The organism is Azospirillum sp. TSO5, assembly GCF_003116065.1.
Lineage (GTDB): Bacteria > Pseudomonadota > Alphaproteobacteria > Azospirillales > Azospirillaceae > Azospirillum.
This window is the reverse complement of record NZ_LGQY01000072.1, coordinates 57672-102039: the sequence shown is the minus strand read 5'-3', so window position 1 is coordinate 102039 and position 44368 is coordinate 57672. Positions and strand designations below refer to the sequence as shown.

Genomic DNA, 44368 nt, shown 5'->3' with positions numbered 1-44368 from the left:
TGTCATTCGTCATGCTTCGCAACATCGATCGAATCACAAGGGACTGAAATCACTCAATTCTTTTCGGGTCAGGCTCTTAGGTATAAATGATGACGACTCAAAAAATCCAAGACTGCGGAATTTACGAAAGTCATAGTACTTCAGGTGAGAAATTTCTTCCGGACACACATCGTTGAACTCTCCGTCTAAAAGAATTGGAATGATAAAAACGCTTTCCGGACGATGTATACGAGTTCCATCTGGATAAGTTTGCGAAAAATTAGAGCGCTGTTTCAAAATTGACTTGTAGCGCTTGATGATGAGGTCAAACTCAATATGCGATCTGCCTATTCTATTTTCTAAATTCTTTTTATATAAATGGCTTAGAAATAGCAATACAAAGCTGGATTCATTAATCTGATTTATGAAAGACGTTATGTCTCCGCCGACTGGAAGTTTTTCATCTAATAAGAAGTCAATTTCTGCTTTGCTTGAATTTTCAATTGACTGCACAAGATTATAGACAAACGGAATGTCTATTTCGCTCTTTCCGTAGGATACGTAAATTTTGATTTTACGAGGAGCCATTTTCTCTGCCATTGATAGTTGTCTTCATTATAAAATATGCTATATTAGAAAAGAAAGCGAGTCAAACTCAACTGATTGAATATGTCCGTATTGCGCTGCTGTCGCAAATGGCATTTCCAGAACTCGCTTTGAGGCTTCCATCTGCGGAAACCCGCGATGGCATTCTGTACCTTACTTGTTGCCTCTCTGGCGGCGATCGCCGACCGAATCGAGGGACGGCCGAATAGTCCCGAACATCCGCCCGATGCCCACTGCGAAGGGCGTTGAAGCCTTCACTGCTTCCGGCGTAAGGGTGTCCATTAGCACGCGTTTCGGGCGGCGGACGTGCGCGCCTCGAGCTTGCCCTTGTGCCGCCGTATGGGACATCGTGGTCGATGGTTGCTCATCGCGCGCTGAATGAGGCAGCGCATTGAATAGGGTGAAGCCTCTTTCCCAACCTCCCTTGACGCCGCCGGGGGGAGGCTTTCTTATTGGATCCCTTGTTTCTTTTCGGGGAACCGGTGAAGCGTGCGCTGGCTGATGGTCGATAGGAACTCCGTTCCCTTCATTTATGACGCGATGTGGACCCGGCGGATAAACCGCAAGGTGCTGTGCCGCCGGGGGAGTCCGTACGCGGCCACGGCGGGGCAAAGGGGGCGTGGAACAATGGAACACCTCCCGAAAACTGTTTCATCCTGTTCCAAACGTTCCATCCGCCGGCCTGCAAACCGGCGCCCCGCCGGATCAGCGGCCCTGACGATCACGTCAAAGAATTCCACCACACAGGCCGTCCGCTGATGCCCTCCACCCCTGTCCGCACCCCGGTCTGGCCCGGCAAGCCCCATCCGCTCGGCGCCACCTGGGACGGGTTCGGCGTCAATTTCGCGCTCTTCTCCGCCCATGCCGAGCGGGTGGAGCTTTGCCTGTTCGACAAGACCGGCCAGCGCGAGGTGGAACGCATCACCCTGCCGGAACACACCGACGAGGTCTGGCACGGCTACCTGCCCGACGCCCGCCCCGGCCTGCTCTACGGCTACCGCGTCCATGGGCCGTACGAGCCGGAGGAGGGGCACCGCTTTAACCCGAACAAGCTGCTGATCGACCCCTATGCCCGGGCGCTGTTCGGCGGCTTCAAATGGTCGGACGCCCATTACGGCTACCGGGTCGGCTCGACGCGCGAGGACTTATCCTTCGACCGGCGCGACAACGCCCGCGGCATGCCGAAATGCCGGGTGGTGGACGGCGCCTTCACCTGGGGCCATGACCGCCACCGCCGCGTTCCCTGGATCGACACGGTCCTCTACGAGACCCATGTCCGCGGCTTCACCATGCGCCATCCGGAGGTGCCGGCCCATCTGCGCGGCACCTTCTCCGGCATGTCGACCCAGACGGTCATAGAGTATCTGCGCGCCCTCGGCATCACCTCGGTGGAGTTCCTGCCGGTCCAGGCCATCGCCGACGAGCAGCATCTCGTCACCCGCGGCATGACCAACTACTGGGGCTACAACACCATCGGCTTCTTCGCGCCGGAGCCGCGCTACATGAACACCGGCGTCCTGTCGGAGTTCAAGACGATGGTCGCCCGCCTGCACGAGGCGGGGATCGAGGTCATCCTCGACGTCGTCTACAACCACACGGCCGAGGGCAACCATCTGGGGCCGACCCTGTCCTTCAAGGGCATCGACAATCTCAGCTATTACCGGCTGATGCCGGACAGCCCGCGCTACTACATCAACGACACCGGCACCGGGAACACGCTGGATTTCAGCCACCCGCGCGTCGTCCAGATGGTGATGGACAGCCTCCGCTACTGGGTGACGGAGATGCATGTCGACGGCTTCCGCTTCGACCTCGCCACCGTGTTGGCGCGCGAACCCTACGGCTACGACCCCGGCTCGGGCTTCCTCGACGCCGTGCGGCAGGACCCGGTGCTGGCCGACGTCAAGCTGATCGCCGAGCCGTGGGATGTCGGACCCGGCGGCTATCAGGTCGGAAATTTCCCGCCGGGCTGGGCGGAGTGGAACGACCGCTACCGCGACACCGTGCGCCGCTACTGGCGCGGCGACGACGGCATGCTGCCGGAGCTGGCCGGCCGCATCGCCGGCTCCGCCGACCTGTTCGAGAAGCGCGGACGCCGTCCCTGGGCCAGCGTGAACTTCATCACCGCCCATGACGGCTTCACCCTGCACGACCTCGTTTCCTACAACGACAAGCACAATTGGGCGAACGGCGAGGAGAACCGCGACGGCCATTCCTCCAACTGCTCCTGGAACCATGGGGTGGAGGGGCCGAGCGACGATCCGGCGGTGACCGAACTGCGGGCGCGGCAGAAGCGCAACATGCTGGCGACGCTGATGCTGTCGCAGGGCACGCCGATGATGCTGGCCGGCGACGAGCTGGACCACAGCCAGGACGGCAACAACAACGCCTACTGCCAGGACAACGACCTCACCTGGCTCGACTGGTCCAGGCGTGACGGGTCGCTGGTGTCCTTCGTCCGCCGGCTGATCGCGTTGCGCCGCGCCCATCCGGTTCTGCGCCGCCCCCTCTTCCTGCATGGGCGGGAGGTGGCGGCCAACGGGCTGAAGGACATCGTCTGGTACAACGCCCAAGGGGTGGAGAAGACGGCGGAGCATTGGCGCAACACCCAGGCGCGCTGCATCGTCCTGCTGCTGAACGGCCGCGCCGGCACCCATGTCGGCCCGGACGGGCAGCCGCTGTCCGACGGCGTCCTGCTGATCGTGCTGAACGCCCATGCCGACATCCTGACCGTGACCCTGCCCGACGTGCCGGGCGGCCGGGGCTGGCGCTGCGTGCTCGACACCCGCGTCGCCGACGGGGCGGGGGACGAGCGCATCCATCTGGCCGGGCGCTCGGCCCTGGTCGATGGGCGGACCGTCCTGGTCTTCACCCTGGTGGAGCAGCCGGGCATGTGAGGGGCGGGCATGAAACTGATGGCGCATCGCCCTGCGATCCTTTGCCCACTGTCCATCCCCCCGGCGGAGATGCTACCGCGACGGTCGGAGACAAAGCGTGTTACGCTGCGCCGCGCGTTCCCGTCACAGCGGCAGCGGAGCTTCGGGTAGGACGATGCCGGATTACGATTTCTCGCAGGTCGACGCCGCGATCATCGACAGCCAGCTCAACACCGCGCGCGTGTTCCGCGACGTGCTGATCCGGCTGGGCTTCCGCCGGGTGGAGCTGTTCGATTCGGTGAGGGCCGCCGCCGGGCTGCTGGCCGCGGCCATGCCCGATCTGGTGCTGGTCGATGCCGACGGCGAGGATTCGGAGGCCTTCCGCTTCATCCGCTCCCTGCGCAACGAACCGGCGGTGCCCAACCCCTTCGCCTGCGTCATCGTCACCACCTGGGCGCCGACCCCGGCGCTGCTGACCCGTGTCACCAATGCCGGCGGCGACGACCTGCTGATGAAGCCGGTGTCGCCCAAGCAGGTGCGCGAGCGCATCGTCAGCCTGATCGAGGCGCGCAAGGGCTTCGTCGTCACCGCCGACTACACCGGTCCCGACCGCCGCAAATCCCCGCGCGAGGGGGCGCAGGTGCCTGTGCTGGACGCGCCCAACACGCTGCGGCTGAAGGCGACCGGCCAATGGACCCAGTCCGGCGCCCGCATGCGGCTGAACGAAGCGATCGCCACCGTCACCACCCAGAAGCGGCTGCGCGCCAGCATCCAGGTCGCCTTCCTGATCGAATTCGCCCTGGTCGGTCTGGCGCGGCCGGTTCCGGACCGCATGTCCATCGACCATGTCGGCCGCATCGGCGGCTTCCTCGACGATCTGCTGCACCGGCTGGGCGACGACGGCGACCATGCCCCGGTGGAGGCGGTCGCCCGCGCCATCAAATCCCTCGCCGACAAGGTGCGGGCCGCCGCCGAAGCCGGTCCCGTCTCCGCCGACGACCGCGACCAGCTGCAGGCCCTGTCCCGCGCCCTGATGCAAGCCGTCGATCCCGACCGCCCGCTTGAGGCGATGACGCGCGAGGTCTCCGCCGCCGTCGACGGCTATCGCAGCCGGCTGGAGCAGATCGCCCAGGCCAAGGCCGCCGCTGCCGCGTCGGCGCCGGCGGCGTCATCCGCCGATGCGGCGGGCGAGGCCGCGAACGACTCCATCGCTTCCTCCGCTCCGCCGCCGGCCGCGGCCGGGCCGGCGAGCACCGCCCTGTCGGCCGGCTAATTGGGGCGTGCCGATGGCATAGGCCGCCGGGCGGCATTGACGCCACGAGCCGCGCCCCCAATCCCTAAGCCCCACCCTCTTTCCGTACAACCCGCGGGGACCCTGCATGAGTGATCTCGACCGGCTGGCCGATCTGCTTGGACTAGAACCCCACTATCACGACATCTGGGGCAACCGGCGGGAGACCTCCGCCGCCACCAAGCGGGCGCTGATCGCCGCCATGGGGTTGCAGGCCGCCACCGACGATCAGGTCGCCGACAGCCTGCGCACGGTCGAGCGCCGGTCCTGGAGTCGCCCGCTGCCGCCGGTGCTGGTGGTCGGGGAAGGGCAGGGGATCGATCTGGACGTCGCCCTGCCGGCCGGCCTGGACGATGCCACCCTGGCGTGGGATCTGACGCCGGAGGGCGGCACCGCCCAGGGTGGCCGCATCCCGGTCCGCGACCTGCCCGTCACCGACTGCGCCACCCTCGACGGCACGGCCTACGAGCGCCGCGCGCTGGGCGCCCTGCTGCCCGTATCGCTGCCCATCGGCTATCACCGGCTGGACCTGCATGTGGAGGCCGCCGGCGGGGCGGCGGGGCCGTCCGGCTCCACCACCCTGATCGTGGCGCCGGACCGCTGCGTGACGGTGGAGGAGATGGTGCCGGCCGGCCGCAGCTGGGGCATCGGCCTGCAGGTCTATTCGCTGCGCTCGGAGCATGACTGGGGCATGGGCGATTTCGGCGACCTCGCCGGCTTTGCCGAGATCGCCGGTCGACTGGGCGCCGGGCTGGTCGGCCTGAACCCGCTGCACGCTCTGTTTCCGGCCGATCCCAACCACATCGGTCCCTATTCCCCGTCCAGCCGCCAGTTCCTCAACATCCTCTACATCGACCCGGCCGCCATTCCCGAATTCGCCGGGGCCGACGATCTGCGCGCCCGGATCGAGGAACCCGCCTTTCAGACGGCGCTGGCCGCAGCCCGTCAGGCTGAACTGGTCGACTACCCCGCCGTCGCCGCGCTGAAGCTGCCGCTCCTGGAAGCTCTGCACGCCCGATTCCGCGCCCTTCCCGACGACCACCTGCGCAAGGCCGCCTATGCCGCCTTCCGGCAGGACATGGGCGCGGCACTGGACCGCCATGCCCTGTTCGATGCCCTGCACGAGCATTTCTTCCGTCAGGATTCTGCGCAGTGGATGTGGCGGAGCTGGCCGGCCGCCTTCCAGGATCCGCGGAGCGCCGAGGTTGCCGCCTTCGCCACCGAGCATGCCGACCGCGTCGATTTCTTCGCCTGGGCCCAGTTCGAGGCCGACCGCCAGTTGGGGGAGGCCGCTGCGCGCGGGCGGTCCGCCGGGCTTGCCATGGGCTTCTACCGCGACCTTGCCGTCGCCGCCCATCCCGGCGGTGGCTCCGCCTGGGCCGATCCGTCGATGCTGGTGCAGGGCGCCAATGTCGGGGCGCCGCCCGACCAGTTCAACATGAACGGCCAGAACTGGGGCCTCGCCCCGCTGTCGCCGCTGGGTCTGCGCGAATCCGCCTACCGCCCTTTCATCGAGCTTCTGCGCGCCAACATGCGCCATGCCGCCGCGCTCCGCATCGACCATGTGATGGCGCTGCAGCACCTGTTCTGGATTCCGGAGGACGGCAGCCCTGGCGCCTATGTCGCCTATCCCTTCCACGACCTGCTGCGCATCGTGGCGCTTGAGAGCCGCCGCAACCGCTGCGTCGTGATCGGCGAGGATCTGGGCACGGTGCCGGAGGGCTTCCGTCCGGCGCTGGAGCAGGCCGGCATCCTCAGCTACCGTGTGCTCTATTTCGAGCGCACCGCCGACGGCGGCTTCAAGCCCCCCGGCGACTATCCCGCCGGGTCGATGGCGACGGTCAGCACCCATGATCTGGCGCCTTTCAAGGGCTTCTGGACCGGCCGCGACCTGGACTGGCGCCGGCGCCTCGGCCTATATCCGGACGATGCCAGCCGCGACAAGGATATCTGGGACCGTGGAGTCGACCGCTGGCGCCTGCTGCAAGCGCTGTCGCGCGAGGGGCTGCGCCCGGACGGCTATCCCAGCGATGATGGCGACCAGCCTTTCCGCGTGGAACTGTCGGCCGCTGTTCACGCCTATCTGGCGCGCACTCCGTCCCGCATCGTGATGGTGCAGATCGAGGACGCGCTGGCCGACGACGAGCAGCCCAACCTGCCCGGCACGGTGGACCAGCACCCCAACTGGCGCCGCCGCCTTCCACGCAAGCTGGAGGAGCTGGAGTCCGACGACGACCTCCGCCACATCATCGCCCCGATCGCCGCCATCGCCCGACGCTGACCGCCGTCCGCCGCCGCCGGCCAGAGGGAAACCCGGGCCGGTGGCGGCTGTTGGAAAAAAATGCATGCGAAGCGAAAAAAGCTCTTCACAGCCCGGCACATGGTCGCTATAAACCCGCCCACACCACGGGGCACGGCAAACGAGCCGCCCCGGTGACGGTCTGGGGGATCGTCTAGCGGTAGGACAGCGGACTCTGACTCCGCCAGCCTAGGTTCGAATCCTAGTCCCCCAACCAACTCCCAGTTGTTTCCCTTGTAAATCAAGCACTTAGGGACGACTGCTCCGGGACCTTCCCGGTGAGTCCCCCAACTGTGCCAGCGGCCTGTGCCCTCACGCGCGCGCGGCGCTCCTCAAGACGGAGCCGCCAATGCCGCTTGCCCCTCACCTCTACCGCCGCGGTTCCGTCTATTGGTGGCGCCGGATCCTACCGGCATGCGGGGGCACCGCCGGTGAGGACGGCACTCTCAAAAATTTTTCGGAAAAATGCGCCGATCGAGAGATACGTCTCTCCTTGCGGACAAATATGGCCGACCTCGCACGGCAGCGAGGGCGGCGTCTCAGCGTCGTCGTCGATGCCGTGCTCAGGCTCCTGGGCGAGGTCATGCAGGCCGGCACCATCGACACCAGCGCGCTCCGCGCCCTCCTCCAACCGATCCTGCTTGGCGAGCTGGAACGGGCGGAGGTGGCGCGTGCCCTAGGCGGAGAGCGGGGGCCGGAGGAGATCGCCCAGCGGGTCCAGGCCGAGCTGGACGCGGTCGCCGCCATCGAGGACGCCGTCCGGCACAACCGGCTCGATGCCGCCCGCGCGGTGCTCGAGCGCGCCGTCACCGTCGGCCTGCCGGTGCCGGCGGCCGAGACGGCCGAGCACAGCTACCTCGCGCGGCTGGTGCTGCGCGGGCTTCCCCGCATCCATCGCATCAACGCCGTTCGCGAGCAGATCCCCTACGACGACGACCTCGAGGAACTCCTGCCGCCCTTGCCGGCCGGCCTTGCAACGACCGGCATGCCGTCGGGCAATCCAGCTTCCGCAGCGGAGGTTCGCCCCGCCATGGTTGTCACGCCGACGCCTCCGTTGCCAGCCACCATGCCTGCGCAGACGGCGATGCAATCCGTTTCGGTCGCCGTCCCCGCGGCATCGGTGGGCATCGTTGAACCCGGCACCGGACCGGTGCCTGATCGGCAGGAGGCGACACCCTCCCTGCATCTCCAGCAGCCCTATCCCGCCGCCGTCGCGTCGGCGCACGTCCTCGTCACGGCTCGTCCTGCCACGGAGCCGGCGAATTTGCTCGGACCCTCGGCCTCGATCGTCGAGCCGGCCGCCGATGCGGCGGAGACGGTCTCACACCGGCAGACACCCAAGGCCAGCCCGGCGGCGGACTGGACGATCGAGCAGGCTATGGCCGAATGGGTCCGCCACCGTCAGCGTGGTTCGAATGCGGTCAAGTCCGCCTCCTTGTGCAAGGAGGAAGAGCGGAATTACCGCGTCGCCGCAGAACTCTTCGCCAGTCTTGTCGGGGACCGCCGTGTCGTCGACCTCACGGAGGAGGACCTGTTGCGGTTCAGGGATGAGCTGCACCGGGTCCCCAAACTGCTCGGCCGCGGCGTTTTTCGCAACCTGTCCGGTGCCGACGCCGCCGCCAAGGCGGACGCGATCACTGCTTCCCAGCAGGCGGCGGTCATGGCGCGTGTGGAGAGCGGACAGATCGACCGACACAATATGGCCCATGAGAAGCGTGATGCCGAGGTGCCGCGCCTGGCCATGAAGACCGTCAACAAGCATCTCGACAAAATCAAGGGCCTGCTCCGCTGGCTCAAGGAGACGATGAAGATGAAGATCAACCGCGACCTGCTCGATCTCAAGATCCGCTACAACAAGAAGGACATCGGACGCGCCGCGAATGCCGATCGGGAGGCCCTCTCGAACGCCGAGGTCCGCAAGCTGTTCGCCAGCGCATGCTGGACCGGCTGCGCCAGGGTGGACTACCGTCATCGGTCCGGCCCCCTCATGGTGAAGGACGGCAAGTTCTGGATTCCGCTGCTTGCGGCGCTCGAGGGATTGCGGCTCGGCGAGGCGGCGCAGCTGCTGACTGGCGATATCCATTTGCGCTGCTTCGATGAGGAGGACTTCATCGACTGGGGCGTGGATCTCGACGATCCGTCGGGACCATGGGCCCGCCTGCGGGCGTTCTCGCCCAAGGATGAGGACGGTGTTCCCATCGTCGGCATCTGGTGCATCGACGTGGCTCCCGAGGACGGCAAGAGCGTGAAGACCACCACCTCGAAGCGCATCGTACCGATTCATCCGTTGCTGCTCGAACTCGGTTTTCTCGACTACGTCGATGCACAGAAGCGCGCCGGCAAGCGGGATCTCTTTCCCGGCCTCAAGCCGGAAAAGGCGAACCGCGCCGGTGAGAACCTCGGGGAATGGTTCAGCCGCTACCTCGAGTACATCGGGATGAAGCGGGATCGTGTGTCGTTCCATTCGCTGCGCCACAGCTTCGACACGCACCTGCTCAACCGCGAGATTCCGGATGTCCGGGTGAGCGAGCTGATGGGGCATGCGCAGCAGGGGCAGACCAGGAACCGCTACTACAAGGGCGCAAGGCTGGCGAAGCTGACCGAGGCGATCGCCTCGATCGACTACCGCCTCCCCACGGCTATGGTCAACGGACAGTTGTGCCTGACCAGCTAGCATCCAAGCGCATGGTGCAGCGCTCGGGAACGGTCAGAGAGGCTCCGCAGGGCACCGCACAGCAGAGCAAAGCATCCCTGACCGTTCAAACAAGCTGCTGTGCTACGGTGGCTCAACTGAGAGAAAGCGCTATCCGCCAGTCCGTTGGCGCTCCGACCCCGTTCTAAATCTCAGACCATCGTTGTGTCTGACCGAGAAGGGGCCTTCCGATGTACGGTCTATGACGCGGACGGCGGCTGCGGCCGGCTGATAGACGCGGTCGAGCCAACCCTCATGGGCTTCGCGCGCGTCCGGGTGGTTGCGGCCGATCTCACGGGTCAGGAATGACTGCACCGTTTCCGAACTCCTGCCGGCGCCTCTTTCAGACAACCACTTCCGGGTGGCGGCGAGAAGAGCCCGCCATGTCTGGTCCAGCCGACGCCGAAGGGCATCAGTGTCATGACCCGGGAGCCGGCGAGAGTTCCACCAGTCCATCAGGGAGCCGGCGTAGGACCTGAGGACGGTCACGATGCTGTCGTCGGGAGCGGGAGACGGGATGTGCGCGGACGTCGTCGTCGCCGTCGACGTGGTATGGCTCGGGGTCTGCGCCGTCAGGTCGTTGATCAATCGGGTGGTCAGCTTGGTGTTGTGCGCAGCGCGCCGGCGAGCCTCCTCCATCTGCGAGACGGACGGCCGTTCCGAAGGCTGTCGGGAGCCGTAGTCCTCGCGCTCCAGCCGGTCTGGCACCGGCGGTAGGGATGACCGGCGCTGATCACGGCTCAAGGGCCGGAGCCGGTCCACTTGGCTGGCGGCCGGCCCGTCGATCGGCATCGGCGGCTTGGTGTGCGTCCGGTTCCCGCTCCGGTCGACAGCCACGGCGGGAACGCTCCGTTCGGGTTCCTTCCGCCGATCGGCAATCGGAGATCGTTGAGTGGGCGTCTGCGATGGGCTCTCTGCGCTGGCTGCTTCCTCTTGGGCCTTTGCCTTCCTGCGTCGCAGGGGCGCCGCCCTGACATGATCGATGCCCGATGGAACGTCGGCGCTCGAAGCGGTTCCGGACCGCACATCCGGCGTGGCAGGTGGAACGACGACCGTTCCCGCCGCTGTCGGCAACGGGGAGGAAGCCGTGATGGGCCGGACGGGTTCCGCCGACGGGCCTTCCGCCTCCCCCTTCTCGACGTCTTCGGTGCCGTGGACATCGGCGGCGGAGCTTGCTGCCGGAATCACCGCGTCGGCTCCCAGCCGGCAGATGACGGGGATCGGCAAGGCCGGTGCCGATATCACGGGGATCTCGTCGTCGAATTCGCTTGCCCAGTACGCCTCGGCCTCATCCTCCAGCGTCGGCGCCGGCGCGGCCGAGACCTTGGGTTCGGCCGGCGGGACTGCCGGCGCGCCAACGAACAGGTCGGCTTTGTCCGAGCGTAGCCCCTTATCCTGCTGATCGGCTCCTCCATGCCGGCTGCTGCGAAGCTCCTCGACACTCGGAAGCGTATCGATGACGCCCTCAAGGTCCCGACGCACCCGCGCCGCTGTCCAGGCACCCCGTTCGCCGGTCGTCAGCAGGCGATTGAGCGCCCATGCCTTGCCGCTGGCGTCGACGGCGATCACCGTGTCGCGCCGGTCGCCCCGGGCGAGGGTGAAGCCGGCCTCGGCCAGGGCGGCACGGCGCGCGTGCGGACCATCGGCGGAGTGCCATGCCGCGGCGACGATCTTAGCGGCGGCGGCCTTGCTGCAGCCGGAACGGCTTTCCTGCTGTGCTTCGCTCTCCGATCGCGCGGCCCTCGGACGCCGCCCCGCGGTCAAGCTCCTCAGCTGTTCGGCCTCTTCGCTGTAGCCGTTCTGCTCGAGATAGTTCACAACCGCCCGATTATGGGCGCCCCGTGTCAGGGGATGCGCGAAGCTCAATTCGCAGAGCCGGGCGATGACCTCGTTCACGCGGTGTGTGAAGGCGAGATGAACGGCCCGACCGTCTGTCCGGACGCGCAGGTAAACGCGATGCCGGTGGCTGGGCCGGCCGGTTTCACCGGGCTTGCCGTGCTCTACCTCAATGTAGGGCTGTCCATGGAGGCAGTGCTGCCACTCATAGATCCTCCAGGCCTCGGCCCACTGCTCCCTCGACAAGGGCTGGGAGGGTGAGATGGCGGCATGAACGAGAAAGTCGCGCGCTCTTGAACCGGAGAGTCTCCATTGCGCCTCGAACTGGCGGAGAGCGAGGCGGACATCCAACGCGACAATGTCGCGCCCGCCGACGATCTCCACAGATTCGTTGGTGTCGGCGCGGGTCAGGTGAGCGGCGAGCCAAGCGGCACCATCGCGCTGAGATGTCTTGACGATCATGGCGTCCGCTTCCCCAGCGTGGCGGCGATGATCCGTTCGGCCAGTTCCAGAATGGTCTTCTCGGCCTTGGCGTAGCCGGCCATGGCCGGCTTGACGGCGCCGGCGTTGCCGCGGGCGGCCAATTGATTGAGGAGCGTGCGGATGTGCCGCAAGTCGCTCTGAAGCGCGCCGAGGAGCGGAAGCGCGGCCTGAAGTTCCGGTGGCGCCACGATTGTCCGTGGGCGACGGACCTTCGGGATGGCATGCCCGGCGGCGGAGAGGACGGCGGCACGCGCATACTGCGCCGCCGACATCCCACGTTCCTCACCGGCGCGCCGAAGCGTGTCGAACTCGCTCGGCTTCACGCGGTAGGTGACGATGCAGGAAAGGGCGCGCTTTTCGCCACCGCTGCCGATGCTTCCGGGGCGTCGGGTCGTTCTCGGCATCGTGACCTCCTGGGCAGGGTCCGGAGAGGCAAGCCTCTCCGGCGGGCGGGTCCATGGGAGGGCGTCCCTCCCTGGCGGGGTCCACGGGGCGGAGCCCCTGGCCGGCCCTGCGCGTGTTGGAGCCCCTTGGGGGCGTAAACCGCGCACGGCTGGCCGTCGGCCCCAAGGGGGCCAGGACGACTGCGGAGATGGCAGCGGACGACGGCGGCGCAACGGGGTGAGCTGCGGTGAGAGGAGAGAAAGAACGGCGACGGCGGTCGCCGCCGTTCAGCGCGTCAGGTGGTGGGGGCCGGCGACATCGGCGGGATGGGCGATTCCCCGTCAATCGAGGGCGGTGCAGCCAGCATCAGGTCAGCGAAGGGCAACGGCTGATCCGCGGATGTCGTCTCTTCAATCGCCGGCGGGGTATCGACGTCTTTCACCGTGTGGCCGGCGCCCGTCACCTTACCGGCGGTGTGTTTCGGCGAACGAGCGCCATTCCGAGATGGCGCCGACGCCTTCGGCACGGCGGTGTGGGCCGGTCCGGTCAGACGGTCGACGACCTGCTCCAGTGCCTTGGCCCGCCCGATGGCCTCGGCGCCGGCAGCGGCGGCGGCCGACAGCTCAGCGATGCGGGTCTCGGAGGCTTGCACGGCGGCCTCCAATGGGGGAACGCGGGCGGCGACCCTGGTCAATTCCTCGCATTTGCGCTCGGCCCGGCCGGCAGCTTCCCGCAATTCCTCGATACGGGCGTCAGACGTTCTGAGATCGGCTTTCGACCGCTCGAGGTCGGCCTCCAGCGAGGGAACGCGTGCGGCGACCTTGCTCAGCTCCTCGTGTTGACGTTCGGCTCGGCCGGCGGCCTCCCGCAGTTCCTCGATGCGGCCCTCAGCCGTCCGAACCTCGGCCATCCGCTGCTCGAGGTCGGTCTCCAACGCGGGAACGCGCGCCGCCGCTACCGTCAATTCGCGAATGCGATCGAGGGCGCGGTCGGCAATGGCGCGCAGGTCATCGAGGTCGTCGGAGATTTCGAGATCGACGGTTGCCAGCAGGGTGGCGATGATCTCCTGCAGTGCCTCGACCTCGTCGGCCGCAATGCTGAAGTCTGCTTCGGCCTGTTGCCGGCTCTCCTCGCAGGCCTGCCACAGCGCCTCGGCTTCGGCTCGCGCAGCGGCGACGGCGGCGCCTCGAGCCGCAGCTCCGGCTTCGAAAAGCTGCTGAGCCCGCTCCCTCTCGGCGGCGATCGTCGTGGTCAGGATGCTGGCGAAGGTCCGGGTCAGCCCGTCCACGGCCTCCCGCCACTCGACCGGCAGTTCGACCGGCGCCTCTTCCGAGGGCGGCGCCGACGACGGCGTGGGCGGTGTTGCCGGCGGCGGCGAGGCGGCGGCGATCTCGCGCAGGTGGCGGCAGACCGTCGTCTTTGAGCCGCGGATCAGCTCCACAATCTTATCGGCTGAGGGCTCGATCCCTTGATTGCGGAGCGTGTTATAGGCGGCCTGCACCGTCGCACGCGTGGCTTTTGTGGCAGACATGTGATCACCTCCTGGGTTGGTGGCATCGGAGATAGGGGCACCAGAAGGACGATCCACACGACGGAGGAACCGGTACGGTACGGCCTGGAACGGTACAGGCCGGTATGGTCCGGTATGGTCCGGTATGATCTCGACTCGGTATGGTACGGCGCCCTCTCCCAGGCCATATCGAATCGTCCTGCCCTAGCGTCCTCCGCGACGGGAGGCGCCAGGGCAGATTGTCACGCTGTTTCTGGTCTCGGCCGAGGTCGTCAGGGGGCGTAGGGGGTCTCGACGCGCGAGAACGGCAGAGAGCGGCAGATGCCCCGCAGCGCCTGTAGGGTTGGACGCTCGAGCTCGAGGCGCAGGCGGTCGAGCTGCGCGTCGGGTACGGCGACGACGAGTCCTCCATTCGGCGCCCCGGCAGCCGCCAGAACGTCGTTGAGGCGGACCAGAGCCTTGGTGGCCTTGCCGGCGTCGGTCTCGATCTCGTAGAGCCGGTGGAGCCGGCCGCCGCGCAGCACGACGACGTCGACCTGGGCGAGGCTCCGTTCGGCGGCGGCCTGGCCGAGCGCCGGCAGGGTCAGCGTCAGCCGGCTTCGCAGTTCGGGGTGCCGGCCACGGTCACCGGGCGGCAGATAGACGGCGTCGCCGAGCAGGAGGTGAACGTTGGCCAGCAGCCCCTGGAGGCGCTCGTGCCGCGAGAGCGGGCGGGGGAGCCCGGCGACCGTTGCCGGAACTCCGGCCCGCGGCAGCGCGACTGCACGAATGAGGGATCCGGGCTGCACCTCGATGTCGGGATAGGGCCGCTTCCGGGCCTGGGTCAGCAGCTTGGCGCGCAGCTCGTTGGCGATCTGCGCCGTCGCCTTGCCGGCCCGGTGCGAGCCGGAGGAGGCGGCCAGCAGTTCGGCGAGGCGGTCGGCGTGGAGCCAGCTGCCGAGGAGGTGCCGATGGCGCAACACCGTCAGGGCGTCATTGGCGAGGGAGCCCGGTCGATGGCGGACAGGGGCGGGCCTGGTGGGATCGGCGATGGCGGAATCCAGCAGGTCGGGATGAAGCATGGCAATCTCCTGCCCCATGATCTGCCGGCCGGCAGGATGCCGGCGGCGGGGCAAGACGGGCGGAATGACCGGCCGGTGCCGCTGTTCTGCCGGATCGCCCCCATGGATCGCCACCCCGCCGAGCGGCGGCGGTGCGTCCCAAGGCGGTGCAAGCGGATCGGGAAGTGAATGTGCATTTTTCGGAAACCGTTCCGCCGGCACGATCCCATATGAGTGTCAGACCCTGCTCTTGACCGCGCCGATCCACGGATCGGACGCCGTCGTCATGACAGGAGGTCCTCCATGCGCGTTGTCTACATCCACTCCACGTCCGTTTCCCCTGCGGCCGATCTGCTCGACGGGCACGCCGCTGCGATCGCCGGCGCCCGCGTTTTGCGGGATACCAGCGCCGCACAGGCTGGCCGCGACACCCTGCTGACGCTCCTCGCCGACGGTGACGAACTTCTCGTTCCGGACCTCGAGCATCTCGGCGCCACCAGCAGCATGATCCTGGCCTCGTTGCGCCGCGCCGTTGAGGCCGGCGCCCGTGTCACCCTGTTGCAGGTCGGCATCGACGGCGCCAGCATCCTGCGGGCCGCCGCTCTCCTCGAGGCCCTGCCGGACGCCGATGGGCCGTCGCCACGCCGGGACAGCCGCCCTTACCGCCGCGCGACGCCCGAACGCATCGCCGAGATCCTCGCCCTGTCGGCGAGCGGCATGCCGATCCGGGTGATCGCAGAGAATGTCGGGCTATCGTCCGGCACGGTCATGCGTGTCCGCCGCATCCATCGGGTTCTTCCCCACTCGTCCTGGCCTTCCGACTGCCTGGGCAGCGCCGACTGAGTCCCACCGTCAAGAGCGAGACCCGATCCATGCAGCCCAACCGTCACATCCTCATTCACCTCGACGGCCGCCGCCCGACACGAACGGTCGCCGTGTCCTCTGCGCGTTGCGTCGTGATGATCCACCGCTACACGCCCGACGGATTCTACGATTCCAGCGAGGTGATCGACCGGCTGCCGACTCCGGCAGAAGCGCGTGAGGCGCTGTGCCTGGCGCACCTGAGTGACCGCTTCGCCGGATTGTCACAAGGCGATCGGGCGGACATCATCCGGAGGCTCGCCCTCATCGCGGTGGGAGATGCACCGCCGGGTGAGCATCGCACCCGGTAAGGCTGCCGGCCTGGCGGGATCGCTGATGCCGTGCAGCCGGTCGGTTGGGGACGGATTTCGAGATCGACGCCCGTCCCCATGGTCTTTCTCAGTCCCGGGCGGTTCCGCGTTGTTTCTGCCCTCATGCCCAAGGTCTGTATCGACGGCGGCTTCGGCTTTCGAACAGAACCTGGTCTCAACCCTTCGCCATAGCGTCGCCGGTCATGGTCAGGGCGCCACCCCGGCGGTCGCCCCTTCAGGGTGACGAGCCGGCACTCACCGGGCGCGTCGGCACCGCACGCCCCGGCCCGTCGCCGGAGGAACGTCGGCCTTGCCGATGGCGGGAAATTCCCCGTGTCGGTTGGCGTCGGTAATGCCGGCGAGCAGATCGTCCAGCCTGTACGATGGGGGCATGCTCGAGGGTACAGCGACCGCACCATAGGCCCGCAGGCCCGGACCGCGCCGGTTCGGCGCGGTGCCGGTGAAGGCGATGCCCGGCAGCTACGCCAGCATCGCCGTCACGCGCCTGACCTCCTCAGGATTGTCCCCCATCAACCGGATCTGCACAGCTTTGCCCATCGTTCATTCCTTTCCCGTAGAAGTTCCACCTGCTGGTGTGCGGTCAGCATGTCCATCAGCGCGTTTTCAGCGGACTGCTGCGCCTCCCGTTGGTTCTCCGCCCGCCCGATCCCAGACCGGATGGGTGCATACAGGTTCGTCCGCCACCCCCATCCGATTCCCGGCTGGAGCGAGGGCCAGACCATCAGGAGCCAGCCGTCACCGCCGGAGCCTCGCGGCCTCCAGGACGTGAGGACGTCCCGCCTGCCGGAGCTTTTGAGAGGGGACCAGTCCAGGAACAGATGGCTCATTCTTTGTCCCTGTGCCGCGGCAGCCGCTGCCGGATGAGTTCCGCCGCCGCATGCGCGGACAGCGCGCCCTGTTCCACCATGACCGCTTCGGCCGCCTGCTGCGCCTCCGCACGCTTCTGGAAACCCCGCTGGCTCTGGATCGACGCCCCGATGAACCCGCCAGCGCGTTCGCTGCAGTGGACGAGGTAGTGCCATCCATCGCTCTTGCGTGCCACGAGAGCCGTCCAGGATTCGATGCTGAGGCATGCCACGCCGGTGACGATGTCGGTTTCCCAGCGGGCGCTGTCTTCGTTCGTCATGGTTCCCCCCTTTGCCTCTTTCACCACGATGAGCTGCGATTTGTCCGGTACGAAGGCGGCCACCTCCGTCGCCGGTCTTGAGTCCTCGAGGGATGCGGCGGCCCGGCGCGCCGCTTCAGGTACGATCGACCGCATGCTCCCAAGGCCGAGCCCCACCTTCGAGAGCCGCAGCCACCTCATGCGTTGCACCCGTCAGGTTCCTCCAAGTGGCGTTGCGGCGCATGAAAGGCCCCGTTCGGACCGGACAGGACGGCGCGCAGGAGTTCCAACACCTGAAGCGCCAGACCGGCCTGATCACCTCGATCTTCCCGGCCCATAGCGCTGCACAACGTCTCGAACCGCGGCGGTCCGCTCGTGGAACGTCAGAGTGGCAAAGCGCGTGGATTCGATCAGCAGTTCCACCGCGACAACCGGCGACGTCTGATGCCGTCCGGCGCGGAGGCGGGCGAGAAGCCGCTCGCTCGTAGGCAGCGCCTGCCGGCTGCACGCAATGCCCCAGCCGCGGGTCCATCTCGGCCCCTTCAGCAGCATGCCCGGAGGCGCCTGACTGAACCGCGCCCCATAATGGCTCCATCTGCGGTTCCGCCACGGGGAGAGGGTCGGGTACCACCGGCGAGAGATGTTGTACCAGCCCTGTGGTCCCACGGCGCGGGAAGGCAGGAAGATGCGTTTCCTCATCCTGCTCCTCCTCGTCGCCCGCCGCTCTACCCGATCGCCCATCTCGATCTCCCCACCAAGCTCGCGTAGAGTCTAGCCCATGACTCCGCCCGACCGAATCCCCCGCCGATGGCTGCTGCGCGCGCAGTTCGCGTGCGCGCTGGCCCTCGCCTCGCTCGGTCTCGCCTGGCTGGCGCTTCGGTCGGAGGGGATCCTGCTGCCAGCGCTCGCTGTGGCCCTGATGGGGCTGGCGTTGGCGGTCTATTTCAGGTCGTGGCGCTGACGCGACCCGTCAGAGCGGAAGGTCGACGTCGTCGCCGAGCGGCACGCCCAGCTTCGCGACGCCGTCGGCGAGGCCGCACACACTGGACGGATTGGCCGCGTCCACAGCATCGCCGCCGTCCGTCCACTGAAGCGTGAGGTATCCGCTTGGAGCGGAGCGGTCGTTGCGCTGGGACGTCCATAGCGGAGTGCACACGGCGGTCGATGAGGTGTCCCGGCGCGTGGAGCGCCGCCGGTGCGTGGCGCCGGGCGTTCTCGTTATCCACCCGGGCAACCTCGGAGCGGCGGTGAGGCGTCAGGGAAGGGCGGCGGATGAGGTGGTTGTGGGGACGGGGTTTGCCTTGGGTTCCGTTGGCCTTTGGGCCCTCTCCGTCCCCGTTGCGTAGATGTAGGGAGGACCTGTCTCACCCGGTGCCCGCGACCGCTTGCTGCCTCCGGTACCAGGTCGCCCGGGAAATGCCTTCGGCTTTCCAGGGCTTATCGCGGCTCACACTGTTGGCGGCCAGATAGGCGGTCCGGTCCTGGCCGGTGTGGTCGGCGCGCCACGCCTCGCGGTCGCGGCGGCGCTTCTCGTCGCCGTCGATCAAGCGCGTCATCTGCCTCATCTCCGCGGGAGTGATCTCGAGGAGGTCGATCAGCGTGTCCTTGTTGTAGGTCCAGTTCGGGCTGACGCTCTTGCCGCCGTGCTGTGCCCGCTCGCCGGCGGCTGCCTGGCGCGCGCGATCCAGCAGCGTCGAGCAGTGCCGGCTGAACTCGCCGTCGATATACCAATCAGGCAGAATTTGGCGTCCCCACGCTTCGATCTCCGCCGGCAGCTGAGGGGCGGGGATGACCATGGCGAGTTGGCAGGCACCGAGGTGTCCGAAGAGATCCAGCCCGGCTTGACGACCGGCTCCGGCAACCTGGACGATGCCGGAGTCGTGGCGAAGCTCAGCGAGGCGGCGCAGGTCCGCAAGAACACCCAAATGCCAATCCGCGCGGTGGAAGAGCTTACGGCCGAGCCGCTGCTGCTGCTCAACGGTCTCCCAGGGCGCATCTTTCCGCCCGGCCCTGACCGGGCGCGTCGGCGCGACCACTCCCGCGCGGGCGAGCGGAGGGCGAAGAAATTCATCGGCAAAGGTGTTGAAGTCGTAGCGCAGGACGTCGCCGTCCACATTATTGGTCCACAGGACTTCCACCCTGTTGCCGGACCGGCTGTTGACGGAGCCGACCACCCGCAGGATGCGGCTCATGTCGACTGCCGCGCGGTCGGCGCCGAAGTCCCGGAAGAACTGGACCAGCGCCCGGTTGATGGCAATCGCTCGGCCGGCTTCGGAGCTGGGAACCGGCTGCCGCCAGAACCATTTCAGATACAAACCCCGGCCGGAGTGGATGATGCATGACGGCTTGGGGATACCGAAATCGTCGCAATCAAGCAGGACCATACGAGCGACGGTGTCGATGCTCTTCCCGTCGCTCATGATCTGGGTTTTATAGACGTCGAGATCGACGTAGGCATGTGTGATGTGGGTCAAATCGACCGTGCGCCGCGACTTCTTCCCGAAGATGCCCTGCGACATGTAGACGTCGATTCCCTTCCCCTTGGCGGCGAGGACGGTGGCGAGTTGATTGAGCTGATAATGAACTTGGCGCATGGACTTTCTGCCCTGCCCCTGGATGAGCGACCACCACCCCGAGGGGGGCAGCGCTCTGCCCTCAAGGGGATTTCGGGAAGTGAACCGCAGGCTGGAGGGAGGAGGGAAGGAACTGGTCGGCAATGTGGTCATGGAGGGGGCTCCTGGCTGCCGGAGACCGCTGGATGCACAACGGGCCCGATCCCGCGTGGGACAAGCTGTTGCTCTGCCGTCTCGCGTGCATGGCCGGCGCCGGGCCGCCTAGAGCCCTGCGCCGTGCCGGTTCAAGGGTCCAAGCCGGTGCGCTCGGACCCTCCTCGTTGTGCGGCGGAGTTATGGGGATTGAATGCGGGCACAAGCGGCGGCGATGTCCGGCCTGATGCCTGACGAATCCGACGTGTTGCCCTTGGTGTCAGCCGGTCTGATGACGCTTGCGGATCATGTTGATCCTGTGCCAGGTCACACCGAAATCTCGGGCAATGGAGCTCACGGCTTCGCCGCCGGCCAGGCGGAGCAGCACATAGTCCTCGTTCATCGGCCGGTTCGGTTCCCGTCTTTCGCGGCGCCGATCCGGCACGCGGCCGGCCTGGGGGGCCGGGGAAGGGTCACTCGCCTCAGCGGCGTCAGTCGGTGGGCATCTCGAGGAGAACGCACGCACCAGTTCCAAGGATTGAACGATGCTCTGGGTCGTGTGGTTGCCGACGAGGATCGACAGCTCCGCCTTCGCGGCTACGACATCGTGGACCAACAACTCCAGGTCCTGAATGGTGCCGGCGGCCTGCCGGGCCGCTCGGATGACCAGGGTGTCGTCGGCGCGCAAAAGCATGCGGATGTTCCGCAGCGTCTGACGGCCATGCCCCATGCGGTCATGCAGGCAGCGATCGCAGCCGGCTTTGGTAAGGAAGGCCTCATTCTCGTCGTAGGCGTCGTTGGAACAGAAGGCGTAACCGATCTTCATGATGGCGCTCGTGCGGTTGGTTGCAGGCGCCGCCGAAATGGGTTTGACGAGAGGAGCGCGTCCCTCGGGCTCCAGAGATATATTTTTCCGCAACGAGGAACCGGCCGTCGGATATGGACCCATATCGACCCGACCCGGTCCGCAAGCGACAATTCCTCAAAATAGCTCGCCCGCCCTGTCCGATTCGCTTGCGAGCTGACCGCCTATGCCTAAGTCCGATCTCTCTAGTTGTGGAGGAGAAGGGCAATGCCGCGTGCGGACTGGCAGAGGAAATGGAGGGAGAAGGTGCGGAGCAGAGGGCTACGGCAGGTTGCCGTTTATCTCGATGAGCGTGAACTCGCGCTGCTCGACGCCATCGCATTCGCCGTCATGATCACGTACCCGGAGTTGGGTGGTGATGACGTGCCGCCGAACCGCATTCCATCCCGGACGGCTGCGCTGCGGATCCTCATACAGGCGGCGCTACGCGACATTCCGGCGCCGCAGCGCGACAAAACCGCGTTGTCGATGCTCTGGGTTCGTTTGGCGAGTTGGGCGGCGTGGCGCCGCGACCGAGGTGAGGCCCCGCCTGCGATGGAAAGACCGGAAACCGCACACGAGGCTGCTCGTGCAGCACGGGCGAATGCGCAACTCATATGTGCTGCCAGCCAAGTGTTCGAGCGCATTGATATTGAAGCGCTTAGGGAGCCTGGTATTACCGAAGGGACCTGACGATCCGGTGTGGTGGGAGATGTCCACTTTCGATCGTCAGCGCTGACGAAACAGAGGATATCCTCCTCGCCACCGTGCTGGTGCGCGACGTTGCTGCAGGTCACCATCCGGGGATTTCTCTGGACCGGCTTCTGCCGCCCACAACACGCCCGGTTGTGGAGGCGCTCGCCGAGCGTCTCGAGGAAACGGACCGGGTCCCCCCTTGCCTGTGCTGGGGTCGTAAGGTCCCAGACGGACTCCGGCGGCCGGTTCCGTCAGGCCATCGCTAAGGCCGATATGCTCGAGGGCAACGCAAGCGACCTGGCGGAGTGCCCTCTGCAGGGTAGCGAAGCGTTTTCACCAGAGTCGTGGCACTGGAACCCAATGAACGGAACCGGCTTCCTTATACGGCAGCTAACCCGGATCATTCATCGGCGTTTTGGAACGGCTGTCCGAAGGCGCGTCGATGGGTGGCGCCAACGGTGCGGGATGACGGGGCTGGATAGTTGCGGGGACAGGCTCGTTCGGGGGCACATCGCCCCGGCATTCACGACGGCAGCTTGACGGTACGGGCGGCCAGGCCCGTCAGGCTTTCCTGGTAAGAGAAGCTGCTCGGCAGAGACACCTTGATGCGCATCACCATCTCGGTGACCCGCGCCGCCACCTTGATGAGGCCGATGCGCAGCGTGTTGAACTCCGCCTCGCGCCAGAACGACGCCTTCGGTGCCAATCCGCGCAGGGTGTGCAGCAGCCAGTAGGCGGCGGTGTGGACGAGCAGCCGGAACTGGTTGGCGGTCGCCTTGCTGCAGGAGGTCCGGTCGGAGGCGAGATGCAGCTTGTGGGCCTTGATCAGGTTCTCCATCTGGCCGCGGGCGTAGTAGATCGTCTCGTACAGCGCCTTGGGCGTGTCGGCCAGGTTGGTGACGATGAACCGGCTATCGGTACCCTGGGCCGGCGCCTCGATCCGGGCGATGACCCGACGCTCGACCTTCCAGGTGCGGGCGGCGTAGCGGAGGTCGCCGAAGCGCCGGACCTTGTCCGCCTCGCCGACGATCCGGCCCATCGCGGCGTCCTCGGCCAGACCGGTGACCCGCCCGAGCAGGACCGTGTTGCCGCCCAGGCCGAAAACTTAGCCGACACGGTTGCGCTCGCACCAGCTCATCGCCTCATGGCGGCCGTAATGGCTGTCGCCGCGCACCAGGATATCGACGCGCGGCTAGCGGGCGCGGATGGCCCGCACGACATGGCGTAGCACCAGCGCCACCTCGGCGCCGTCCGGCGTTTTGCCGGGCCGCAGGATGATGGCGACCGGCTTGCCGGTGGTCGCCTCGTAGATGTGCATCGGCAGGAAGCAGCGCCGGTCATAGTGGGCGTGGAACAGCGAGAGTTGCTGGGCGCCGTGGATGCGGTCCTCGGTGTCGTCTATGTCCAGCACGATGCGCCGCGGCACCGTGGCGAAGCTGTCGCAGAACAACTCCACCATGGCCGCCATCATGCGCTTGAGCGCCACTGGACCGGGCAGGTTCTCCAGCTGGCTGATGGTCGGCTGCGAGCAGAGGTCACCCCCGCTCTCGGGAAGTCGGCCCACCGCCATCTTAAAAGCGGGATCGCTGCGCAGGGCGTCGCAGTCATTGGCATCCGGGAAGCCGGCGGCGATCAGCAGGGCGCGGAAGCGGATCATCTCCGCCAGCGTGTGCTGGACGCGCTCCGGAGTGCGCCAATCCTCGATGCAGTGCGCCAGACGCTCGCAGATCCCAAACCGCCGGTCGATCTCGGCCAGCAGCAGGATGCCGGCGTCGGAGGTGAGATGACCGCCGTCGAAGGCGGCGTGAACCGGCTTGCCGGCAACCGGTGACAAGCCGGGCAGAACCCCGGTACTCTCAGCCATGTCAGGCGTGAACTCCGTTGATCCGTGGGGAGACTGCTTCAGCACCGAAATCATACATAAATTCAGCGGCTTATCCTCGCGCCCGCCGCCGCCAGAGCCCACTCTGGTGAATTATCCGGGCTAACGAGTGGTGATAGCTTATGTGCTGTGAAGGGGATGGAACCGCAAGCTCCATCCCCTCCTGTTGACGACCATGCATCTGGTCTGACGGCAGTAACCGCGGGGTGCAGGATCTGACCGGATTTACCTGAATTCTGTCAAGCCTGGCTGCTTGGATTGTTGCTGTACAGAACATATCAGCCGTTGAGCATTGCCAGGCCGACCTTTCCTACGGGAGGTTGGGATGCAGCGTCTGCCATTCCCTCTCGAGTGCCGCAACCACCGCATCATCATTTTGCTTTGACACATTGCGGAGGGCACGGACGGCCTTGATGGAGGGACCATTCCATTCTGTGTACTTCACGCTCCAATACGGCAGGAGGTTCTCATGGCTGGCGACGAGGGGCGGACATGCGTGCTTTTGCAGCACGATCTGGCTCGGAATTTGAGCTCCGAGCGGTTGCAGTTGGCCCAGTGTGGGATCGAATACAATCTGGCCGATTGACACGATCACATGGCCCTGGAAGCCCGACCTCGGATCGCCGCCCTTGCCGTACACCGCGGCTTTTCCGCGCATCTTCCAACCGTCGGGGCCCAGAACCCAAGCCTTGACATAGGCGTTCACCGGCAGCGGCACAGCGGCAAACCCGTGCATGGTAAGAAAACTGCTGACGCTGACGGCGGCCGGCACACAGGCACCGAGGATTTGGCTTTGCTGGCATTTCAGAACCGAGGCTGCGATGGATGTGAAGGCCTCGAGGAAAACCAAAAGCTGCAACAGGTCCGGGTTGAGATTAGGCAGATTCGTCCTGAGTTGGGACATAATGCATCTCCGTCATAGCGATGACGGCGCGAACTAAGGCAACGCGCCAGATGCGCAGCCCTAAAGCGGTCAAATAGCCATTCCTATTCGGAGAGCGCAGTTCCAACAGATCACAGAAGTACCCCCAAGAGTCGGTCTGATCGAGTAACACCTAACGATACAAAACTGTTCCCAACCCTGTCATCTGCCGCATCCGTGGTTCGGTAGTCGGATTCCGGGAGGCGCGTGGGAGCAGGAGACGTGCGTAGGGTCTGGACCCATAAATGGATTTTCCATGATTGACCTGCCCCCCTGAACCCGCTCCAGCCTTTATCTGATGGTTGGGCAAAACAGGAGGAAGGAAGGGCCCGTCGGAAGCGGCAAACCCCCGAGCAGATCATCTGCATACTGCGCGCCATCGAGGTGGCGGTGGCGCAAGGGCGCACGGTCGTGGAGACCTGCCGCGAGCACGCCATCTCGGAGCAGACCTACTACCGCTGGCGCGCCGAATTCGGCGGCCTGAATCTGGATCAGGCCAAGCGGTTCAAGGAACTGGAACGCGAGAACCAGCATCTGCGCAAGGCAGTGGCCGACCTCACGCTGGACAAGCTGATCCTGCAGGAGGCGGCGCGGGGAAACTTCTGAGCCCCGAGCGGCGCCGCGCCTGCGTCACGCAGGTCCAGCAGACCCTTGGCGTGTCCGAACGCCGGGCCTGCCGGGTGCTTGGCCAAGCACGCTCGACCCAGCGTCATGTATCCGTTGTTCCGGCCGACGAGGAGGCGCTCTCGGCGGCCATCTTGCGGCCGGCCGGTCAGTAGGCCGCTACGGCTACCGGCGCATCACCGCCTTGCTGCGTCAGGCGGGCTGGCGGGTGAACCACAAGCGGGTCGAGCGGATCTGGCGCCGGGAGGGGCTGAAGGTCCCCGAGAAGCAGCCCAAGCGTGGCCGGCTGTGGCTGAACAACGGCTCGTGCGTGCGTCTGCGCCCAAGTTGGCCGAACCACGTCTGGGCCTACGACTTCGTCACCGCACGCACGACGGACGGAGCTTCCGCATGCTGACCATCATCGACGAGTTCACCCGCGAGTGCCTGGCCATCGACGTCGCCCGCCGTCTCTCCTCGGACGACGTCCTGCAACGGCTGGCCGAGTTGTTCGTCGAACGGGGTCCACCCGCCTTCATCCGCTCCGACAACGGCCCGGAGTTCGCCGCCACGGCGGTGCGTGAGCGGCTGGAGCGGGTCGGGGTGAAGACGCTGTTCATCGAGCCGGGCAGCCCATGGGAGAACGGCTACAACGAGAGCTTCAATGGCAAGTTGCGCGACGAGTTGCTCGCGCGGGAGATCTTCTACACGCTGCCCGAGGCGCAGGTGCTCATCGAGCGCTGGCGCGTCGCCTACAACACCGTGCGTCCGCACAGCGCGCTCGGCTACCGCGCCACCGGCGCCGGCCGCGGTGGTGCCGGCCCCTGTCCAGCCCGAATCCGCTACGCTCCCGGACTGGACAGGAGCCGCCGGGCGGTGTTTGTTGGCTAACATAGTCTCTGGTGTCCCACGCGGGGGCAGATCAGTTCGGTCAGCTTGAGACGCATCTTCCGGCGCGCCACCCGTGGCAAGCCGCGAGTGGATGATCGACGGGTGATCAGCGGGATCGTCCATGTTCTGAAATTAGGCTGGTGTTGGGCGGACGCTACGCCGGTCTACCAATTGGGCGCCATTTTCTTGACTGCCGCTCAGGAAACTGCTTGACCGGCCGTTTGTCTCGATGGGCGCCTCCGCCCGACTTCGGACGAGGATGTTGCCAATTCTATCCCAACTCCCTTGGTGCGAACATCGAATTTTTTTGCGCTATCCAAGCCGAAAAGCTGCAGTTATCATATCCGTATGATGCGACCTCAAAGAAATAACTGCAGAATCAGCCTCGAGTGGCATGGCGGGAAACCGCCTGTTGTCATTACGAATTGCACCAACCGCAAGAGGGTTCAGCCCACTGCTGAGTCGCGTCTCGGTGCCAACAGTCTATACGACCCTCGGGCTTGGGCTGCACAGGTAATGGCGACGAAGACCTTGTTGCCTGCCCGGGAGATGTATTGTGGTCGTGCCTTTCAAGAAGCAGCATTCGCTGCAGAATTTATCTCGGCAGATCTTTGGGTAGTATCCGCCGGGCTTGGCTTCGTGGATGCTCACACGCCTATACCCGCTTACAGCGCCACCGCCGCTGCAGGGCATTCAGACTCAATCGCAGGTGATATTAAGAGATGGTTCGCAGAGTTGGTGTTGGCTGGCCCCTTCCCAGGGGAGCCTGACACGTCGTCGGCCCCACTGGTGCTAGCCGCCTTGTCTTCTCCTTACCTTTCTATGTTAGGGCCATGGCTGATCAGGCTGACTCAGGCGCGCCCTGGGCGCTTGCGCCTTTTCACACTTGCAGCTCCGTCAAATGTGCCAAGCTGGTTGCAGGAGTCTGTAATGCCCTATGACCGGCGCCTTGAGGATCCAGTCCTGGGGCGTGCTGGTACAGCAGGCGACTTTGCCCAACGTGCCATGCGCGACTTCGTTGAGGAGGTGCTCCCTGGAAGTCCTATGGGCAGTGCCGCTGATCACGCAAAAGCCGTGCTGGATCGGTTGAATTGCCACACGACCCCCCCACGACCTTCACGCCGCAGTGCTACCGACGACGAACTGCAGGCACTTATGCGTGCCCATTGGAATGCCGTTGGCGGCAGGTCAGGTCGCATGCTGCGCTTGCTCAGAGACGATCTCGGGGTAGCATGCGAGCAGGGTCGGTTCAAGAACCTCTTCAATGGGGTGGCGGCCCAGTTAGACGGTGCGATATGAGTAACGAGATCACCGTAAGAGCATTGCGCACTCAACAAGCTGGTGGCGTACCCGTCTATGCTTTCTTCATGGCCGGATCGGATATCACGAGAGTGGCGGACATTTCGCGTGTCGGCCGTGACGAGGCTGATGCCCTGAAGGGGTTCCAACGAAAAGAAATTCGGGAACACGTCAATGGTATTGTCGAATTCCTTGACAGTGGTGATGTGCTTTTCCCCAACGCGATCATCCTCGCCCTGGCTCCGGAGGTTGAGTTCAGGCAATCTCGCGGTCCTGCGCCATCTAGCCTGGACGAGGCGGCCACCCATGCAGGCACCCTTACGATTCCTCTACGGCCAGAGGGGCGCCGAGCAGCTTGGGTTGTTGATGGACAGCAGCGGTCTCTTGCACTCGCCCGCGCGCAAAAGGGTCGCCTTCCTGTGCCCATAGTCGGTTTTGTCTCGGCTGACCTTAAGATTCAGCGTGAGCAGTTCATCTTGGTGAACAAGGTCAAGCCTTTACCGCGCGGTTTGCTCAACGAACTGCTTCCAGAGGTAGATACGATCCTGCCTCGCGACCTTGCGGCCAAGAAGTTACCAAGTGAGCTTTGCAACGCATTGAACCGGAGCCTTGGCAGCCCCTTCTATGGTCTCGTGCGAAGGGAATCTGAGCCGGAGAACGCGGCTGCTGTTATAGCCGACACGGCCCTGATTGATGCCATCAAGGATAACCTAAAACCTCCAATGGGTGCGCTTAGCCAGTTCCGCTCCGAGCACGGTGGCGACGCTGATGCCATGTACCGAACGCTGGTGCTCTATTGGGACGCCGTGCGAGCGGTCTTTCCAGATGCTTGGGGTCGACCACCCCAGGAGAGCCGCCTCATGCACTCTGCCGGGATCCGGGTAATGTCGCGCTTGATGGACCAAGTGATGCTCCGTGCTGACAGCACGGGAAACCCGCAAGCCGAGGTCCAGGTCTCGCTGAGACGATTGGCGATCCACTGCCGCTGGACCGGCGGTATCTGGGAACCCCTTGGTTGGGCCTGGGACGAGATCCAGAATACGTCTCGCCACGTTAACCGTCTTACGGAGTATCTGGTCCGGCTAGATAGGGAACTCGCGAGGCCGCAGCGATGAGGTTCATCTTCGCCGACAGCCTAGACATGGTTGATCCCGGCTATGATTTCTTGGCTGACCGGAACGCGCCCGGCCGGAAACCCTATTGGGACGATGTCTACCCTCACGAGATTTTAGACAATCCCCCGTACAACGGTGTGCTCGTCTCGCGTGGCATTGTCGGCGGCCCCCAGATCAAGGGCAAGTACACGCCCGGCCAAGCGATGCGGTTGCGGCAGGTAGGCGTACGCGCATTTCTTCGCCTTGATGAACCTCAGCACGTCCACATGGATCTTTTTGGGGACTGCGGCGCTTTCACTTACGTGAACGAGGCGGTTCCACCCTATCAGCCTAGCGAGACGGCCCAGTACTACGAGGAGTGCGGCTTCACCCATGGTTGCTCCGTGGACCACATCATCTTTGCGTTCGAGGAAGGCGCGCGCGGCATGGACGGTGGCGACGCCGAGGCGCGGCGGCGTTTCGACGTCACCTTGGACAACGCTCGGGCATTTCTTGCCGAACATCGTGCAATTGGCGCCCGATTCACGCCTATGGGGGTAGTGCAGGGATGGTCCCCAGACAGCATGGCGGAGGCCGCGCGCCGACTCGTTCTAATGGGGTACGACTATTTAGCTATTGGCGGCATGGTGCCTCTGAAGGCAGCCGAGATTCGGCTGGCGCTCGGCAGGATTCGAGATGCAATCCCTTCGTCGATCCGCATGCACGTCCTCGGCTTCGCCAAGGCCGACGAGATCGAGACCTTTCGCCCGTACCGGATCACTAGCTTTGATACCACCTCGCCGCTGCTGCGGGCCTTCAAGGACGGCGAACAAAACTACTATTTACCGGGTGAGAGCGGGCGGTTGCGCTACTACACGGCATTGCGTATCCCGCAATCCATTGAGAATCCCCGCCTCATGCGTTTGGTTAAGACCGGCGCCTTCAGAGCAGAGGACCTCACAGCTTTAGAGGTCCGTGCGCTGCGCGCGGTGCGCGCCTACGACACAGGCACGGCTGTCCTCGGAGACGCACTGAGTGCCTTGATGGAATATAGCGCGCCCCTTGTGGTGGAGCGGCCGTATTCCGAGGCGATCCAAAACATCAAGCTGGCTAAGCTTGCTCAGCAATACCGCCGTACCCTAGAAGATCGGCCCTGGAGAGCGTGCTGCTGTGCAATCTGCCGTGCCGCTGGTGTGGAGGTGATCATCTTCCGCGCCAGCAACCGCAACAAGCGACGCGGCATGCATAATCTCGCCGTCTATAAGAGCCACATCGAAAGACTGGATCTGTCCTGTGCCGCCAACCGACCAGATGATCTTTTCAGCCATCCGCGCGCAGCAGAGTGCTGAGCACGTTGCGCTGACCTTCGCGGCTCGAGCCGACGAAATCCTGCGCTTCGCCAGCATTGAGCGCATCGCTCGCGATGGCGAGGGGCGTGTGAGTGGCTTCCAGCGCCCGCAGGTTGCCGGGCATATACGCGAGATCAAGGATTACCTTGAGAAGTCTACGGCCGTGCTGCCGAACCCGATTGTCGTTGCCTTCACCGCCGGCGTTGAAGTTGAGGGCGCTGGCGCTGCATGCCGCGTCACGATTGATGTATCAAAAGGGCCCCCCGGGCTTGTGGTCGATGGCCAGCAGCGGCTGACAGCACTACAGTATCTGCCCACCAAGGATTTTCAGGTCTTTGTCTCCGCACTTGTTTGTCGGGATGAGGCCGAACTGCGTCGGCAGTTCGTGCTCATCAATAATACGAGGCCCTTGCCCAAGTCTCTGATCTACGAATTGCTGCCTACTGTCGCCGAACTCCCGGAGCGACTGGGAGGCCGATCTGGTGCGGCGGCACTGACCGCACGTCTTAATTTCGACCGCACGTCGCCGCTGTACGGCCTGATCCGCCAGCACACCAACCCGGCTGGCCACATCGCGGACACAGCTATTCAGAAGGTCATCATGACGTCCCTCAACGACGGCATTATGCGCCAACTGGCGAGGCAACGGGATGGCGAGTCCGCTTGTTTCAAACTGGTGTGTGAGTTCTTCGAGGCCGTTAAGAAAACCTTTCCTGAGGCTTGGTGGGACCATAAGCCCAGCACGTCGCGTCTCGTCCACGGTGCTGGTATCCAGGCAATGGGCTATGTGATGGAGGACTTGGCCGTCCTCGATGGCGCCCGCAGTTGGGATGCTTTCGTCCGCGGGATGGAATGCTTGAGGGGTCGTACGGCCTGGACGGAGGGGCACTGGGATTTCGGCAACGGCGACATCCGACACTGGAAAGCTGTGCAAAATGTCAGCCGTGACGTCCAGACGCTCGCGCACCATCTGTCGGCAATTGTTCGAGCTGACATCCGCGTTCGCAAGGCGGCGGCAGCAGGGCCGCTGTTCGCAAGTCAAGGGGCGGACCGATGAGCTACGCCGTCAAAGAGCTGTTCAAAACACTGCAGGGTGAGGGCGCCCAGGCGGGGCGTGCGGCTGTGTTCTGCCGCTTCGCGGGCTGCAACCTCTGGAGCGGCCGGGAACAGGACCGTCATTCGGCTATCTGCCGGTTCTGCGATACCGATTTCGTAGGCATCGACGGTGAGGGAGGTGGCCGGTTCTCTGATGGGAGAGCGCTAGCTGCGGTCATTGCACAGGCCTGGGGGCCTTCCCGCTCCCACCGCTACGTGGTGTTCACCGGGGGCGAACCTTTGCTCCAGCTTGATGCGGCTCTCCTTGAGGCAGTCCACGCAGAGGGCTTTGAAGCCGCTGTCGAAACTAACGGCACGCTCGAGCCTCCGCTTGGCCTGGACTGGGTCTGCGTCAGTCCGAAAGCTGGCAGCGAGTGGGTTTTACGGCGAGGGCACGAACTTAAGCTCGTCTACCCGCAGCCTGAATTGCCGCCTGAGGGGCTCGAAGGACTGGACTTTCAGCACTTTTGGCTGCAGCCCATGGACGGACCCGAGCGGAACCATAACATTGAGGCCGCTGTGGCCTACTGCCAGAAGAACCCAAAATGGCGCTTAAGCCTGCAGACGCATAAATTCATTGGCATCCCGTGAATGTTCGTACTACTCAACCTTCGTCACTTCAGCGTGTTTTAGATAGCGATCCGTTTTAGTAGTAACAGTGATAGCTGCGCTTACCTCAACTCACAGAAAGACGCGCAATGACAAACAAGGCGCTGGTGCTTTTCTCCGGCGGACAAGATTCGGCAACCTGCCTTACCTGGGCGCTAGAGCACTTTGACCATGTAGAAACTGTGGGCTTCGACTACGGACAGCGCCACCGCGTGGAACTGGAGTGCCGCAGGCGGTTCCGCGAGGCGCTGACGACAGCCTTCCCAAGGTGGGGGGTAAAGCTCGGAGCCGATCACATGCTCGACCTCACGGTGCTGGGCCAAGTGAGCGAAACCGCGCTGACTAGGGACGCCGAGATCCGCATGCAGGCGGACGGTCTGCCCAACACCTTCGTGCCCGGGCGCAACCTCCTGTTCTTCACCTTCGCGGCCACCCTTGCCTACCGCCGCGGGCTGAGGCATCTGGTCGGCGGTATGTGCGAGACAGACTACTCGGGCTATCCAGACTGTCGGGACGATACATTGAAGGCGCTGCAAGTCGCCCTGAATCTCGGCATGGACAGCCGCTTGGTGCTGCACACGCCCTTGATGTGGGTAGACAAGGCCGGCACCTGGAGGATGGCGGAGGATCTCGGTGGCGGCGCGCTGGTGCGCCTCGTCGCCGAGGAGACGCATACTTGCTACAAGGGTGACCGCGCTACTCGCCACCCCTGGGGCTACGGCTGCGGCGACTGCCCGGCCTGCCACCTGCGGTCAGCCGGCTGGGAGCGGTACGAGATCGGCGAAGGGTTGGCGTAAGTGAGCGAGGGTTTCACCATAACCCGGCAGATCGGGATCGACGCTGGGCACCGCATCCCCGATCATGGGTCAAAGTGCCGGCACCTCCACGGCCACCGCTACGTGGTGGAGGCCACTTGCCGCTCGGTCGACGGCACGCTGCAGGCCGCTGGCGAGGAAAACGGAATGGTACTCGATTTTGGGTTCCTGAAGGAGGAGATGATGGAACACGTCGACGCGCCCTGCGACCACGGACTGATCCTCTCGTTCCACGATGAGGAGGTGCTGGCGATGCTGGCGCCGCCGGGCATCGACGCCGGGGCTTGGCTGGAAGAGCTACGGGGCACGGTCCGCGCCAAGGGCTACGCCGCAACCGAGGAGACGCGTCTCGGCCAGAAGCTCTACGTCATCCCCTTCCCGCCCACGGCCGAGTGCCTCGCGCGGCATTGGTACGAGCGGCTGGGCCCGGCCGTCTCAGCCCGCAGCCGCGGCAAGGCCAAATTGGTCAAGGTCACGGTCTGGGAAACGCCGAACTGCCGGGCGGACTATGGCGTAAATTGAAACCACCGTCCCAGTATGGGGCGCGCGGTGGTCCGGTCCTCGACCGCGCGGTCCATAAACGTTGTTTTGCCCCTACCCAATAATGGTAATCTTGGACGAGGCGCATCCCAATGCGGGGCAACCGCGATTTCGCGCCGGCGCCACAACGTCGGCCCCTAGTCAAGTCAGGTTGTTCAGTACCGCGCGAAGGATGCTGGCGGTTCCCTTGCCTGCCGCCATGACGGGTGCCCGCCCAGCCATCGCTTCCTTAATGCAGTAGAACGCTTGGTGGCTGCTGCTCCTCCAAGCGAAGACGAAGATGTCAGCAGCTTTGGCGAGGCTGGTCAACCGCGCGGTCGCCACCGTGTCAGAGTTCACCTGGACACTGGCGCCAGGGAACATCCTTTCCAAAGCCTGTTTAGCACGCGTACCAGCAGCCTCCGCCAGCGTGTAGATCACGATCATCTTGCCTGCCAAGTCTTGGGCCGGCTTTTCCGCCTCTCTGTCGCCGACGAGCCCCATGGTTTCCAGCGAATCGGAGTCAACCCCAAAGTCGCGGCAGAGGAACTCGAGCGGAAGGGTATCCTGCAGCTTCAAGCGGTGCGCGAAGCTCTTTGCTTGGCTGACCAATCCAAGAAAGAACCGAAGGCGCGACTCACGGGCGTCAACTGACGGTGCCGGAGCGATAGCAAGCATCTCACAGACATCCAGGCCCCATGCGAGATGGGCGTAGGAGCCGACTCGCTCCTGCACGTCTTCCAAATCCCGCAGAAGGGACTGGTACTCTTTCGAAGAGATGCCGATTGCCAGAAGGTGGCCGAAAAGCATCGAGAGCAACTCGAGGTCAGTGCCCGACAAGGCCTCGTCCAACACGACGAGGTCGAACAGGAGGGACAGGACGGCCTTGTTGTGGCCGCTGCCCCCCTGTCCCTGCGCGAAGAATGCACTGTAGATTGCGGGCACTGCCCGGCGCGCCGCTAACGCGGCTTCACCGGAGAGATTTCCGAGGAGGGTGGCGAAGTGGCGGGACAGCGCTTCGTCTCGCCCAAACGCGGTCACGTCCCAAGTCGCGGCTTCCTCCAACACGGAGGTCAACGCGTGGAGGTCCTGTCCGTCCCGTAGGGCTTCCGCCCATGCGACCCACCCGGTCACCCTGGTGTGGCCCGAAGTGCTGCCCCCGTTCCCCTTGGCCGCACGGAGCGCCTGAAGCTTCTCGCGGACCGGTTCTGCCAATCCCTGGAGCAGTGTGGGGGCGGCGGAATCAATCTTGCCGAGGAGCCTAGTACGGGCCTCCTCCGTCCCGATCAGGAGCGCGCAGGAGACGAGGCGCTGGACAGAGCGCCTGTCCAAGGGCAGGCTCAGGAAGAGGGCGAAGGCGCGGTCGAAGTTGCCGTCGTCGAAGGCTTCTTCAGCGGCGGCTGCGTCGGCCTCGGCGTTGACCGGGGTGCCGGCCCCGGTAGCCAGCCCGCTGAACAGGGGGAAAGCCGGGTCGTCCTGCGACAGCAGTTCCAGCAGTTCGGCCAGAACCCCCGCGCTTGGCCGCGGCTGGCAGCGTTCGAACAGCAGGAAAGCCTTGACGACCTGCGGCGTCTTTATGCTGCGGCGAGAGGCTAGGAGGCGCGGGTACACCTTCGCGATCCGCTGCTCAAAGGCCTGGAGCAGGGAAGCGGCATCTCCAGCCTGCTCGATGTCCTCAAGATAGGTCCGGTAGAGTGCCTCAATGATGTCCGAAAGCGTCTGCGGGGGTACCGGGAGGTCGGCAAGCGTCCTGACGAGCCAATGGTCGCGCGCGATCTGCGGCCAGAAGCCGAGGCCAGCCTTGAGCCGAACGTCGAGATACCTGAGGTTCTCTTCATTGAGCCGTCCCGTGTCGCGCATCTCCGCGACCAACGCTTCGGCGCGCGGGCCGTCCTTCACCAGCAACGCGCGCTCGAAATCCGCGCGGATGGCGCCGACCGGCCGGAGGGAGCTCTTGGTCGTGATGGGACGTCGTCCGGTCAATGCGGCATAGGCGGCGATACGTTTTGCGATCCTGGCGTTGGCGGCTTGGTCAGTGCCGGAGAAGCGGTAAACGGCGTTGCCAAAGCGCCGTCGCATGGCCGCCGCCGTGGGATCGTTGACATCGTCTGCCATGGCCGGCGGGTAGGCTAGGTAGCTTGGGCCGAGCCAAGCCGTGAGGTCCGCCTCGAGCTCCGGGCTGCCCCCCGGTTTGCACGCAGTCGCATACCAAGCGATCGTCGTTCCATTCTGGACTAAGGGAAGGATGACGGCCGTTTGTGCACGCTCGTCGCGGAGCGATCGCAGCCAAGGGAGCACCTGATCGAGCATCGCCTGCGGCGCTGTCCGGTCCACCAAACTGTCCCAGTCGAGCTCATTGGGTAGCGAGAAGAAGGTGCGGAGCCAAGTGGCGTTCACGGGGTCAAGGTCGCTGATCATCGTTCCGTCTCGGCATAGGACTCGAAGTTGAGACGCGCTTCAGCCAATGTCTTGACCGTTGTGTCGTAAACCACCATTTCATCGTTCAGCTCGAGGCCGTTGTTGGTCAGGTTCATGGAGCCCGTGAGCAGGCCCCGGTTGAGCAGCACTCCCTTGGTATGCAAGTGCTGGCGTTGGACGACCAGCAGTCGGTCCGAGACACCAGCCTCATCAGCGGCTTCCTCGAGCATGGCGATGAACGCCCCATTGTGCTCGTCCAGGCTGGTCGCGATTCCGAGCGGCGTGCCGCGCGCCATAAGGCTGGTCGCGACCTCGACCAGGCGGACTTGGCGACTCCCCCATTCCGGGTTGACCGAGCCAAACCCGCCTGCCCTGTTGTCGAGCAGTATGAAGTTGCTGATCCAGGGGCTGACGAGCCAAGCCCGTTCACCGCCGGGGGCCAGAAGCTCGCCAAGGAGCATGAGTTGGAGGAGTTCCCGGATCAGGTTCTGGCTTGTCACCGCGCTCTTAAAAATACGACGCGTCTCGAAGGTCATTGGAGCGCCTCCGCAATGTCGACGTCGATGTGGTAGGTATCGCCTGACCGGCGTACGGCCTGCACCCGCGCGAAGACGGAGAGGTAGCCGACCTGGACAGGGTTGGTTGCCAGAAAGTTGAGTGCATCGGCGATCCGTCCGGACGACGCCATCGGACAGGCAAGCGTCACTGAGCCCACCTCGGCAAGACGTGCGAGGCATTGGGCCGGCCACTCCTCATCCTCAAGGGCGATCGTAACCTGCTCCTCCGCTAGATGTCGGGCGAGCAGCAGCGGCTCGGGAGGCGGCAGATCGGTGTAGGGCGAGTAGAGATGGAGGCCTGCTTGCCGGATCTGCGCTCCGCGCGGCCAGAGTAGGCCATAAATGACCCCGAAACGCCACTGGTCGGGATTGATGGTCGGCGTGTCGATACCGGCGAAGGCCAGCGCGGCGTCGATGTCGGTCCGACGCGAGGTCCGGTACGCGACCACACGCGCGTCGAGTTCTACACCGAGCCGTTGCTCCTCGGCTGACCAGTGGCGCATGACATTAAGGAAGAAGGCGTCGCTTTCCCGACTTGAACCCGGCCTCAGCACGCGGTTGAGGAGGGCGACCATGAAGGCGTGGTAGGTAGCGAACCCCTCGGCAGCCAGCGTATCGCGAAGCATCGCGAGGGCGCGGTGACTTTCCGCCGCGCCGCACGCAGAGCGGAAGGCCTCGGCAGCGGCCGCGAGGTCGCCGCCAGGGTTGTCGTGGACGACCTCTTGGAGGAACCGTTGTAACTGATGATCGCTGAGGGCGAAATCGTTGTCACGCAGCGCTGCGGTCATCAGGCTGAAGAAGCGGCGTGGGTCCTCGACGTATTGCCGCAGCACCTCTTCGATCTGGCCGTTTCCGCCAGGCGCGTTCTCGGTGATCCAGATCTCTGCGGGGGCTTGGCCTGCGAGAACGTCATCCGGTTCGCGGGGGCCGGCGTCCAGGTCGACAACCAAGCCTGCGGCATCGATCTCGGGGCAGAGGCTGAGGATGGCGTTGAGGGCGGCCGCGGCAATCGTCGCTGCAAAGCGCTCCCGCAACCATGGCTCCCAATCCACCCCTATGGGCGACCACAGAATTCTTGCGAGGTCGAACAGGCCGGCGCGGACCACCGGGTCGGCGATATGTGCGGCGAGATCCTGCCGGAGCCTGTCCTGCGTGTTGCCTTGGCCGGTAGGGTCATCGACGATCGGCGACTGGAAGAGGATGTCCAGCGTCTCGTTAAGCCCGATTTCAGCGAGACCGTTCTCGAGTCGGGCTGCCGCCTCGTCCATGCCAACGGCGCTTGCCATGGCCTCGTTGCTAATCGCAGCCAGCAGCAGGTGGGCGAGCCATTCGCGGGCGAAGCGGTTGTCGACGGTCGCGAGAGAAGGGCCAACCACTGCCATGTCCTGGAAACGCGCGGTGCGAACGGCCTGCTTGAGAAGGTCGCTTTCCAGACTGGGATCCGACCAGAGGGTATCAGGGAACCGGAGGCGCAGACAGAGGGCGTCAACACCGAGGCTGAACCCCAATGCCGCGTCCCCTTGACGCATTTCGAAGCTGAACTCCTTCCTGCAGGACGTTCCGTCCAGGCGGCGGATCTCTGCGTCGCTGCCGACCGCCATGCGCCGCACCTCGACGGGGCTGGAGTTCTGGTGCGTGTGGAACCGGACATCCGCGATGTGGCGCGCCCAGGGGCAGCCACTTGGCGGCGACAAGATGAGCCCCTCCTGGCGCGCGACCACCTGGGACCGCCACAGGAGACGGGCGTTCGAGGTGTCGGTGAACGTGGAGGGCGGTTGCTGGACCGAGAGCGCGCGCGGCCGGTAGACAGGAAGGCGCACGGCTTGGCTCCCCGCACGGACCTGCCAGTCACCGAGGTGGTCCGCCTGCACGTAAGGCTCGAGCGCGAACCGCTGTGCACGGTTTGGTCCGAGTTGCGGACAGATCCAGTGCCTTTCAAGTGCGTGGCTAATCCCGTACCGGCGCGAGACGCGCCCCGGCGCGTATTCCCGCATCGCCTGGGCGATTGGCATAGCGACGCGCTCGGGCGTCGCGCTGCCCGACTGCCCTAGCACGATCTCGACCTCTGGTAGGTTCAACTCGCTGAAGAGGTTGGCAGGCGCAAATTCGGGCAAGGGCGAGTTGCGCACTTGGTAGTCCGCGCCTGTGTCCCCGAAGGCGCGCCACTCCGTTTCCAGGCGGCGCAAGGCGGTTGGCAGGACTTCAGTCAGGAGGGGCCTTGGGCGGTCCCAGAGCAGCACCTCGACCTCGTCGCGGTCGAGGTGGAGCGACTTGCAAAGATAGTCGGTGTAACGCTCCAAGTGAGCTTCGTCCGCGAGGATCCCGCGCAACAACTCGGCCAGCTTTGCCTGGCGGCCCCGCTGCCTCGCGTGGGTCGCTGGACCACAGAGGTTTGTCCAGACGCTGCCGAGTTCGGTCCTGCCCATAAACAGGCTCAGATAGTCAAGGGTCGCGTAGACCGCCTGCATCCGTTTGACGTATCGGTTTCCGATTGGGAGCGTGCGCGCCGGCACCTCTGGGTCGAACAGCAGGTCGTAGCCCTGATATGCGACACGGTCGCGGCCGTAATCGGAAAGGACCACCACCGTCCAGGGGCGCATCCCGCGCGACCGGCCGGCGCGTCCTTTGCGCTGTAGGAACTGTGCGACGTCATTGGGCGCCTTGTGCTGGATCACGCCGCCGACGAGGGGATCGTTGAAACCGACCTCGAGCGACGCGGTGGCGACGATGATGTCCAGGTTGCTGCCGACGCCGGGATCCATAGACATGACGCGCCCGACCGCCTTCCGGTCGTTAGGCTGAAGAGAGTGCCCAATGTCTACGGCCGCCTGCCAATCCTGGCCATGAAGCTTTCGATGTTCGCTCGCCATGGGGGAACGCAGGACGGCCAAGCCTCCGTTCGGGTGCCGCCTCTGGTCGACGCGCCCATTGCTCAGCCGGCCCTCTGCATCGAGCATGGCGAAGTACATGCGGTTGATGACGTCGAGGTTGTCCGCGAACAGAAAGAGGCGTTCGCCGTATATGCCGCCGCTCTTGCGGGTGCTGGGCGCGTCCAGCATGCGGGACAGGAGCATCGACGCCTGGATGGTGGTCGAGAGCAGGGCGGTCCGTGAAACCGGGTCGCCGCGCAACGCGAGCAGGTACTCAGCTCCTTCGGCGACCATGTCCCGGGAACGCGGCGCGATCTCCTTGGCCGCCTGCCAGCCCAGCCCCGTGAGGCGTGCGAAAAACCTCTCGCCGTCGGCCAGCGTTGCCGACAGACCCACGAAGGCAACCGGGCTGCGCAGCATCCTGCGCCAACGTCGGAGTAGGAAGGCGACCTGCGCTCCGGGTGCCCCTGAATAGGTATGCACCTCGTCGAGCAGCATCATCTCGACCGCGCGACTGCGCCGTTCTCCCAACCCGAAGAGGTGCCGCATGCGGTTGTCGCCCATGCGCTGGTTCAGCATCTCGGTGGTAGTGAAGAGAATGTCTGGGCACTCGCGCTCGAGGCGCTGCCGCGTGAGAATGACTTCGTCACTCTCGATTGCGGCGCCGCATGCCAGGCACACAAGCCGTTCCGTCTCGGCCGAGCGGTCTTGGCTGCGCCACAGCATTTCGCCGTCGCAGTCACCGTCGGGACAGCGGAGATAGTCGCAGATCAGACCTCCCGCGTGGCGACGCCAACCGGCACGCTCCTCGGCGTCGGCGGCATTGTAAGGGGTCGGGCCGAAGAGGGTGCCGATCAGAATCTTCCGGCAGTTCTTGTTGGCAAGGTCGGCGTCGAGACGACGGGCTTGGCCGTACACCTCAGCGAACTGGTCCTTGAGCAGTTCGTTGCGCGGGTAGACGGCCAGAACCTTGACCCAGTGGCTACCAGGGAGGTCGCGGCGGATGTGCGAAGCGATGCGGGAGAGGGCCGGAAGGTAGAAGGCCAGAGTTTTGCCGCTGCCGGTTCCAGCACTAACCAGGGTGCCGATCGAGCGGGGTTGCTCGAAACCGGAAAGGATGCGGGCGGCGGCATCTACCTGGAACTTGGCGAGCTTGAACTCGGTTCCGTAGCTGTCAATCAGCGCTGATAACGTCTCGCGCGCGAAGTTGTCGGGCGTAGCCATCTGGATACGGCTGCGGGCGTCGTCGGCCGACACCTCGCGACGCGGATAGCGCCGGCGCCGCCAACTGAAGCGGAAGTCGGCGACGAGCGTCGGCGCGACCTGCCAGCCGATGGCGCCGCTATGCTTCGGGAAAAGTTGGCGAAGCCTGAAGAACAGGCGCACAGCCTCCGCCATCCTGGACCGGTACCGGGGCTCCCCAATCCGGCCGACGTCGAACAGGAGAGCCCGCTCCCTCAGGGCGCTAATAACCTCGGCAACACTGACGAAACTTAGACCGTCGGCATAGGTCGGGTCGTCGAGCAGAGGGTCGACGAGATCGCTCACCTCGCCCACCGTCAGGAACCCGTCCACCAATCCCCAGGCGAGGAGGCGCGCCTCGCGCTGTTCGATCCTGTCGAGGGCCGCGAGGAGGAGTTCTTCATCCGCTTTCATGTGCGGTCCGCCGATCTGACGCGGTAGCCGTCCGTGCCGCCATTCTCGCGGAGCCACTCCAGCACCGCGGGCGTCAGCAGGTCGAGCGGTGCCCCGCTCACAGATTGCACGGCTTCGAGAAATGACTTCACCTCGGCTGGCACGTTGAAATCGAACACCCTGGCTGCGGCCTCGAGTTCCCCGCCGAGCCTGCGGGCGCGCTCGATTGCCGCCCAGTCTGCGGGCAAGGAATCAAACGCGATCTTGAACTGATGATAAAGGGTTTCGTAAACTCTGAGTGCCTCGGTGTTGGCTTTTGTCTTGGCAAGCTTCGTTTCGATGGCCCCAGGGGTCTCACCGGCGAAGACTACCGACCGATGTCCCTTCCACGCGGCCATAACGGTGTTGGCGAGGTCTCGGCCGGCAGTGTCGATCTGCTCGAGCATTGTCCGCCACGCCTGCCCCTTCTTGAGCGTGGCCGCACGGGGGACGGCAGAGAACTTGGCCTGGATGCCCAAGGCCTTTTTGCGTACTTCCGTAAGGCTGGCGGGTTCCGGGACTACGATGGCGGCTTCCCCCAGAAGCCTCCCTTTTTCCAGCTGAGGGACAAGCCGCGCGGCGCGTACCGCGAGATCGGCCCGAAGGCCCTCGAGCTCGGACGCCTCGGCGACGTCGGCGCCCGTCTGGTGCAGTCGGGTAAGCCGTTCGCGGAGAGCCGCGACCCGTGCCGGCAGTGCCGTGTTCATTGTGCCGCCCCTTCATAGGCTGCTTCGCCCGCGACGGTCACGAGTAAGCCCCTGATCTCTGCGGCAAGGCCAAGGGGGTCGACCTGCCCCCGGCTGGCCTCCTCCCGGGCGACCGCCGCCTCGGTGGCCGCTACCAGATCGGTGGCAAGCTGCAGGAACGTCATGGTGCGGCCGATCAGTCCGACGTCGAGTGCACCCAACGCATTTAGAACCTTCGGGAGTTGCTCGCGGTCGGCCTCGACGATGATCTTGGCCTTGCCGACGAGATCCTTGATCGCACTGCTCTGGAATTCAACCAGTTGCCGCTCGAAGTCACGGATCGGCGTTTTCAAGGCGACCGGCGTACCCGTCGCGCCGATCAGGCGGACGACCTCCTGGAGGTCGGCAACAAAGGTCGTCTTGTCGAAGCCCTCGTCAACATAGGCGCCGATCTCGGCAGTGAACCCCTTCAGCTTGGCCACGACGCCCGTGATCTGGCCCCAGAGCCGTGCCTCGGAGATCGGGCGCACGAAAATCTTGACCTCGTCGGGCAACTGCTCGCTGCCAATCTTCGCCGCTTCCTCGTCGCCAAGCACGTCGAGGAGGCGCACGATGTCGACCGCGAACGGGGTCTTGCCAGTTCCTTGGAAACAGGCCACACGCTCGAGCACTTCCGCTTGGAGCCTCTCGCGTCCAGGCTTCCCCTCAATGGTGGCGCTGGCGTTCGTTCGCAATCGGTCCCAATTATCATCAAAGCCCTGTCCCGCCATGGTCCCCGATGTCGAGAAGAGTGCCTTCAGCACGCTCTCGGGGCTGGATAGGCGTATAGCGGGCTCCAGCCCCATGATCCGTGCCTGCGTGACGAGGGCGCGCCCGAGACCGGCAACCTGCGCTTCCGTGGCCTTGACGAGCAGGGGCACGAGTTGGGCGACAAGGCGGTCGACGATCATGGCGCTCGCGACGTAGTCGTCGTCAGCCTCGGGGTAGGACCAACGCCGATTGTTCAGCACGTAGCGGAACGCCCCGAGCAGGCCTGCCCGGACCGACCCGTCTTCGTCCTTGGCATCCTTGCACACGGCGATGCGGCTGTTCACGTTGCCGCGCGCCTGGGGTATCTCAATCCAGCCCGGAGGCAAGTCGATGGGGCGGATGCGAAGGCTTGGCCAGTCCACGGCGTCCCGGACCATGTCCATGAGTGCCTTGCGGAGTTCGTTCGCGTCCTTCTGCTCGAGCTGGCTCCCCCCAGACCACTTCTCAAGCTTGTAGCGCATGTCTGCGACCTTGGGGTCCTGGGATTGGACCTGTGGCACGTGCGTCAGGACAGGCGTCAGGTAAGTCAGGGACGATAGGTTGTCGGTGGTGCCGGCTCCCCCTTCCCGCGGGCTGAGATCATCGGGACCCTTTTCGGGAACGAAATCGATGTTGGCGATCTCGGCCGGTGTCGGCAGGTGGAAGGCCGTGAAGACCTGCGGGTGGATGTGGGCGATCATTGCGTGATCGGCCGGGTTGCCGCCCCAAACCGCGAGGAGGCTCGAGAGCCGGCGGGCGATGGGTTCCGGCTGGTGCGCTTGCTTAATCCAGCCGGCGAGGCTCGCGTTCGGCCGGAAACTCTGGAACTCACCGGGCGGGAACCCGTGCGCCTCGAAGCTGTCGCGCATGAGGAGCGTAGTCCGCAGGATCTCGTTGATGACGCGGCGCGGGTTGAGCTCCAACCGCCCGCCCTTTTCCAGGTGGCGGGCGGTAAGGAGGTGTATTGCATCGCGATTAAACGGGAAGAGTGCGTCGCCCCTATTGCTGTACCCGAACGCGGCAACGGCCGCACTCCCGGCCTCGTCGAGGGCCTCGTCGCGCCATGACGGCAGCCACCCGGTGAGCGATCTCTCGTCTCCGTGGCGCTGGAAGTGCCGGCGAAGGTCGTCGGTGCCCCACCGCGCCGCGTTGAGGTAGGCGCCCACCATCTCGACCACGGCCGCCTTGATCTCCTCGTCGCTTTGCTGCCGGCCGCCGACCACCCACTCGCGGCGCGCGCGCGTCAGGATCGTGTCCCGGAAACTAAGGTAACCATCGGTGAGCGCCAGCGCGGTGCGCATGGTCGCCCGTACCTTCCTTCCTTCGTACTCCCCTTCCTGGATGCAGACCTTGAGCAGCACCTCCTGGATGCCCGCAAGGGCCGCAAAGTCTTCGACGAGCAGTACGAGGTCCTTTCCGTCTTTGAGCAGCGTCTCCCGGACCGCAAGGATGATGTCCTGAAGCGTGATGCCGCCCGTACTCTGCTCGAGTTGGAAGACGTTGCCGATCGCGGGGTCGATCGCACTGTTCAGCAACTCGATCACCGGCTGCAGACGCTCCGGTCCCACCGAGGAGATGTTCCGCACGTAGTACTGTCTGACCCTTTCGGCCGCCTGGTCAAGGGGGGCTCCATCAGGGAGGCGGAGGTCGGCTGTTGTGAAACGCGAGAGGCTATCCTCCTCGTCCGCATCGCCGTCACGGCCGTTCAGCGCCCGCGCGACGACCCGGGAAAGGACGTTGTCCATGAAATGCTTCTCGAGCGCGGCATCGGTGAAGAGCCGGGGGAGGTCGCCGGCATGGGCGATCAGCGCCTTGAGATGCGCCCGATCGGGATGCTCCCGGAACTCGGCCAGCATCTGTTCGCGCCGTGCTCTCAACGCATTCTCAAGGTGGGCCCTGAAGGTAACGACGGCATCCGTGACGTTGACCTCGGCGACCGCGCGCGAAAGGTCCTGCCGCGGCTTTGCGTAGCGCGGGTCGTCCTTGAGCGGATCAAGGATGAGTTCGACCACCTTGCGCAGGCTGGCGCTCTTCGGAATGCGGATGATGTGGAACCGGTCGCGCATCGCCGAACGCTGCAACTGCGCGTCGAGCCAACGGATAACGTGCGACTTGCCAGCGCCCGACACGCCTGTGACGGGGACGAGGAGGTAGCCGCCGGGCACGTCTTCGGAGGTGAACGCGTCGAGCAGGTCCTGCTCGGTCGCTGGCGCCTCGGCCCCGTTACCCTCGGCGCGCTTCACTAGGAGCGTAGGCTGGTGGACCGCGAGCAGGACCGAGACGTCGGCGGTTTCGGCCTCGTTCTTGATGCAGGCGTTGACCGCATCGGCCTTGGGCCAGTAGCTCGCGGGCATCATTCCCCCTTATCGTCGAGAATACGGCGGACATGCGTCATGCGCCGCCACCGCCGCTGGTTCGCGCCAACCAGGGACACACCGTCCTCGGTGTCGCTTCGCTGTTCAGCCGCGACCAGGCCTTCATGGTCAAGGCGTTTGATCGCTCGCGAGAAGGAGGTCGAGAGCATCCCGTCGGGCGGCGGCGTCCAGCTTGGCCCCGTCAGGGTGCCCTCTACCTGACGTCGGTACGCGCCGCCATCGAAGACCGGCAGCGCCTGAGCCACGCGGTCCACGAAAACCCGCGCAGGAAGCACGCGCTCGTCGCCAAAGATGTCCGGCAGCGCCTCCCGCAATGCGTGGGTCGGGTCCACTGTCACCTGTGGCCCGCCCCGCGCAAATCCAAGATAGATCATCCAGGTTC

29 protein-coding genes, 1 tRNA gene and 2 pseudogenes (1 of these 32 running past the window's edge) are annotated in these 44368 nt (G+C 65.0%); 16 read left to right on the top strand and 16 right to left on the bottom strand.

Translation table 11 applies throughout. The features are described from left to right. Positions 1-33: 33 nt before the first annotated feature. On the bottom strand, positions 34-579 hold the full coding sequence (locus TSO5_RS32315) for a TIR domain-containing protein (protein WP_146203809.1): 546 nt from the start codon (positions 577-579) through the stop codon (positions 34-36). Positions 580-1343: 764 nt separating this feature from the next. Here TSO5_RS32315 and glgX point away from each other — a divergent pair. The 5 genes from glgX to TSO5_RS19015 all read left to right on the top strand — a co-directional run bounded on the left by glgX (position 1344) and on the right by TSO5_RS19015 (position 9725). Beyond that, positions 1344-3482 (top strand): glycogen debranching protein GlgX, encoded by a 2139-nt coding sequence (glgX, locus tag TSO5_RS19035; protein ID WP_109153023.1) that lies wholly within the window; start codon positions 1344-1346, stop codon positions 3480-3482. A 154-nt stretch (positions 3483-3636) separates the two neighbouring features. Then, entirely contained in the window at positions 3637-4734 is a 1098-nt protein-coding gene (locus TSO5_RS19030) for a response regulator (protein ID WP_109153022.1), read from the top strand. Between the two features lie 106 nt (positions 4735-4840). After that, positions 4841-7033, top strand: coding sequence for a 4-alpha-glucanotransferase (gene malQ / locus TSO5_RS19025; RefSeq protein ID WP_109153021.1), 2193 nt, complete (start codon positions 4841-4843; stop codon positions 7031-7033). 161 nt (positions 7034-7194) lie between these two features. Then, a tRNA-Gln gene (locus TSO5_RS19020) sits at positions 7195-7268 on the top strand. Positions 7269-7556: 288 nt separating this feature from the next. After that, positions 7557-9725: a site-specific integrase gene (locus TSO5_RS19015; protein WP_109153020.1), complete on the top strand. Its 2169-nt coding sequence runs from the start codon at positions 7557-7559 to the stop codon at positions 9723-9725. 129 nt (positions 9726-9854) lie between these two features. Here the strand turns inward: TSO5_RS19015 and TSO5_RS19010 are convergent, their stop codons facing one another. The 4 genes from TSO5_RS19010 to TSO5_RS18995 form a co-directional block, all read right to left on the bottom strand. After that, the gene (locus tag TSO5_RS19010; RefSeq protein WP_109153019.1) at positions 9855-12041 is read right to left on the bottom strand and encodes a hypothetical protein; all 2187 of its coding nucleotides are present in this window, start codon (positions 12039-12041) and stop codon (positions 9855-9857) included. Further along, a complete protein-coding gene (locus tag TSO5_RS19005) occupies positions 12038-12466 on the bottom strand; it encodes a hypothetical protein (RefSeq protein WP_109153018.1) in 429 nt (142 codons plus the stop codon). Before TSO5_RS19005 ends, TSO5_RS19010 begins: the two co-directional genes overlap by 4 nt. Positions 12467-12741: 275 nt before the next feature. Then, on the bottom strand, positions 12742-13977 hold the full coding sequence (locus TSO5_RS19000) for a DNA-binding protein (protein WP_109153017.1): 1236 nt from the start codon (positions 13975-13977) through the stop codon (positions 12742-12744). A gap of 251 nt (positions 13978-14228) precedes the next feature. Next, positions 14229-15035, bottom strand: coding sequence for a hypothetical protein (locus TSO5_RS18995; protein ID WP_158282453.1), 807 nt, complete (start codon positions 15033-15035; stop codon positions 14229-14231). A gap of 264 nt (positions 15036-15299) precedes the next feature. Here TSO5_RS18995 and TSO5_RS18990 point away from each other — a divergent pair, with 264 nt between their 5' ends. Continuing rightward, complete coding sequence (locus TSO5_RS18990) at positions 15300-15839, top strand: hypothetical protein (protein ID WP_109153015.1); 540 nt, start codon at positions 15300-15302, stop codon at positions 15837-15839. Positions 15840-15868: 29 nt separating this feature from the next. Then, positions 15869-16168 carry a hypothetical protein gene (locus TSO5_RS18985; RefSeq protein ID WP_109153014.1) on the top strand — a complete coding sequence of 100 codons (300 nt, stop codon included), beginning with the start codon at positions 15869-15871 and terminating at the stop codon, positions 16166-16168. Between the two features lie 844 nt (positions 16169-17012). On the opposite strand, the gene TSO5_RS18975 is transcribed toward TSO5_RS18985, so the two are convergent. Next, positions 17013-17495, bottom strand: a complete 483-nt coding sequence (locus TSO5_RS18975) for a hypothetical protein (RefSeq protein WP_109153012.1) — start codon at positions 17493-17495, stop codon at positions 17013-17015. Positions 17496-18072: 577 nt separating this feature from the next. Here TSO5_RS18975 and TSO5_RS18965 point away from each other — a divergent pair. After that, on the top strand, positions 18073-18255 hold the full coding sequence (locus TSO5_RS18965) for a hypothetical protein (RefSeq protein ID WP_045580662.1): 183 nt from the start codon (positions 18073-18075) through the stop codon (positions 18253-18255). 403 nt (positions 18256-18658) lie between these two features. Here the strand turns inward: TSO5_RS18965 and TSO5_RS18955 are convergent, their stop codons facing one another. Then, positions 18659-20020, bottom strand: a complete 1362-nt coding sequence (locus TSO5_RS18955; RefSeq protein WP_146203807.1) for a hypothetical protein — start codon at positions 20018-20020, stop codon at positions 18659-18661. A 259-nt stretch (positions 20021-20279) separates the two neighbouring features. Next, entirely contained in the window at positions 20280-20825 is a 546-nt protein-coding gene (locus TSO5_RS18950; RefSeq protein ID WP_109153008.1) for a hypothetical protein, read from the bottom strand. Between the two features lie 246 nt (positions 20826-21071). Here TSO5_RS18950 and TSO5_RS18945 point away from each other — a divergent pair, with 246 nt between their 5' ends. Beyond that, on the top strand, positions 21072-21536 hold the full coding sequence (locus TSO5_RS18945; protein ID WP_109153007.1) for a hypothetical protein: 465 nt from the start codon (positions 21072-21074) through the stop codon (positions 21534-21536). Between the two features lie 526 nt (positions 21537-22062). On the opposite strand, the pseudogene TSO5_RS18940 reads toward TSO5_RS18945, so the two are convergent. Continuing rightward, a pseudogene (locus TSO5_RS18940) lies at positions 22063-23403 on the bottom strand (IS1380 family transposase). A 328-nt stretch (positions 23404-23731) separates the two neighbouring features. Beyond that, complete coding sequence (locus TSO5_RS18935) at positions 23732-24325, bottom strand: hypothetical protein (protein WP_109153006.1); 594 nt, start codon at positions 24323-24325, stop codon at positions 23732-23734. A gap of 375 nt (positions 24326-24700) precedes the next feature. On the opposite strand from TSO5_RS18935, the pseudogene TSO5_RS18930 reads away from it, so the two are divergent. The 7 genes and pseudogenes from TSO5_RS18930 (at position 24701) to TSO5_RS18900 (ending at position 32620) form a co-directional block, all read left to right on the top strand. Then, positions 24701-25886 (top strand): annotated as a pseudogene (locus TSO5_RS18930) (IS3 family transposase). Positions 25887-27132: 1246 nt separating this feature from the next. Beyond that, complete coding sequence (gene dbpB, locus TSO5_RS18925) at positions 27133-28251, top strand: DGQHR domain-containing protein DpdB (RefSeq protein WP_109153005.1); 1119 nt, start codon at positions 27133-27135, stop codon at positions 28249-28251. Then, a complete protein-coding gene (gene dpdA / locus TSO5_RS18920) occupies positions 28248-29579 on the top strand; it encodes a tRNA-guanine transglycosylase DpdA (protein WP_109153004.1) in 1332 nt (443 codons plus the stop codon). Before dbpB (TSO5_RS18925) ends, dpdA begins: the two co-directional genes overlap by 4 nt. Next, a complete protein-coding gene (gene dbpB, locus TSO5_RS18915; protein WP_199230937.1) occupies positions 29524-30636 on the top strand; it encodes a DGQHR domain-containing protein DpdB in 1113 nt (370 codons plus the stop codon). Before dpdA ends, dbpB (TSO5_RS18915) begins: the two co-directional genes overlap by 56 nt. Then, complete coding sequence (gene queE, locus TSO5_RS18910; RefSeq protein ID WP_109153002.1) at positions 30633-31265, top strand: 7-carboxy-7-deazaguanine synthase; 633 nt, start codon at positions 30633-30635, stop codon at positions 31263-31265. Before dbpB (TSO5_RS18915) ends, queE begins: the two co-directional genes overlap by 4 nt. A 107-nt stretch (positions 31266-31372) precedes the next feature. Then, on the top strand, positions 31373-32080 hold the full coding sequence (gene queC / locus TSO5_RS18905; RefSeq protein ID WP_109153001.1) for a 7-cyano-7-deazaguanine synthase QueC: 708 nt from the start codon (positions 31373-31375) through the stop codon (positions 32078-32080). After that, positions 32081-32620, top strand: a complete 540-nt coding sequence (locus TSO5_RS18900) for a 6-carboxytetrahydropterin synthase (protein ID WP_109153000.1) — start codon at positions 32081-32083, stop codon at positions 32618-32620. It begins immediately after the preceding gene. Positions 32621-32779: 159 nt separating this feature from the next. Here TSO5_RS18900 and dpdD read toward each other — a convergent pair whose 3' ends face one another. The 6 genes in view from dpdD to dpdG are tightly spaced (each overlapping or abutting the next) and all read right to left on the bottom strand, a layout consistent with a single transcriptional unit that may run on beyond the window. Further along, on the bottom strand, positions 32780-35035 hold the full coding sequence (gene dpdD / locus TSO5_RS18895) for a protein DpdD (protein WP_109152999.1): 2256 nt from the start codon (positions 35033-35035) through the stop codon (positions 32780-32782). Continuing rightward, entirely contained in the window at positions 35032-35571 is a 540-nt protein-coding gene (gene dpdK / locus TSO5_RS18890) for a phospholipase D-like domain-containing protein DpdK (protein ID WP_158282452.1), read from the bottom strand. The genes dpdD and dpdK overlap by 4 nt, the downstream gene beginning before the upstream one ends. Next, the gene (gene dpdJ, locus TSO5_RS18885) at positions 35568-40118 is read right to left on the bottom strand and encodes a protein DpdJ (RefSeq protein WP_109152997.1); all 4551 of its coding nucleotides are present in this window, start codon (positions 40116-40118) and stop codon (positions 35568-35570) included. Before dpdJ ends, dpdK begins: the two co-directional genes overlap by 4 nt. After that, on the bottom strand, positions 40115-40843 hold the full coding sequence (locus TSO5_RS18880; protein WP_109152996.1) for a hypothetical protein: 729 nt from the start codon (positions 40841-40843) through the stop codon (positions 40115-40117). Before TSO5_RS18880 ends, dpdJ begins: the two co-directional genes overlap by 4 nt. Then, the gene (gene dpdH, locus TSO5_RS18875) at positions 40840-43968 is read right to left on the bottom strand and encodes a protein DpdH (RefSeq protein WP_109152995.1); all 3129 of its coding nucleotides are present in this window, start codon (positions 43966-43968) and stop codon (positions 40840-40842) included. The genes TSO5_RS18880 and dpdH overlap by 4 nt, the downstream gene beginning before the upstream one ends. Then, positions 43965-44368: the 3' portion of a protein DpdG gene (gene dpdG, locus TSO5_RS18870; RefSeq protein WP_109152994.1), read on the bottom strand. 499 nt of this gene lie beyond the right edge of the window; only the last 404 of its 903 coding nucleotides appear in the window; its start codon lies beyond the right edge, outside the window; it ends in the stop codon at positions 43965-43967. The genes dpdH and dpdG overlap by 4 nt, the downstream gene beginning before the upstream one ends.

What these genes read in the sequence shown, in the direction of transcription:
- TSO5_RS32315 (WP_146203809.1), bottom strand. Translation starts at nt 579, where the DNA reads ATGGCAGAGAAAATGGCTCCTCGTAAAATCAAAATTTACGTATCCTAC.
- glgX (WP_109153023.1), top strand. Translation starts at nt 1,344, where the DNA reads ATGCCCTCCACCCCTGTCCGCACCCCGGTCTGGCCCGGCAAGCCCCAT.
- TSO5_RS19030 (WP_109153022.1), top strand. Translation starts at nt 3,637, where the DNA reads ATGCCGGATTACGATTTCTCGCAGGTCGACGCCGCGATCATCGACAGC.
- malQ (WP_109153021.1), top strand. Translation starts at nt 4,841, where the DNA reads ATGAGTGATCTCGACCGGCTGGCCGATCTGCTTGGACTAGAACCCCAC.
- TSO5_RS19015 (WP_109153020.1), top strand. Translation starts at nt 7,557, where the DNA reads ATGGCCGACCTCGCACGGCAGCGAGGGCGGCGTCTCAGCGTCGTCGTC.
- TSO5_RS19010 (WP_109153019.1), bottom strand. Translation starts at nt 12,041, where the DNA reads ATGATCGTCAAGACATCTCAGCGCGATGGTGCCGCTTGGCTCGCCGCT.
- TSO5_RS19005 (WP_109153018.1), bottom strand. Translation starts at nt 12,466, where the DNA reads ATGCCGAGAACGACCCGACGCCCCGGAAGCATCGGCAGCGGTGGCGAA.
- TSO5_RS19000 (WP_109153017.1), bottom strand. Translation starts at nt 13,977, where the DNA reads ATGTCTGCCACAAAAGCCACGCGTGCGACGGTGCAGGCCGCCTATAAC.
- TSO5_RS18995 (WP_158282453.1), bottom strand. Translation starts at nt 15,035, where the DNA reads ATGGGGCAGGAGATTGCCATGCTTCATCCCGACCTGCTGGATTCCGCC.
- TSO5_RS18990 (WP_109153015.1), top strand. Translation starts at nt 15,300, where the DNA reads ATGCGCGTTGTCTACATCCACTCCACGTCCGTTTCCCCTGCGGCCGAT.
- TSO5_RS18985 (WP_109153014.1), top strand. Translation starts at nt 15,869, where the DNA reads ATGCAGCCCAACCGTCACATCCTCATTCACCTCGACGGCCGCCGCCCG.
- TSO5_RS18975 (WP_109153012.1), bottom strand. Translation starts at nt 17,495, where the DNA reads ATGAGGTGGCTGCGGCTCTCGAAGGTGGGGCTCGGCCTTGGGAGCATG.
- TSO5_RS18965 (WP_045580662.1), top strand. Translation starts at nt 18,073, where the DNA reads ATGACTCCGCCCGACCGAATCCCCCGCCGATGGCTGCTGCGCGCGCAG.
- TSO5_RS18955 (WP_146203807.1), bottom strand. Translation starts at nt 20,020, where the DNA reads ATGACCACATTGCCGACCAGTTCCTTCCCTCCTCCCTCCAGCCTGCGG.
- TSO5_RS18950 (WP_109153008.1), bottom strand. Translation starts at nt 20,825, where the DNA reads ATGAAGATCGGTTACGCCTTCTGTTCCAACGACGCCTACGACGAGAAT.
- TSO5_RS18945 (WP_109153007.1), top strand. Translation starts at nt 21,072, where the DNA reads ATGCCGCGTGCGGACTGGCAGAGGAAATGGAGGGAGAAGGTGCGGAGC.
- TSO5_RS18935 (WP_109153006.1), bottom strand. Translation starts at nt 24,325, where the DNA reads ATGTCCCAACTCAGGACGAATCTGCCTAATCTCAACCCGGACCTGTTG.
- dbpB (WP_109153005.1), top strand. Translation starts at nt 27,133, where the DNA reads ATGAGTAACGAGATCACCGTAAGAGCATTGCGCACTCAACAAGCTGGT.
- dpdA (WP_109153004.1), top strand. Translation starts at nt 28,248, where the DNA reads ATGAGGTTCATCTTCGCCGACAGCCTAGACATGGTTGATCCCGGCTAT.
- queE (WP_109153002.1), top strand. Translation starts at nt 30,633, where the DNA reads ATGAGCTACGCCGTCAAAGAGCTGTTCAAAACACTGCAGGGTGAGGGC.
- queC (WP_109153001.1), top strand. Translation starts at nt 31,373, where the DNA reads ATGACAAACAAGGCGCTGGTGCTTTTCTCCGGCGGACAAGATTCGGCA.
- dpdD (WP_109152999.1), bottom strand. Translation starts at nt 35,035, where the DNA reads ATGATCAGCGACCTTGACCCCGTGAACGCCACTTGGCTCCGCACCTTC.
- dpdK (WP_158282452.1), bottom strand. Translation starts at nt 35,571, where the DNA reads ATGACCTTCGAGACGCGTCGTATTTTTAAGAGCGCGGTGACAAGCCAG.
- dpdJ (WP_109152997.1), bottom strand. Translation starts at nt 40,118, where the DNA reads ATGAAAGCGGATGAAGAACTCCTCCTCGCGGCCCTCGACAGGATCGAA.
- TSO5_RS18880 (WP_109152996.1), bottom strand. Translation starts at nt 40,843, where the DNA reads ATGAACACGGCACTGCCGGCACGGGTCGCGGCTCTCCGCGAACGGCTT.
- dpdH (WP_109152995.1), bottom strand. Translation starts at nt 43,968, where the DNA reads ATGATGCCCGCGAGCTACTGGCCCAAGGCCGATGCGGTCAACGCCTGC.